Genomic DNA, 57,671 nt, shown 5'->3' with positions numbered 1-57,671 from the left:
GTTGATGGGCATTGATTCTTGGTGGCATCTATTCCTCACTATCTTCTCTTCTGTGACCGCGGTACTTATCTTTGCAGCTGCAACGCAAGGTTGGTGGTTTACCAAGAACAAATGGTGGGAAACGATCCTATTATTGGTTCTAACTTTCTCTTTCTTCCGCCCTGGCTTCTGGTGGGACATGATTTATCCAGAGAAAGTTCTTTCACCTGGAGTTGAGATCGCTCAAATCACAGAAGGTCTATCTGTGGGACAATCTCTTGAGTTAAGAGTGGGTGGCGAAAACTTAGAAGGTAACTATTCTGAGAAGACGGTTCGCCTTCCATTTGAAGATTCTGCGACAACAAGTGAAGACCGCATTGCTTCAATGGGCTTAATGCTGACACAAGCTGACGACAAAATGATTGTTGATATGGTTGAGTTTGGTAGCCCAGCAGAAGCCGCTGGCATTGACTTTGATTGGGAAATTAAATCAGTTATCCAAGACGCAGAAAGACCGATGAAAGAGTGGGTCTTCTTACCTGCCCTACTGATTTTGATTGGTTTAGCAATGAACCAAAGAAGGCGTGCTCGTAAGGATGAGATTAGCGCGTAATGGATAGAGCCAAGTAACGCTCTACTCTATTTGGCTTTTTTACTACATGGAAAAGATAATTACAGCGCTTAGTGTGTACTAAGCGCAGCTCAAAAAGAGACGAATACATGTATAGACAAATCCTTGTTCCCGTTGATCTAAACGACAAAGGCTTTTCTGATAAAGCAGTTGAGCTAGCGGTATGGCACGCAAAACACAGTAATGCGCAAATCCACATTCTGAATGTTCTTCCAGGCATTCATATGTCGATGGTTGCGTCTTACTTCCCGAAAGACGCGGCGAACCAAATGAAGCTTGATGTTAAAAATCAGCTGAAAGAGTTTGCAGACAAACACATCGATGATGAAGTCGTGTATAAGGTTCACGTTGCCGAAGGCAAAACCTACACAACGATTCTAGATTACGCAGAAAAACTTGGTGCCGACCTTATCGTCATGCCTAGTCATAAACGTTCGAAGATCGATAAAGTGGTACTGGGTTCAGTGGCAAGCAAAGTCGTACAGAACTCACCAATCAATGTATTGGTCGTTAAGCCTCAAGGCTAACCCGCCCAGTAAACGTTAAGATAAATACCTAAAAAGGTTGGCCTAAAGCCAACCTTTTTTATTTCTGAGACGACTTAAGTAACACCCGCTAAGTCGCTCTTATCATGAACCTACTAACCTACTAACTTACTAACTTACTAACTTACTAGATTCTGCGACTTACCCGCGACAAATGCCTCGATGTTGTCCATTAAAATATCCGACAACTTTTGAATTGCACTATCACTGCCCCATGCGACGTGAGGTGTTAGTAACAAGTTTGGTAAATGACTATTAGCCAACAATGGATTCGAGTTGTCTGCGGGTTCTTGTGTGAACACATCCATACCCGCACCCGCAATCTCGTGATTGTTTAAAGCGTCAACCAAGGCTTGTTCATTCACTAATCCTCCACGACCCGCATTAATCAAAACCGCAGTTGGTTTCATCAATGTTAGCTCTCGCACTGAAATCAGGTCTCGGGTCGCTTCGGTCAATGGACAATGTAAGCTGATTGCATCTGCTTGTTGTAACACCGTATCAAAAGGCAGATATCCCTCTCGACAAGAATCGGCCCCTTTACGTTCTGCAAAGATGACGTTCATACCAATCGCTTTAGCCAATGTCGCCGTTGCTTGTCCTAAGCCACCACTACCGATTAAGCCTAATGTACTGCCTGCAACATCTTGAATCGGATGAGTAAAGAAACAGAACTGTTTATCCTTTTGCCACTCGCCAGATTCAATATCCTGATGGTAACCAACAAGGTTTCGCTTTAATGCAAACAGCATCGCGATAACATGTTCAGGCACCGATTGAGTCGCATAGCCTTGCACATTGGTAACGGCGATATTCTTGCTATTACAGTAACTAACATCGACATTGTTCACACCCGTCGCAGAAACGGCTATTAACTTAAGTTGTTGTGCTTGAGACAAATTCGATTTGTTAAGTACGACCTTGTTGGTAATAACCACGTCAGCGCCTTCAACTCGCTCAGGCACTTGCTCTGGTGCCGTGAAGTCATACTCAACCCATTGATGTTCAAAGCTGAGAGGTTTTAAATGAATTTGAGATGGGATGGTGGCTCGGTCGAGAAAGACCACTTTCAACTTCGGCATTGTACGTCCTTGAATTTATGTCAATTAAATCATTCTAAGCTTTTAGGTTACTGTAGTCTGGAAGCTCGGGCGCAATTTCAAAGTGCTGTTCAATTTGTGATGATGCTTTAGGGTAAAAATCACATGGAACAAAGGCTGTGAAGAGTTGGTCATTCGCTGGATGATAAAAGCTCAGTTCACACGCGTGCAAAGCTAACCTGTCGCTATATTTAAACGCGTCTGGCGTTGCATAAAACTCATCACCCACAATTGGAAAGCCGAGCTCCATACAATGCACACGCAATTGATGGGAACGACCCGTGATAGGAAGCAGCTTCAACAGTGTGGTTTGAGGCTCTTGTTGTTCGACGACATAACGAGTCTGAGATGATTTGCCATCTTCAAAACACACTTTTTGTCTTGGTCGATTTGGCCAATCACAAATGAGTGGCAAATCAATCAAACCTTCTGCTTCTTCTACTGAACCCCATACTCGGGCGTAATAGAGTTTGTGTGTCAGTCGATATTGAAATTGCTTCTTCAAATGACGCTCAGCTTGTTTGTGTTTAGCGAGCAGCATCAATCCCGATGTCGACATGTCCAGTCGATGTACAACCTGAACCTCCGGAAACTCGACAACCAACCGACTCCACATACTGTCGTAATGCTCTGGTAACCTGCCCGGCACAGAAAGCAGACCCGAAGGCTTGTTCACAACTAGAATATCGTCATCTTGATAAACAATATCAATCCAAGGTTCACGCGGTGGTACGTATTGTTCTAATGCCATTCCAGCCTCTAGTTACGGTTGAATAATAATTTACGGTTAACTTGTTTATAAAAAAATACAATTCCCATCATTTTTGTACATAAAAGTTGACGACCTTACAAAACATGGTATTGATAGGGTAACGGAAAATAAGAAGTCAGCATCAAAGGAAAAATGATGGAAAGTACGGTTAAAACAACCACAAAAGAAGCACAAACCTCTGCCCCCCTATCAACTTTAATTAAGTCTCTTGGCCCAGGTATTATGATGGCTGCAGCAGCTGTAGGAGGATCGCACTTAGTTGCATCCACTAAAGCTGGTGCCATTTATGGTTGGCAACTTGCCGCTCTTATTATCCTCGTAAACATATTTAAGTACCCATTCTTCAGAGCCGGTATCCAATACACACTAGGAACGGGTCAAAGCTTGGTGGAAGGTTACTCTAACCTAGGCCGCCCATACCTTGTGATCTTTTCGATACTGAGTGCTATTTCCGCAGTCGTGAATACCGCAGCCTTGCTGTTATTCAGTGCAAGCCTACTTAGCTACTTTATTCCTTTTGATTTAGCCACCAGCACCTTATGCATGATTGTTTTAGCAACGTGTTTGGTCATTCTATTTGCGGGTCACTATCGAGCTCTTGATACGCTATCTAAAGCGATCATGGCGATCCTGACTATCACCACTCTAGCTGCTGTGGCTATCGCTATTGGCTCTCCAGTCGAACCTGACGCTGCATTTATTCCACCGTCGCCTTGGTCATTGGCTGCTATTGGCTTTATCGTGGTAACCATGGGTTGGATGCCTGCGCCTATCGAGATATCAAGCATCACCTCAATGTGGCTAAAAAGCCAAAAAGAGAAACAAGAAGTGACCGCTCAATCAGCATTGTTTGATTTCAACGTAGGCTACATTGGTACGGCATTACTGGCGCTGGTATTTGTCGCGTTAGGCGCCCTAGTACTTCACGGTTCAGGTGTTGAACTGTCTCGCTCAGGTGTTGGCTTCACTCATCAATTAGTCGGCATCTACGCCTCGACAATTGGCGAATGGTCTCGTCCATTAATCGCACTTATCGCCTTTTTCTGTATTTTTGGCAGTACCATTACCGTTATCGATGGCTATTCACGTGTGCTTGCAGAATCACAGCGCCTGTTATTGAAAAAAGAATCGAGCCCAAGAATGCTGCAAGGCTGGATCATCATTGTTTCTATCGCGGCATTGGCAATTGTGATGTTCTTCAGCGCAGCACTGATGCCAATGCTCGATTTTGCGATGGTACTTGCGTTTGTAACTACGCCATTCTTCGCCCTACTTAACTTCATCTTGGTAAACAAAGCTAAGCTTCCGGAAGCGCTTGCGATTGGTCCAAAACTAAAATGGTTATCGATAGCTGGTCTTACTTACTTGTTTGGTTTCTTAGCTCTATTCGTTTGGTGGAAATGGTTGATGTAATCAGCTCTCCAAATTATTAGCCAAACTCTTAAACGAACTATTAACCAAACGGTTAACCAAGCTACAGATACAAATAAGGCCTTCGTAATGAAGGCCTTATTTCGTTAAAGCGTTAAGCTAGCGATATGCTAGTTCTTGGCTTAGTTGTGAGAAACCACAATCAAACGTAGTGAATCTAACTGAAACTGTGCTTTGCTGATGTAACCCGTCAGTTCATTGATTTGAGCTTCGATAACCTCTAGCTCTTCATCACGAATATTAGGGTTCACGGCTTTAAGCGCTTGTAGACGCTCTAATTCACCGTTGAGGTTGGTTTGCATGTCTCTTTGAGCTTGTTCACGCACTTCTTCCACTTTAGGAACCACGTGCGCCTCACCTGCTTCGATAAGCTTATGAATCTCACCTTGTACCGAGTTCACTAGCTTGCTCGCCAAGTGACGGTTCACAGGGCTTAGCTGGCGGTTAAAGCTGTCAAACTCAACCTGAGCTGATAAGTCGTTACCACGACCATCCATCATCAAGCGAATTGGTGTCTTAGGTAAGAACTGACTGATACCGCTGCGCTTTGGCGCTTGCGCATCAACAAGATAAACCAACTCAAGCAGGATAGTACCAACAGGTAGCGCTTTGTTTTTCAGTAGCGATACCGCTGATGCACCAACACCTTCACTCAATAGCAGATCAATACCGCCCTGAATCATTGGGTGTTCCCAGCTAATAAAGTTCATGTCTTCACGAGAAAGTGCAGTTTCACGATCAAACGTGATGGTTGCACCTTCATAAGGTAGGCCTGGGTAGCTTGGAACCATCATGTGCTCAGATGGTGTTACCACTAGAGCATTTTCACCTTTGTCGTCTTGGTTCAAACCAATGGTATCAAATAGGCTCAGAGCGAAACTGACTAGGTTAGTGTCGCCGTCAGTAGACGCAATTTTCTCTGCAATTTCATGCGCTTTTTCGCCGCCGTTGGAATGCATCTCGAGTAGGCGATCTCGGCCCTTTTCTAGATCTGATTTCAGGCTTTGGTTTAGCTTGGCAGACTCTTCAATTACTTCATCAAGTTGCTCGGTATTACCAGAAGCTAGCATTTCGATTAGAACATCAGAATACTTATCGTAAACCGTGCGACCTGTTGGACAAGTCTCTGCAAATGCGTTCAGACCTTCATCGAACCAACGCGCTAGAATCGCTTGCGATGTGCCTTTTAGGTAAGGAACATGAATGTCGATATCACGAAGCTGACCGATACGATCCAAACGACCAATACGTTGCTCAAGCAAGTCTGGGTTGAACGGAAGATCGAACATCACTAACTGGTTTGCAAACTGGAAGTTACGACCTTCAGAACCGATTTCACTACAAATAAGAACCTGAGCACCGCCCTCTTCTTGAGCAAAGTAAGCCGCTGCTTTATCACGCTCTAGAATCGACATGCCTTCGTGGAATACCGTTGCACGCACGCCTTCACGCTCACGCAGAGCTTGCTCTAATTGAAGAGCCGTACTCGCACGCGAAGCAATCACTAGGATCTTTTCGCTACGCTTGTCTTGGATCTTTTCAATCAACCAGTTCACTCGTGAATCGAACTGCCACCAGCTTGAGTCTTCACCTTCAAACTCTTGGAAAATCTCTTCTGGGTACAGCATCTTCATCGCACGAGCTTCAGGGGCCATTTTGCCACCGATCATGCCTGATACACGCATAGAGGTTGTGTACTGCGTTGGAATGTCCATCGGCAGTAGGTTTACATTACGCTTAGGGAAGCCTTTGATTGCTGCACGCGTGTTTCTAAATAGAACACGACCAGTACCATGGCGGTCCATCAGGTTATCAATTAGCTCCTGGCGCGCTAACGTTTGTTCTTCTTCGCTGCTATCACCTTCGATGATACGGAACAAAGGCTCAACATCTTGCTCAGAAAGAAGCTCTGTAATCTGATTTTTGGCGCTATTTTCAAGCTTCACGCCTGAGAACAATGCCGTGACTGCATCAGCAACAGGCGCGTATTGATCTTCTTCTTCAACGAATGCTTCGTAATCATAGAAACGGTCAGGATCAAGCAGACGCAGACGGGCAAAGTGACTCTCACGACCAAGCTGTTCCGGTGTTGCGGTTAACAGTAGTACACCAGAGGTATTTTCAGCCAAACCTTCAACCACTTGGTATTCGCGACTTGGTTTGTCTTGGCTCCACTCAAGGTGGTGCGCTTCATCGACAACCAACAGATCCCACTCACCTTCAAGTGCTTGTTCGTAGCGCTTGCGGCTCTTACGTAGGAAATCCAAAGAACACAGAACGTATTGTTGTGTATCGAATGGGTTATCCGATTCGGCAAAGGCTTCAATACAGCGCTCTTCATCGAAGATCGAGAAGTGCAGGTTGAAACGACGCATCATCTCAACTAACCATTGGTGTTGAAGAGTTTCAGGCACCACAATCAGAATGCGATCAGCGCGACCAGATAAGACTTGTTGGTGGATGATCATACCCGCTTCGATTGTTTTACCTAAGCCAACTTCATCAGCAAGTAAAACACGTGGAGCATGACGGCGACCGACTTCATGAGCAATGTACAACTGATGAGGGATCAAGCCAGCACGCATACCACACAAGCCACGCATTGGGCTTTTGTGTTGTTGGTATTGGTTGCTTAACGCGCGGTAACGTAGGACAAAGTTATCCATACGATCGATTTGCCCCGCGTACAGTTTGTCTTGCGGTTTGTTAAAGCGGATTTGATTGCTTAAGAATATTTCACGCAGAGTCACCTCTGTTTCTTGGGTATCTTCGCGAGTACCTAAGTAAGTCAGCAGCCCTTTATCTTCGATAATTTCTTCGACAGATAAAGACCAACCTTCTTGGCATTCGATGACATCGCCTATATTAAACGTTACTCGGGTTACGGGAGCATCAGTACGTGCGTACACACGATTTTCTTCTGACGCTGCAAACATTACTGTCACTGTTCGAGCATCCATTGCTACAACGGTACCTAAACCTAAATCGCTCTCCGTATCGCTTATCCAGCGTTGCCCCAAAGCAAATGTCATGAATCGACTACCTCAATCTTATAGTTGGAATTTGGTCATTTGAACTGCAATTTTAAACAGGAACGTTTTCGCTCCTGAATTAAAAATATAGCCAAAGATGCCTAGTTTGCAGCCACTTTTTAAGTGCGCTCTCGATAATAAATATCTTGAGGAAATGGTGCAGAAAAAGGTCGCTAATCTTACTCGATGCTGTGATTTAGGTCACGCCTAAAGGACATGATTTCATACTTTTTTTCTGTTTTCGCTAATGCAATCAAACTGTCAAAAAATCATGGTTAATCTACAGGTAGCAGATTGCTGCTCTCAAATGAATACTCGATATCCACCCACAACGATATGTCGATATTCCTTTAGATGAAGTTTAGGTGAGTAGTTGACTATAACCTTAGTGAGATACTAATCTTTATATGAGCTTTATCTACGTTCAATGAATGCAAAGCAGCCGCATGTCGGCAAGGAGATGCTATGAGCGAGACCAACCGGAAGCTATTTGTTTTAGATACTAATATCCTACTTCACGAACCCTTCGCTATATTTTCTTTCCAAGAGCACGATGTCGTTATTCCGATGACAGTGCTAGAAGAACTCGACAGAATCAAAGACAGTAAAAGAGACGTTGCTCGAGATGCAAGAATTGCGATTCGAACGCTCGAAGACTTATTCAGGGAAGCCACACCAGATCAAATATCGGAAGGCATTCCTTTTTCTCAAGACATTAACGCATCTGGCAGTATTTCAATACTCGCTGACTACGAACTTCAAGAAAGCGTCAAAGCCTTTGCCGACGACAAGGCTGGCGATAACCGAATCCTCAACGCTGTTTTATACCTTCAGAACAAACGTGCGCCGCGCGAAGTGGTTCTCATCACCAAAGACATCAACATGCGCTTACGAGCAAAAGGCGCTGGCGTTCGCTTTGTTGAAGATTATCAAACAGACCAACTGATTGATGACATCCAATACCTGACTAAAGGCTTTCAGCAACTTGAAGGGGCATTTTGGGATGGCATCGATAATGTCGAGAGTAAGGCTTTAGGGGGGAAAACGTTACACACCCTAGCAAGAGCGCCTTTCGAACCGACCTTTCTCAACCAATATGTGATTGACGAGGAGAGTGACTTTGCCGCTCGTGTCGAAGAGATTGAAACCGAAACCATCACTTTGAGAGATCTCAGTCGCGAACGGTTAATGAACCGCAGAGCGTGGGACATTACACCGAAAAACATCTACCAAGGTATGGCGATCGATGCCCTACTCGATCCTGATATTGACCTTGTAATACTAACAGGGGCTGCCGGGAGTGGTAAGACACTGTTAGCCATGGCTGCCGCGCTTGAACAAACCATTGAGCGTAAACATTTCGATAAGATCATCGTAACCCGAAACACGCCCGATATTGGCGAGTCGATTGGTTTTCTTCCCGGTACAGAAGAAGAAAAGATGTTGCCATGGTTAGCAGCAGTAACGGATACCTTAGAGGCGCTACACAAAAATGATCATTGCACCGAAGGCTCAATGAAATACATCTGTGATAAAGCCAATATCCAGTTCAAATCGATCAACTTCATGCGTGGCCGCTCGATCCAAAATGCCTTTGTTCTTCTCGATGAATGCCAAAACCTCACCGCTTCACAAATAAAAACCATCATCACCCGCTGTGGTGAAGGGACTAAGATTGTTTGTTCAGGGAACCTTGCGCAGATAGACTCTTCCTACTTAACCCCAGTGACCTCAGGGCTCACCTACATGGTAGAGCGTTTTAAAAACTTCGAAGGCAGCGCCAATATCCACCTCAATGGTGTGGTACGAAGCCGACTGGCAGAATTTGCTGAAGAGAACATGTAACTGTTCAGTTTAGTAAATAGCGATCCAGCAACAAAAAGCCCAGAAACAGAAAAGCCCAGAAACAAAAAAGCGCCTCACATTGGAGGCGCTTTTAGCTTCTAGCTTCTAGCTTCTAGCTTCTATTTTCTAAGAAACTGAAACTCTAATCAAACGCGGGGTTAGCCTGAATTACTCAGTACCACCTACTATAAGAGAATCTAGTTTCAATGTTGGTTGACCAACACCGACTGGAACGCTTTGGCCAGCTTTACCACACACACCAACACCACGGTCTAGGCTAAGGTCGTTACCCACCATAGACACTTGCTGCATCGCTTCTATACCAGAGCCAATGAGCGTTGCACCCTTCACTGGGTGAGTGATTTTGCCGTTTTCAATCATGTACGCTTCAGAAGCTGAGAACACGAACTTACCAGAAGTAATATCAACCTGGCCGCCACCGAAGTTTGGCGCGTAGATGCCTCTTTCAACCGTTGAGATAATCTCTTCAGGAGTATGTTCACCCGGCAGCATGTAAGTGTTTGTCATACGCGGCATAGGAAGGTGCGCGTAAGACTCACGACGACCGTTACCCGTAGGCGCTACACCCATTAGACGAGCATTAAGCTTGTCTTGCATGTAACCTTTTAAGATGCCGTTTTCGATTAAGGTATTGTACTGACCGTTTACACCTTCATCATCAACGTTTAATGAACCACGAAGATCTGTCAATGTACCATCATCAACGATTGTACATAGGCTTGATGTTACTTGCTCGCCGATCTTACCTGAGAATACTGAAGATTCTTTACGGTTGAAATCACCCTCTAAACCGTGACCAACTGCTTCATGCAGTAAAACGCCTGGCCAGCCAGAACCTAATACGACTGGCATCGCACCAGCAGGAGCGGCTACTGCTTCAAGGTTAACTAACGCTTGGCGAATCGCTTCATCTGCAAATTGGTAAGCAACCTGAGAGCCATTAGCATCGCTTAGGAAGAAGTCGTAACCAAAACGACCGCCACCGCCAGCACTGCCGCGCTCACGACGATCGCCTTTTTGTGCCAGTACGCTGATAGATAAACGAACAAGCGGACGAATATCACCCGCGAAAGTGCCGTCAGTAGCAGCAACAAGCATCTGCTCATGCACACCGCTTAAACTCACTGATACTTCAGTGACCATAGGCTCTTTAGTACGAATGTAAGCATCAAGCGCTTTTAGTAATTCTGTTTTTTGTTGTTTTTCCCAGCTTGCTAGCGGGTTAACCGCGTCATAGTAAGCTTGGTTCGAATTGCGTTTGAAAGCGTGAACCTTGCCGTTTTGACCTTGCTTCGCGATACCACGAGCAGCAATCGCACTTTGCTTCAGACCCTCTAATTGGATTTGATCAGAGTACGCAAAACCGGTTTTTTCGCCAGATACCGCTCGAACACCAACACCGCAGTCGATGTTGAAAGAACCGTCTTTAATGATGCTATCTTCTAGCACCAAAGATTCGTGCCAGCTTGACTGGAAATAGATATCAGCATAATCAATTTGGCGGGTAGCAATGCTCGCCAATGTATCTGCGATATTTTGCTCCGTAAGCCCTGTCGGGTTCAGTAGTGCTTCTTCAATTTGATTAATGCTCATAAATGGCTCTTGTTTGTAATTAAAATTGATTGGTGAATCGAGAATGTTGCGCTATTGGCATATTTTGCCTGATTGATTCGCAACTGGATGTGTCTATCTCAACCACCATACTTTTAGGCTCTTGGTCTAGCTGTGCGACCACTCGTCCCCATGGATCAACCACCATTGAGTGTCCCCATGTTTCTCTTTGGCAAGGATGTTTTCCCCCTTGCCCTACCGCGACAACCCACGATTGTGTTTCGATCGCACGGCACCTTAATAAGGCTTCCCAATGCGCTTGACCAGTCACTGCTGTAAACGCCGCTGGAACGATAATGATCTGCGCACCTTGCTCACGTAACTCTGAATACAAGTGTGGAAAACGCACATCATAACAAATACTCAAACCTAAGCGACCAAAAGGCGTTTCTGTCGTCACAACTCGGTCACCCGGAGTAAAAATATCGGACTCTCGATAACACTTATGCGCATCGGCCACATCAACATCAAACATATGTAGCTTGTCGTAATGAGCCACTAAACTGCCAAAATCATCAATCACCAATGTTGTAGTAGTCACGCCTTCAGCCGTACTTATCGGCATGCTACCGACAATAATCCAGATTCGATGAAGCGTAGCTAACTCAGACAGTTTCTTCTGTAATGGGCCATCATTTAAAGGCTCTGCATACTGGTGATAATCAGCTTTGCTGCCAAACACTAACGCGTTTTCAGGGCAAACAACCCACTTAGCTCCTAACGCTTTGCACTTTGCTACTTCTTGAACAAGGTAGTCAAAGTTCAATTCAGGGCTGGGACCAGATGTCATTTGAATCAACCCAACACAATCCATGTGTATCGCTCCTTCATTCATTATGATTCAGAAATCAGCATTTACCGTATATTAATCAGCGAGTACTTTAACTAATTCGTCTATTAATCGACTCGCTTAGCAACGGTTACTGAGCGAGTTTCCTAAGCTTTTCTGGTAACTGGAACTCACCGGAACTGCGCGAAAGTTCACTTACCGTTGGTGAATCCAGAGGTCCTTTCACCGAGTAATTAACTTGGGTAAAGACCTCAACCACTGGCGAAATAACGGTAGTTACCGCCAACACGTACAGTGCGGTTTGCGGAGTCACAGCAAATGCCGTTAATACCGGAATACCGGATGTAATATCTGGGGTAAAGTTCACTTCAGCATCAACCTGACGCGTATTCAAGTTAGCGATACCTTTGATCTGCATCTCGCCCGCAACGGCATCCATATTTAAGTCATTCGTCAGGAATATGCCATTTTGAATTTTACCCGTACCTGTGATGCTGTTGAACGCCATGCCTTTATCAAACACATCAGAGAAATCGAGCTGCATCTTACGAATGATTGAATCTAGGCTAAACAAACCAAGCAATCGAGCAGCACCACTTACGTCTGAAATAATGCCTTTACCGAATTTGGTTTCAACGTTTCCGTCAAGGGTATCCATTTTAATACCCCAAGGAGATCCATCCCACTGCAGTTGACCTTCCAGCGCGAAAGGCGCTTTTTGAATCCCTGAAGTAATACCAAAACGTTCCATTAATTCACTGTTGTTCTCGCCTTCAACATCAACGGCGAGCGATGAATGACTCTTATCGCCTTTCAATTCCCACCAGCCACTCACATCCGCTTTGTTTCCGCCGCTTCGAACCTGAATCTTCTTCCACTCAATACGATCGTCTTGCCTAGCCAGTTCAACATCGACCTTACCTACCTTATAGCCTTGCAACCAAAAATCGTTAAGGGTCAATTTTAGATTTGGCATCGCATCATGGATCTTTCTATCCAATTCAGAGATCAATGGGGCTTCTTGCTCTTTTCGTTGAAGCAATTGTTCTTGGTTTTTCTTGTCACTCCACTCAGGAACAAACAAATGTAGGCGATCCAGCGAAACCGTTAAATCGTATGGAGGCAGATAATTAATATCTCCTTCGATCTCTTGGCTAGACACTTCCATCTGCCACGCCTGTTTGTTCTTACGAGCGCTAAAATCGACATCATTCCAAGGAATACCACCTAAGATCAGTTCCTTACTCTCGAACGTAATGCGACTTGGTGCAGGAATGGTTGGCGTGTTCATTTGACTGAGCACAGCATCTGAAGGCTTCACCGGTTCCATCACTACCGATAACCAATCATCGGCATTGAACTTGTCAGTGCGAATTAACGCATGATGGCCAACAACAGGACTAATTTTATAACCACCCCGACCAAGCACTAAGTTAGTCGCCGTTAACTTGGGAACATCGTCTGTAATATCAATTTCAGCCTGATATTTGGTGCTAGGGAGCTGTAAACGTGCGGTAATCGCTTCTTGATTGCCCGACGCTTGTAGCCTTGCTGAGCCACTTTCTAATGATTTTTTCGCCAATGGATATGGGTAATCACTAGCCAAATACTTAAGATCTGACTGCAAATCCAGTTGGTAACTAAAACCGATATCGTTGAGCTGAATATCAATCTGACTTTGCCACTGAGCATGACCCGATAAACGGCTTAACCATTGCTCGCCAATATAAGGCTCTAGAGGTTTAACGTCCCAATCGCCTAAAACATCGATATCAACTGCGTACCCTGGGCCATCATTGAGGCCTTTAAAATCAACAGAGATGCCCTGTTTCAGTAAATCAGCAGCTAAGCCATTCGCCGTGATGACATCATTATCAAACTCGATACGTCCTGTCGTGTTTTCAAGCACCATTGGCGGAGCTTCAATTTCAACATGATTCCCACTCAGATCGGCATAACCCCACGCTCTTGGCTCTTTTTCGGAATCGAAAGGAATATTGAGTTGGAATTCAGATGACACATCGCCACTCACTTGCAGAGCCGTTAAGGCTGCACCGACGGAATCGACTAATGGAGAAGCGGTCATGTAATCGCGTACTGCATTGCCCGACGCGGTGGCCTTCGCTTCAATTTCAATATGACCGCCTTCCCCTAAATAGGGAATACGACCCGTAATACGATCGGCGGTTACATCCATCAATTGAGCCGAACGAGAATCTAGATGCATCGCATCATTTTCAAATAGCAGATCAAGTTGAAGATCGGTAATCAGTGGCCAGCCGGTATCAAAACTAAATTTCGCGTTCTCTAACCCAACCCAAACTTGGAAAATACCATCGTGATTGGTGTAGGGGTATTGGGCTAACTCACCATGCCAAAGTAACTTAACGGTGTCGGCTTTACCGGCTTGAATCGCAGTAGAAAGGTAATCCGTTAAATCTTGGCCAAGCGCTAATGTCGGTAAGTAACGCCATGTTTCGCCCACATTGTAAGCGTCCGCTTCACCGTAAAAAGACAGGTATGGGCTTGCATCATTCGGGAAATCCAAACGAAATGCGCCCAAAACTTGTAAATCTGGCGTTGCAGCCGTGATTTTATCGGACCAAAGCTTCCAACCGTTTTCATCTTGCTGCCAAACAATATCAACCTGACCTTGTTTGATATTTAGAGGGGCTTGGAATACATCGCCATAAGGAAACACATCATCAATAACATGCAAGCTGGCTTTCGCTTCTGATGCAGAACCAAACACACTCCCTGAAACTTGGCTAAAACCCGGGACTAATTCCCATTGCTCGATAGCCATATCAGAAAAACTCGCAGAATAACGTAAGCTTTCAATACCTGAATCCATGGATACACGAATATCAGAAACCAAACCACCGGGAGCCAACGAGTTAATCATTTGGGAGGACTGTTCAGAATCCGGCAACAACTTAATCAACGGCGTTAGTGTTGCAACATCAAGCTCAGAAACATTGAGTTGCCACGGACCTTTGTTCCACTTAAATGCGACATCAAGTTCAGGCCAAGGCGTATCATCGGTTCTCAAATTAAGTGAGTGACCATTTACTTGCCAACCATCTTCCAATGGAGAAAGCTTAAACACACCAGATTCAATCATCAAATCGTGGCGGCCATCCTCGTTCCAAGTCAGTTCAGAAGGTAATACCTCAACATAAGCATTAACTGGCTTACTGTTTTTCAACGTTAACCAGCTATTAAGGCTGACCGTACCGGTTTCAACACCTGACTCCGCCTGCATGTAGCGGGTTAACCAAGGCTTCACCGAGATATTATCCGCGCTCACATAGAACTCGCCCGTCATATCGGTCAACGATCCACCATCAACAAAGTTAGCACTCACTGACAAGGAATTTAGGTTGGCGTCTTTAATACTCACCACACCTTCCGCAAGGTGATGTTTACCTGAGTTTTGCCATTTTAAAGTTTCAATGTCGAGTTGGCGGTCTTCGTCAGAAATAGTCCGATATGCAAGGGTTGAATTTTTAGCGGTAACATCCACTAACGTTTTCAACAACAAGTTATCCAGCTCTTGCATAATTCGCTTTGAAGAGTTCGATTCTTTAGGTTTATCTTTGCCGTTTTGCCCAGCAAACAAGTCAATAGAACGGATATCAAGGTACATTTGATTCATGACCAGATCGGCCACAACCGGACGCATCTGAACAAGCGATTGAATCAAGTCAAACTCGACTTCAACACGCTCAACAGAGAAGGTCACATCTTCAGCATTTGGAAGGCTAGCTTTGACGCCTTGTAGGGCAATAGAGGGGTGAGTGTTGCGCCAAAAACCACCCACGTCTTGAATAGAAAATTCAAAACCGGAATGTTGATTTACCCAAACTTCAATTTCAGATTGATACTTGTTTAAATTGGGTAAGGCTACACGCAGTGTAGTAACGGCAATGGCTAGCGTTACTAAGAGAGTAACCACTAACCATAAACATGCACGAAGAATCAGAGTAACGCTTGAGCTCACAAAATATCCATTACATCATAACAACATCAAACTGCTCTTGTATGTACAGAGGCTCAGCCTGGATTTTAACTTGTTTACCAATAAACACTTCAAGCTCAGCGAGCGCGTGAGATTCATCGCCCTCTAACGCTTCAGCAACAGCGGCTGCTGCATACACAACAAACTTGTCAGCGTCATACGCACGATTCACACGTGTGATTTCTCGAAGTATTTCATAACAAACTGTTTCGACTGTCTTCACACTGCCACGACCTTCACAGGCAGGGCAACTAGAACACAGAATATGCTCAATACTTTCACGAGTACGTTTACGAGTCATCTCAACTAAGCCAAGTTGCGTGAAGCCGTTAATATTGGTTTTCACACGATCTTTGTCTAGCGCCGCCTCTAAAGAAGTTAGTACTCGCTTACGGTGTTCTTCTGACAGCATATCAATAAAATCGATAATGATAATGCCACCTAAGTTACGTAGACGCAGCTGACGAGCAATGGCTTGTGTCGCTTCTACGTTAGTATTGAAAATCGTTTCTTCTAGATTACGGCGACCAACAAATGCACCAGTGTTAATGTCGACAGTGGTCATCGCTTCCGTTTGGTCGATAATCAGATATCCACCAGATTTTAATTCGACTTTACGGTCCAAAGAGCGTTGAACTTCATTCTCGGTATCGTACATATCAAAGATAGGCTTGTCGCCTTCATACAACTCAAGCTTTTCAGTAAGCTCTGGCACGTACTCAGAAGTAAATTCTTTTAGGTTTTCATACTCTAAACGCGAATCGACCTGAATTCGGCTCAACTCAGTACCCACAAAGTCACGCAAGATACGCTGGCTTAGGCAAAGTTCGCCGTATAGACGAGTACGAGCTTTGTGTTTACCACGACGCTCTAGCACTTTTAGCCATAATCGTTTCAAGAATGCGGCATCTTGTGCCAATTCATTCGAGTCAGCCCCTTCTGCGGCCGTACGGATAATGAAGCCACCGTGTTCGTCACAGTAACGAGACACGACTTTTTTAAGACGGTTACGTTCTGACTCACTATCAATTCGCTGAGAAACACCGACATGGCTTGCGCCCGGCATAAAGACCAAATAACGAGATGGTAGAGTGATATCAGTGGTTAAACGGGCACCTTTAGTACCAAGAGGGTCTTTGACAACTTGAACAACAATGTCTTGACCTTGACGGACAAGCTCTGAAATATCACGGACTTGAAACTGTTTTTTTTCATTTTCAGCAACACATTCAGTGTGCGGAACAATATCAGAGGCGTGTAAAAAAGCTGCTTTCTCAAGGCCTATATCCACAAAAGCTGCCTGCATTCCAGGAAGAACACGGCTTACACGTCCTTTATAGATATTTCCCACGATACCGCGTCGAGCATCTCGTTCGACGTGGATCTCTTGAAGAGCCCCCCCTTCAATCATGGCCACACGAGTTTCACTCGGGGTCACGTTCAGCAACAATTCAGCACTCATGCTGCACCTCAGATTAGTAATTATAAGAATTCTTGCAGTAGCTGATCCGTTTCAAATAAAGGTAAGCCGACAACGGCGTAATAACTACCTTCGATTCGTGTAACAAAGCGTCCACCCAAACCTTGGATCCCATAGCTACCGGCTTTATCGCATGGCTCCCCTGTTTGCCAGTATTGTTCTATTTCTTTTTCACTGAGGGGTTTAAACCATACGTCGGTAATAACGATTTCTGTTTTTTGTTTTTCAGCCGAAACCACAGAAACGGCCGTCATCACTTGATGGCGTTCGTTGGCTAACTGAGTAAGCATACGCTTAGAGTCAGAAAAGTCGGTTGGTTTCTCGAGCACTTGCCCTTGGCTGACAACAACTGTGTCAGAACCAAGAACCACTATTTCAGAATCAAGAGAAATAGCATCAGAGCCAAGATCTACATTATCAGAACTAGGAACGACATGCTGCTTTTCATCGGTATTCGTTGTTAATAAAGAGAGCGCCGCTAAGGCTTTATCTAAAGATAGTCGCTTAACGTACCCTTCGGCGGTTTCTTGTGCGTGCTTACACTCTTCAACATCGGTTACCAGGATAGAAAACTCGTAGCCCAGTTGAGAAAGAAGCTCTTTGCGGCGTGGGGAACCCGATGCCAAAACTAAATGTTTCTTTTTCATCGTCACGCTACCTCACATGCCAATGGCGACGCACGCGCCTCATTAATAAAAACATCCAAGGCCAAAGTATACAGTTTATCAATGCGCTCCATAACGATAACGGATTGAACACGACATCTTGGATCAAATATTCACCAAAGAAGATCAACACTTCAAACAGCACAGTCAACGCAGCAATAATCATCGCTTGTTGCCATAGCGCCATGTTGCGTATTACTAGGAAGTTCATCGCAATAATGTACATCACTATTGCCATCATCATCCCGCGAATACCCAATGTTGAACCGATCAAAAGATCCCACAACAAGCCTAGAATCAAAGCGCTACCCACGTTAACACGGTGAGGTAAAGCTAAAACCCAGTAACAAGTCACCAATAGCAACCAAGAGGGTCTGAATAGATCCAAACTACCGGGCCACGGGATCGTCTGCAGAATAAGCGCGATCAAAAATGAGCAACCAATTACTACCTTGCTTCTTAAAACGCTATTGGCCATCTTCGCCCTCTAACAATGCTTGTTCTATGCTGGATTGATCCGCTTGCATCTGTTTGTTTTCATCCGGCCATACAAGCAGTAAGTACCTGAGCTTATCAAACTCAACCACAGGCTCTGCTTTGATAACCGCAAACTCACGTTTCGGGTCGTAATCAACGGCAGAAACATAAGCGACTGGATAACCTTCTGGATAAACCCCACCTAAACCTGATGTCACCAGCAGGTCTTCTTCTTGAATATCAGTACTGGTTGGGATGTGCTCTAGTTGGATCTCATCAATCATGCCATTGCCCGAAGCTATCACTCGAATATCGTTACGGATGACTTGAACAGGAATCGCATTGTTTGCATCAGTGAGTAGCAGGACACGACTATTGTGAGCCGCAACAAAAGTCACTTGGCCTACAATACCTTTCTCGTTGATCACCGGCTGACCTTCATATACCCCATCAATCTGACCTTTATCGATCACAACCTGATGACGATATGGTGAAGTATCTACTGCCATAACCTCTGTGACGACTTTCTTTTCGTCACGGATAAACGGAGATCCTAATAACTTACGAAGGCGTTTGTTTTCTTCTTGATATTGCTCAAGCAGAATCAGTTCGCTCTTCAGACGCAAAACTTCTCGTTTAATATTATGGTTGGATTCGATCAGGCCTTTGCGAGTACTAAAACGTTCGTAGACACCATCGAACATAGTGCGAGGTAAGTTGGCAGCATATTGAATAGGTGCAACCATGCTGTTTAATAGATAGCGGACATTTGAGAAAGTATCTAAACGACTATCAGCCAGCATAAGGCTGGCTGATAAAGTTACAGCAAAAAACAGGCGCAATTGTAGAGAGGGACCTCTACCAAAAATTGGCTTCATTCTATATTTGGTCCTAGAGCTACATTTGGTCCTATAGACAAGGTCCTAGGCTCTTTACATAAAACTCGGTAATAAAAGAGCCTAACACTAGATATTATTCTTCGCTGAACAGATCGCCGCCATGCATGTCGATCATCTCTAGGGCTTTACCGCCCCCCAGAGCAACACACGTTAATGGCTCTTCTGCAACAACAACAGGAATTCCTGTTTCTTCTGTTAGCAGACGATCAAGGTCTTTAAGCAGTGCACCACCACCTGTCAGTACCATACCGTTTTCTGAGATATCAGAAGCCAGTTCTGGTGGACATTGTTCAAGTGCAACCATCACTGCAGATACGATGCCTGATAGTGGCTCTTGAAGCGCTTCAAGGATTTCGTTTGAGTTCAGGCTAAAGCTACGAGGTACACCTTCAGCAAGGTTACGACCACGTACTTCGATCTCTTCCACTTCGTCGCCAGGGTAAGCTGAACCGATTTCGTGTTTGATCTTTTCTGCTGTTGCTTCACCAATCAGGCTGCCGTAGTTACGACGCACATAATTAATAATAGCTTCATCAAAACGGTCACCGCCGATACGTACAGAAGACGAGTAAACCACACCGTTCAGTGAGATAACCGCAACTTCAGTAGTACCACCGCCAATATCAACAACCATTGAACCTGTTGGTTCAGATACACGTAGGCCTGCACCAATCGCAGCAGCCATTGGCTCATCGATAAGGTAAACCTCACGCGCACCAGCACCTAGCGCTGATTCACGGATAGCACGACGCTCTACCTGAGTAGAACCACAAGGAACACAAACCAAAACACGAGGACTTGGTTTGAGTACACTGTTGTCATGCACTTGTTTAATGAAGTGTTGAAGCATTTTTTCTGTTACGTAAAAGTCAGCAATTACGCCGTCTTTCATTGGACGAATCGCTGAAATGTTACCAGGCGTACGTCCAAGCATTTGCTTCGCAGCATGACCAACAGCAGCGACACTCTTTCCAGAGCCCACACGATCTTGGCGAATTGCTACAACAGAAGGCTCATCAAGAACAATGCCTTGGCCTTTTACATAAATAAGGGTATTGGCTGTACCTAAATCAATCGATAGGTCGTTTGAAAACATGCCACGAAGTTTTTTAAACATATTCTTCGCTCATCCTGCAAGAATTAGAAGACAAAAATTGCACTAAATGTACCAATGCCTTGCTGTCACGGCAAGGCATTGAGGTATAAACATGGACTGAAACCCGCAATTTCTTACAGATTCCTAACTTAAGGGGCAAAAATTATATTTTTACTGACCTGTTAAGCCACTTTCACCTCGGTAGATCACTCGATCGTTACCGCGGTAGATACCGAATGTGACGACGGTGGAGGGATCTTCATCGCCTAACTGTCTCCAGTTGTAGCGCAGCCATGGCTGATCTTGATCGCTGCCTGAGCATGCAACAGGATTCTCACCAGTTTTAGCCAATGGTGTCGATGCTTCCATTCTTAACCACAATCGTACCTGCTCACGTGGTGCATCTGCACCAGAAGGCGTATTTTGGTTCGCTGTGACGTCTTCCTCTCCATCATCCACATTTCCACTGCCATTAAGTGAAGCCAATGTAGTTTTCACCTCATTACTGGTCCAAATAACTTGCTTACAAACATTTGAGCCATTGAATGTGCTGCGGTCGTCATCTTCGTTAACAACAAACTCACTGCCATCCCAGAACTCAGCACGAAGTGGAATCGTTAGAGTAGTATCGGAATTGCCACCAATATCGTCGAGCGCCATTCGACCGTAGCGAGCAGGAGGCTGGACTGGGAATACTGCCGAATCGGTAACAGGATCAGAATCCGTGAATGACACAGGATCTGTTCCTTCGATCGTTAAACCAAAATTTGTAGCAGTAGAATTAGCATCCGACGTATTAAACGGGGCATCTCTGCGGCTAACATCATCTGAGTCCGTAACTCGTTGAAGCTCAGCTGCATTGTCATTCAGCAACCAATGATAACGAGTAGTAGACCAAGTGCCAGAACCAGTATCTAACAAGAAGTCATTATCTATGTTGCTATCATCTAAAACACCAAACTTTGCTTGTAACTCTGAATTAAAGAACCGGTAATTATTAAGAACATTATCCGTATCATCTTCACCAGAAGCCATTGGATATGCTTGGTGAACTGTAGAATCATAAGGTTGACTTAGGTATGCGATATCATTTTGCTTGGCGACATTCCATTCTGGAGTACCTTGCACAAAGTATTTAGGGTAAAAGCGGCCAATAGATTTACTACCAGATAACCCACCTAAAATTGAGCTGTAGAAGCTTCCTGTTTCAGTAGCAGTAAAATTAAAACTACCCGCTTCTGAGTACTTCAAACTATCGAACTTATAACCTTTATTCGCCTGGTCATTCGACGAAATTTGTTTAGTTAGCTGAGCTACAGGGGTTAAATCACCTAACTTAGCGTCAGGATAAACCGTAATTAGAGGTGTATCTAAAGTCGTTGTAACTTCGACGCTTGCTGTCGACTTAAAGTAATTATTCGTCAACAAATTATCATCAGTACAAACAGAAGATGAGTCGGTATGCTTTATCGGGCGGGCATAAACATCAAATGGCGATCCGGCAGCAGCAAAACTATCTGAGTCTTTCTCGTTGCTGTTTCCATCTGAGCTCTTGTTGGTGCAAATCGCAAATTTCCAAGGACGAGAGTAGACCGAGAAACTTCCCTCTACATCATAATTCCCATCTTCGGGACAACCAGCGAAACCAGTACAATCAAAGCTACTGTCTTTTAAAGTAACATTGAAAAGACCTGATTCAGAAATAGTTAAGCCTGTTGAGGCGCTGCCTTTTTTGAACTCAGGTAAGTAAGTCAGCGAACCATCGGAACCACTCCAAGAGCTATCAAGCTCATGAGCAATAGTAACTTCATCCCCAGCTTCACCTGTATAGTTCTCAGCAACAACAATTGAGTCACCAGAATCACACGCTAAAACTTTAGTTACTGTCTGTGTGGCCTGCCCTGCAATAACGTCAAGACGATTGGTTGGAGTATTGCCATCCATTAAAGAGAATTTAAATGGTACGAACTTAAACTGGCTTTCAACCTCTTTACCTGAATCATCGACTAATGTCGCCGTTAGCTTATAACTTGTATCAAAATCAATATTGGCAGTACCTTTAGCGACAACTTTTAAAGTTAATTCACCATCGTCATTTGAAACATAATTAGGGTAAGTACCTGAACCTTGTAGTACAGAAACGTCGAATTCAGCAGCGTCTGGCGTAATACTCACCGTAACACCTAGGCTTTCCGCCACACCATTATTGGAGGTATTAATGGTAAATTGAGGGGAATCGTCGCCACACATCAAAGCTAAGTTCGTCGCGGGAGATATCTCTATCTCGTAATCATCAACAGGTACAATACAGCTTGTTTCTGCATGAATAAGAGCATTTGATGACATATTTATATCTTGTGCAGATACGGCACCATAGAGTCTAGCCGTACCACTCATGTCCACTTTTTGCTCACTGTACAACAAGCCAGTAAAAGTCGTCTTATTACCAGAACCGCTACTATTTAAGCTTACTTGATTCGTGCCATTTTCTAATACGTTAACTCTAAAATGTGTATCACTTGCAAGTACAGGCTTATCACCACTCCAACTAGTAATGGGAATACCCACATAACTACCATTATTAACTGATAGGTTTTTAGTAAATATGGTCACTATATCGCCGCTCTTTACACGTAGCTCACCAGTACCATTGATATTAAGCATGCCAATTTTATATTTACCAGACTCTATTTCAACCACTGCACCACTACCAATTGAGATGCTGTCATATTCGTAAATCTTCACACCACCAACAGTGATAGGCAAGGAAGTGACATTGTGGGTGTAAGGGATATCTAATGAGTTACCTAAGTTGTCTGGAACATCTTCTAATGCTTCTTTATCGATAAGCAAATCATCCAAGCCATAACACAGCTGCCCCTCACAAGCGACACCTGTTCTATCATTGGTATTGGAATCTAAAAAGCCTACGTAACGTTGCCCATCATCCCTAAGCGCACCTACTATCTTGGGAGAACCATTAATTTCTAAGCTCCCGTTCGACCCTTTCCAAGTTTGGGCTGGGCTTTTATCATTAAACCCTTCACATATGCCTATTTCATTCGGTCGGTCAAACATAAAAAAGCCTACATCCTCAGCAATGTGAGACCTTTCACTGTCCTTGTCCATATCCTCTTCAACAATGAAATACACTTTATCTTTCGTGATATCACAACGGCGAATCCAGCCGCCATTATTACCACTGCGAGAGTTTTTATTCGCAACTAATATAGGAGGAGCATCAAACCCAGCATCTGCTATCGAAGTAAACTCTTCACAACCAACTTCTATGGGAGAAATAACCTTTTCACTCAGCGTAGTCGTAACTCTTGTTTCGGCATTGCCAAGGAAAAAGCGCGCGCCTTGAATAAACCCGGAACCTTCACCAGCTACAAAAGCTACATTCTCTTTAGATGATATTGAGTTATTTTTGATGACTTCAGATTTCTCTAATGCCAAGGAAAAGCTATCAACCCCTACACCGCGAGCCATTCCGGTAAACCACGCCGATGTGTTATTTTTTGTTTGAGGTTGAACTAAAATGCCTGGCTTAGAATTAAAAGAGTCTAAACCATAATCGTCATAGCGAATAATATCTGCATTATTTCTTTCAGAAGAAATTTGAGAGGCGGCAGTGTTTGTATTTACAAGACCTGCAACAATTTGACTTTCACCATTATTTAAAGAGATCACACCTTCTTCGATAACAAAGTAATCAATATGATTACTATTTTTCAAAGGGTCTCCTTGCCCACTCATAGGAGCATCTAGATAAGCAATATTGCTTATCTTTTTCTTAGCACTTGGTGCTATTTCTTGAACTATTGTTGCAGATTGCCAAGTTGTATTGATTACTGACGCTGTAGAAGGAAGTTCTGTTGTCCCATTGTTTTTAACAGATAAGCTTGCATCAATGGTTGGCATAACGAAAACTAGCGGTTTAGGTTTCGCTATGTCATAGCTGTTATTAAAATTCAGCGTACAAGTTACAACTTGTTTGTTATCAGGTCCTGGAGATGAAATTGTACAGTCATTATCCGTCAACGTACCAAATTCAAATTGAGGGTTTTGGTTGATTGGAGGTTCAGAGGGAGAAAATGAACATAACTCTTCGATATTCGCAGGACAATTTGATGAGGCATAATTACAATTAGGATCATCAATACCACAATAAAAACTGGCACTACTAAAATCATTTGATGAGGACTTTACCTCACCACATACAGATGAATTTTTTATCGTTGCCTTTCCATGAGCATCAATCGCTTTTGTTTGAGCATAAATACTATTCTGTGTTTCAGCTTTAAACTCTCCACCGGTTGATGTTACAAGACCACATACTTGTGTATTCTTTAAAATCACATCACTTAATGCGTGGATATCTCCGAAAACTTCGTTAGGGTTTGTTTCAAATTTAACTTGCCCACCAGTGCTTGTAACGTCACCATAAACTTTAGTTTTCTTGAGAACGATATCGCCTAGAGCTTTTACATCACCATAAAATAAGTTACTCCCAGACTCAGATTTAACTTGCCCTCCTGAGCTTTCAATATTGCCATATACAGTAGAGCCTTTAAAAATAGAATCCGAGTGAGATTCAATATCTATTGGGGTAGCTGCAGTTCCTGACTGGTTATTATTTTCAAATTTTATGCTGCCTGAAGTTAACTTAAGCAGAGGTCGGCTATTTTGCGGTATCAACTCAGTTCGGCTAAAGATAATCGTATCTTTGTTACCTAAAACAATATCTTGAGAGCAAGTGTAGGTTATGCCATTAAGTTGGCCATTATTACAAATATTCGTATTTGGATCGGATATGTCATAAACAGTTGCAGCAAACGAGGTAGGGACTAAAAATGCGAACATCAAACCTAATAATAGTAGCTTCATAATTATTCCTTTACCCAAACTTCTTGAATACGCTGTACTTGGTTGATACCCGAACCACAAATGGCCGTTGATTCTATTTTGAAAAAGCCAACACCATCTAACACACCGATCTGACTACAAGTTAGTTGGTCTACAGTACAGATAGTCGACATGCCGCTGCTCACTTGATTTGAATTTAAGTTGCTACAGACAGTGCTAACACTTGTTGAAACCGCAGGTGATACCGTCAAAGGATAAACTTGAGTGAGTGCCCACTCATTCGCGGAGTGTGCCAGCAACCAAGCCTGTGTACCAAGCTGCTTACGCGTCAATGTATCGTGATTTGACCACTGAACTTGCACTAAAGAAGTCGCAAGGAAGCCCATTACCACAATAACAAATACTGCGACGACCAAAACACTGCCTTGTTGAGATGATTTTCTATGGCGCATTGAGTACCTGCACATCTTGTTGGTAAACACTTACTTCGCTGTTTTGCTCAAGCACGAGATCGATGTGAATCACACCACCGCGCTGTAAGCTTGGCTCTTCATAACGAAAATTACTGTCAGCATAATTGATGCTATCCGCAACGGTGATTCCATTGCGCTGAATTAGACCTTGATTCTGAACGGTGTCATTCACTAAACAGTAACTCACCGAAGCACTCTCATCGTAAATATAATGGCGTTGAGCAATAGACTGGCTGGCAAGGCTAACAGAGTTAGCGGTAAACACATTACTCGTGGAAACTAAACCTGAGACTGAAATCCGTTTAGTCGAACCAGCACCAAATTCAGAATAAGTGGTGGGATTAATAATGAGGTAATCGCCGGCATCTAACGTGGGCGAGTCTTGCCCGATAATAAAATCAAGCTCATCCGTCGATTCGTCAAGGTGATAAAAGCCTGAGTATTTAATAGCGTAAAAGGTGAGACATTTTTGAGTAAAAGCCGAAGCTGGCATAATGCTCGAATCAAAACTGTTAGGAACCGCGTGGCTTATCTCTCGCGACATTTTCTCTACAACGAATTGCCCTTTTATTTGTACCTTTTGTCGGTCGATAGTTTCGACATAACCTTTCATGCCATACTCAACAAAACCGGCAATTGCAAGACCGATGACGGCAACTACAACAATGGTTACGATCATTTCTATCAGAGTAAAACCACGTTGTTTCATTAGTAGTTCCCCTTATAGGCAATCACGCTGTAGCGGTTATTACCACCAAAGATCTGTACTTCAACGCGCTTCATCGTACCAATAGTATTATCGTTAGTTCCGTCCATGTTTTGATCATAAACCACCGAAATCTCAACACGAAAATTGGCATAACTGCCTTCGATATTTTCATCTAGGATATTAGCAAGCGGATACTTCGTTGATGAAACGCAAGCTGACTCAGTAGTATCTGTGTACCAACAACCGATATAGTCATCGACATCATTGAAAGCTGCGGGGGTTGCCTCTGCCCCATCCACTCCGAGTTCATTGGGAGCAGAACAAGCGGTCGCACCTGCATCCCCACAGCGCACCAGACCACCATCAAAGTCACTATGTTCGTCAAAGCCACGAGCTAAAATTTGATTCATCAAACTCTGACCTAAGGCTACGGAACGGTTTTGATATTGTGGGTCGGCCGAACTTGCCACTTGAGGTGCTAAAAAACTGGTAATCGTGACCATCGCAATACTCAGTACGATAATCACAATAATGCTCTCTATGAGAGTAAAACCACGGGAACGAATCATAGACACGCCCCTTCACGCACATAACCTTGAGAATTAATACAGACTTGAGCGCTATTGCTCGAAGTGGTGGAGTTAATCGTAATGTTAACTCCAGCGCTCACCGAAGGGTTCCCTAATAAGTCAAAATCAATAATGGTGTTGGTTGGAGAAAATGAAATATCGGATTCACGCACATAATCACTACGCGCATCGGCTTGTGATTTTTGAGCACTATTCGATAGATTCAAACTGCAAGCAGTTATTGAACCTAGACAATCACTATGAATAGCAAGACGAAAACTATCATTAGCTGCTGACACGTTAGATTGCATTCGATTAACTTGGATTTGACGTATAACGGAAATAGCCTGCTCTTGGGCAGTAAAGGTAGAAAAGCTAGAAGTGCCAACGAAGCGACTCGCAGCGAAAGTTGAAACAATACCAAGGATAATAATAACGATGATCAGCTCTACCAGAGTAAAGCCGCTGGATTTGGGGCTGTTATCCATAATGAGCCTCTAACTGCCTAGCGAATACTGATTATACAAGATAACGAAGCTTACGATCTTATGTATATGAATAGTTTTGATATTTGTGTAGCAGATGGAAAAAAGGCCAGCACAGGTGCTGGCCTCAATTTTAACTAATGTGCTAAGGAGCACAGTTTGAGTCTTCTACCATGTTTGCTGTTGCTTCAACGTTAGCAGCTGTTGCTTGGGTATATACAACACAGTTAGTAGTGTACCCATTAATACCAAACAATGCTGATGTAGCGCCGCTTGTCTTAATAAATTCAAAGTCCTCATCAGCACCAACACCTTGAACGATTGCTGAGATTGCTGTCGATGACGCTTCAGGATATCCAAAAACAGTCTGAATACTTTGAGTACCAACACCAGTGCTAACTGCACCTGAAGTAGATTCAATACCTGCGATTGCAGCCTTACCGTAAATAATACCTGAAGCACCTTGAATTGCCCCAGCTAGACCTTCAAGAGTTGCATTTTTTGCATCATCTTGCAGGTTTAGGAAACGTGGTGCCGCAGTTACAGCAAGAATACCCAGAATAACAATTACAACCACTAGTTCAATTAGGGTGAAACCGCCTTGTCTTTTCATAGTTAAGCTCTCTCTATGTTTAATTTTACGCAGACTTACTGCAAAGTTACGGTCACACGACCAGTTTTAATTTCGTAAACAAATTGGTGCTCGGTATTACCTTCTAACTGAATGTAAGTACACGTTGCATCACCTGAATTTGCTTGCGCTGAATATTTGTAATTTGAATCGCTATCAACATCTGAAACCGCACCAACTTTAGGTGGATTCTGCAGTAAGTTTTCCATCAATTCAGAACAGGTTTGGTCTGAAATATCTTGTGGCGCTACGCCAGAGTTGTCATTCAGAGTCCATGGGTAGCCGTCTCGAAAGTCGGTTTCCACATTGTTGCTGTTCTTTGATCTTGTTAACCAAAAATCAACACCATCGTAGTTTACAGTATTGTATGTTTCAACACCAATCTTCTCAGATGGTCTTGCTTCAGCTTCCCATTGTGCTCTCGCCGACAAAACTGCGGTTGCAAAACCACCAGCAACACCTTCAATGCTTGATTTTTTGGCTTCATCTGTCACGTCTAAGAAGCGAGGTAAAGCAGCTACCGCCAATAAACCAACGACGACAATAACGATGACCAATTCGACTAGGGAGAAACCCTTTTGATTTTTAAGCATTTTCTACCTACTCATCTAATTGTTAACGCGCATTATACATTTGCACACGTATAAAACCATAAAAACAGTGTCAATATTTTCACAAAGCCAAAATATTGGCTCTCACACTAAATCTTTCTTTTTTGAGTAATATATCTATCTGATACTTATCACTATAATGATAAAGGCAGTGAAATTGTATGTTATCACTTTTATCTTCAATACTGGGAGAACTTAGCCCTAAAATGCTCTGTTGAGGATACAATTGTTCCAACCAATAATCGCAATCACGATCCGCTCCTTGAATAGGCTTTACCCAACCTGTTCGGCTATAAACTCTCGATTGTCCTGAATCTTTTTTTAGCAGATTTCCCTTCAAAATATACTGTTGTTTGTACAGGTTTGCTTGCTCTAAAATCCGCTTACTCGCGACGATCAATGCCGTATTAGTCGCTTCTTCTTCGACGGTTTCCCATGCAGAAAGCAACCCTACAATTAGAAAAAGAATAACCACACTCCAAATAACAAAACGTGAGCGTTGTAGGTTATTTAGCATTCCCTAGCCTTTGATTGCATCGAGCATTCCCCACATTGGTAGGAATATACCCAAAGCCAGAATCAGTACCATGCCAGCCACAACCACTAATAAAATCGGCTCAATCCTAGCGGTTAAGGTTTTCAAATCGTAGTCAACTTCTCGATCATAAAAATCTGACACCTCGAGCAATAGCTCATCAATACGACCTGTCTCTTCACCTACCGAGATCATTTGTATCACTAAGGGTGTGAAAATTTCGCTGTTTATTGCGGTAGAAGATACGGTACTACCGGCTTCTATTGCTGCTTTCATAGCCTGAACTCGTAGTTCTAAAAAGCGGTTATCTAACGCCTCAGCCGATAGAGATAATGACTGATTCAATGGCACACCCGCTTTCAACATCAATGCGAAAGTACGAGAAAAACGCGACAACAAAGCTCGATTCACTACACCACCAATTACTGGTATTTTTAGACGCATCCTATCCCATCGTTCTAGCCCTTTATCGGTTTTAACCCATGCTTTAAAAGCAAAGATAAGACCAAAGATCACCGCAAGCATTAAGCCCCAATAATTCACAAAGAACTCAGACATACCAATTAAGATACGAGTGGGTAGCGGAAGATCCACACCAAAGCGCGAGAACATGCTCGAGAACTGTGGGATAACCTTAATGTTGAGAATAAACATCGCGATCAAGATAAAGCTGATCACGAAGGTTGGATAACGCATCGCCGTTTTGATTCGCTTACGAGTTTCAACCTCTTGTTCATAGTATCCAGCTAATTGCAGCAGTGCCTGATCTAAACGACCGGTATTTTCACCCACACTGATCATCGAAACAAATAGCGGACTAAACACATTTGGGTGCATTTGCATCGATGCCGCTAATCCACGACCATTCGTTAATTCAGCGACCACTTCTTCGAGGGCGGCTTTTAACTGCTTATTTTCACAGTTTTGGGTCAGGCCTTTCATCGACCGTAATAATGGAACACCCGCTTTTGTTAGGCTGTATAACTGTCGGCAAAACAGAACCAATACTTCCAAAGGAACATTCGGCGAAAACAAGCTAGATACGTCCATATCCAATACTGAACCGCCACTTTTCCCTAGCTTGATAGAGGTAGGAATGATCCCCTTATTCATCAGGCTTTCAGCAGCAAGATCTTCGTTATTCGCATCTAATTGACCACTGACTTGGCTACCATCAGAACTACGACCTACATAACGATATGTTGGCATATCTCTTTACCCCTACAGATAAATTGGGTCGGTTGCTCCGGAAGCGTCGCCTTCACCAAGGTGCATTATCTCATCGAGACTCACCACACCTTGCAAAGCCAATTCCATCGCAGAAGCCAATAACGGTTTGTAATTTTCAGACTGCCTTGCTGTTTGAGCGAAACCAACCGCATCATTAGCTCTAAGCGCATCCATCATGTTTTGCTCTAGTTCTAGCATTTCAAAAACACCAATACGCCCGCGGTAACCCGTCAAATTACAGTTCTGACAACCACGTCCCTTCATGAATGGGACGCCTACTTGATTAGGGAAGCGAACACTTAGCCACTGTTTGCGAGGTTCATCCAGATCATCGTCAACCTTACAATCGGCGCACACTTTACGAACCAACCGTTGTGCGACAACCGCTCTAACAGCGCTTGCCACTAGATAACCGGGAGCGCCCATATCCATCATGCGCAGCGCACTGTCTACCGCGTCGTTAGTATGTAATGTACTTAATACCAAGTGTCCGGTAAGTGCCGCTCGCAAGCCAATCTCGACGGTTTCTTGGTCACGCATCTCACCAATAAGGATAATATCGGGATCCTGACGCAAGAAAGTTCTCAAGATAGTTGAGAAGTCGAGATTGATCTTAGGGTTTACTTGAACCTGATTAACACGAGGAAGACGATATTCCACCGGGTCTTCTGCGGTAATGATCTTTTTACCCGGTTCGTTTAATTCACTTAACGCGCCATAAAGGGTGGTTGTTTTGCCTGAACCCGTCGGGCCAGTTACCAAAATCATCCCATGTGGGCGTCGTAATTGTTGACGAAGTCTAATCAGAAGATCACTCGGTATGCCTGATGCCTCTAATTTACGAAGGCCAGCTGATTGGTTAAGTAAACGCATAACTACAGATTCGCCATGCTGCACAGGCATGGTCGACATACGAATATCAACAGATTGGCCTTTCGCGCGAATATTGAAGCGGCCGTCTTGAGGAAGACGTTTCTCTGAGATATCAAGATTGGCCATCAGCTTCAAACGCAGAACCAGGGCTGACGCAATATTGACTTCATTCAACAGTGTTTCATGCAGCACGCCATCAATACGCTGACGAAGACGCAAGACATTTGAATCGGGCTCAATATGGATATCAGAAGCACCAACTTGGATTGCATCTTCAAATAACGAGTTGATAAGCTTAACGACGGTAACTTCGTCACTGTCTTCATCTGCTATATCAAAATCAAAGGCATCATTAACTTGATGCTCTGCATGCAGCTGCTCAGCGAAAGAGGCGATTTCTTTAGTTCGGCGGTAATAGCGATCAAAGCCATCGACTAATTGTCGTTCTTGAGCAACCACAAATTCTAAAGCGTAATCACCTAGCTGACCCAGTAACGATTCTTGCGCAAATAGATCAGCGGGATCACTCATCGCGACACGTAACGTATCGCCTTGACGTCCAATAACCAATGCACGAAGTCGACGAGCATGTACCTCAGGTAAAAGCTGCACCGCTTCAACATCGACAACGGCTCGGCTCAAATCAATAAGAGGAATAGCAAGCTGCTGGGATAAAAAGCTCAGCATTTGCTGCTCTGATAAGAAGCCAAGTTCAATCAGCGCATCACCTAGCTTACGACCGGTACTTTTCTGAGCGGCCAGAGCTTGTTCTACTTGAGCCTCGGTAATAATGCCTTCTTCTACAAGCAAATCACCCAATCGCTTTCTTAATCTAATTTGCATCGTCGCTCTCCTCTAGGGCATCGAGTATTTTTAACCGGTCACGCACAAAGTTTTGCGATTGAGATGAGATTCCAACTCTGGTCAAAGCGCCTTGGTATGATTCTTTTGCTGCAGTAAAATCAAGCTGTCGTTCTTGTTGAATCGCCAGGCCCAGCCACCAGCGTGCATTATCTGAATCGACTTCAACTAACTTTCGATAGCTCTCTAATGCTATCTCTTCTTGTTGCGATTTTTGACTCAAAGCCGCACGCATTGCTAAATAGTCTTTGGTTGGATTTGGCGGTAAGTGTACTAATGGACTCAAAGCGGCTTCTGCTTGATTGGCTTTGACGAGCAGTTTTGATAAACCTAGGCGTAGCTTTTCACTATTGGTATTAAGTTTGATACCTGATTGATAAAGCTCATAGGCTTTACGAGTATCACCCTTACCAAAATAGAGAATTGCGAGTTTCTGACGGACGTCCTCGTTTCTTGAGGAGTAACGCAGGGCCTCGGTATAACCTTTTAAAGCACCGTTAAGATCATTTGCATCTAGCGCTTTCTGAGCTCGCCCTTGTGCATTCTCCGATAATTGCTCTGGCGTTAGCTCTACTTGCTCAATCAGCATTTCGCTATTTTCTGAGCCTTTCAACTCATCAGAGCTAGATGTCGGACTGCTTTTCGCTACATTAGCCACATACATCGGCTTTGGAATGTCAGTATTACTCGTTTTAGCCGAACTTAACGGTTTAGGCGTGACGTGGGGTTTTGTTGCTTTAGGAGTACTAGACGTTGTCGTTGGCTTAGCTTGAACACTATTGGCCGCCACTGTGTATTCTGCCGAGCGGGGCGTTAAATCTAACGTCACTAATTTCTTGGTTGGCGATGAGAGAGTTTGAGTAACAACATCCGCCATTTCTCCCGAACTATCTACGACAGAAACCTGAACTTGTGTATCTCGAGTTGAGATTGAATGTTCAACGGCAGGACCTTGTGATATTGCCCATCCGCCCATTGCTAAGCTCAGAGTAAAACCTGCCACTAACCAAACCAATGGTGAGCGTGTTTTGATTTTAGGCACCACGGCGGCTTCAATCGAGGTTGCTGATTTTTTCTTTGCCAATTCAGACAAGGCGTTATTAATGACGCTCATAGTTAATTCCAACCCCACAGTATTGGCGTTTTAAATTTAGGCTTACACACATCGTATGTTTCATGCATGGCTGAAAATAGGTGCTGGTTGTCGATACTTTTCTTATCTTCACTGAACGAGAGCAAAAGAGCCTTATGGCATAGTTGATTTATCAATCTTGGAATACCTAACGATGAGCGACAAATCGCTTTTTTTTGATTCAAGCTGAACAACTCAGGATTACCACCAGATTTAGCGATCCGATTATCAATATACGCCACCGTTTCATCGAGAGTGAGTGGCCTCAGTGTTGAACTAAAAGTAATTCTTTGGCGAAACTGCCTAAGATGATAAGCCTCTAGCCTGACATCCAGTTCAGGTTGTCCGAGTAACACTATCTGAAGTAATTTTTTATCTTCAGTTTCAAGATTACCGAACAACCTTAATGTTTCTAACGCTTCATCCGATAGAGCTTGAGCCTCATCAAGAATCGCTACCACTCTTAAACCTGAATTGTGCAATTCAATGAGCTTATGCTGAATGTTATCAACCAAGGTTGCTTCATTCTCGATAGTCAAACCTAACTCTTTGGCGACGGCTTGACGCAGGTCTGCACCAGACAACACAGGGTTTGGCAGGTAGATTAACGCCGTACAATCCTTTAAGTGATTAACCAGCATCCGACAAACCATGGTTTTTCCCGTACCGACTTCGCCAGTAACTTTGATTACGCCCTCTCCCATCTCTAACGCCGAGATCACCGTTTGAATCGCTTCGAAATGAGGCGCTAAACCATAAAAGAAATCGGTATTCGGCGTTAAGGTAAATGGCAGCTGTTCAAAACCAAAGTGAGCTTGATACATAAGATGACCTAGCTTAGTTAGATGCTACCAATCTACATTGAGAAAGTGAGCGATTACTCTTCATCGGGGAACCACTGCTGCAATAGATCTCGAGAACGCTCTAACTCAGTTTGCCATGTGTTCACGCCGACGATTGTCGGTTTAAGCAAAATCACAAGCTCAGTTTTTTGAGTCAATTGATTGGTGTTGCGGAACAGGTGACCTAACCCTGGGATATCACCAAGGAATGGGACTTTAGAAGTGATATCACTGGTATTTGATTTCATTAATCCACCAATCACAACCACGTCGCCATCTTTTGCACGAATCACTGAGTCAGATTCACGAATAGAGCTTTTCGCCAAAGGAAGTTGCACCAAGCCTGTTGTTGAACCTAGGTTGAGCTCCTTCACTTCTTCCTCAACCTCAATAACGGCAGGGTGAACATGTAAGAATACACTGCCTTTATCATCTATCTGAGGGGTCACATCCAAAGAGATACCAGAGAAGAATGGAGTTAGCTCGACTTCAGGAGCCACATTTGCGTTATCACCACTGCCGACCGAACTTGATAAATCTGTTACGTAATACTCATCAGTACCCACTTTGATAACGGCTTTCTGGTTATTTGCAGCCGTTACTCGCGGGCTCGATAGAACATTAAGGTCACCTTGAGTATCCATAAAGCTCAAAACCGCTTCAAAGCTACCATCTGAAATCGTTACGTTGGTTTGTCCGCCTAACAAAGAGCTGATTGCATCTAATGGAGGTAATGTTCCACCTGGTCGGTCAATAACAACACCACCGCTGCCAATAGATTTAGATAAATTAGACCAACTAATCCCCTGCTGATAGCCATCACTTAAGGTGACTTCCATGATTTTTGCTTCCAAAATAACTTGGCGCTGCAAACGTTTCTGAGAAATGCCTAAGAACTCTCGCACCTCACGGATTTCATCGGGGTAAGCTCGCACCGTAATCACACTGGCTTGCGGAGTAACCACGACACTTTGTCCTTCACCAGAACCAATGAGGTGAGCAACAGCCGCTTCAAGCTGTGGCCAAAAATCGCTTTCAGAGGTCGTTTCAATCTCAGTACCACCGTTCGAGGTCGAATTCGATGAATTAGAGGAGTTAGATGAATTCGACGAGCTAGAGTTAGAACTTGAAGAACTTGATGAGTTAGAGTCTGAGTTAGAGATCGTGCCTGTGGTAATCGTCGTTAATGAACGACCAGAACGCTTAACTTGTAAGTAATCGACAGGAATCGTTACCGTTCGAAGGCCAGCAGGGTAGACCTGAATCACTTTGCCGCGCTTTTCAATATCGTAGCCATACATATCTTGAGCAACCGCAAGTACTTCGTCTAACGTCACATCGGTTAGATTTAAAGTAAGTTTTCCGGCAACGTTGGGGTGGATAGCTGCGCTATATTCGGTGCCTTTAACTAGGCTAGCAAAGAAGGTTCTTGCTTCAACACCATTAGCTTGAATACGAAAACGCTTAACTGTTTCCATATTCGGAGACATCGAGTCAGAGTCAAGTTGTGGCATGAGGTCGTCTTGAACCGACGAAGGAAGCTCATGAAGCGCTCTACTATTCGCTTCATTAATTGATTCGTTCAAAGATTCTTTTATCTCAACAGGATCTCTATGCCCCATCGAACAGCCGACTAAAGATGACACTAGAATTGCTACTACAAGTTTACGCATGTCTTCACTCTAACCTTAATTATTCTTAACATCTAAAGAGAACATCTCTAATTTCCACTGCTTAGAGCTTCTCTGCAGAGTGACGTATTCTGGATCTATATTCTTAACTCGGTACCCTCTGATCGTTTCTCCTTGGCCGAGAATCTGACCATTCATAATGGCATAGCAAGGTGTATCGCCTTTGCACACAATGCTTTCTAGAGAAGGTAAGCGGTATCGAGTTGGCGCCTTTTTAGCTGACGTTGTTTTTTGTTGTGGCGTCAACCAGCCTAATGGCGCCGTTGGGTCTTGCTCAGCCCAAGCCACTGAGCTACTAAAAAGTAAGGCAAACAATAGAGTTCTAACCACCGATAAACTCCTGTCTAGTACCTAATGTGTAAACTTCGAACACCAATCGAGCTTTTGGATACTCTTCAACTGAGTATTTAAATGTTCGCCAGTAATAACTAACAGGAAGTGATTCAAGCGCTTGAAGATAAGCGGAAATATCAAAGTAGCTGCCCGTCAATTCCATTCTCACCGGGTGAAGAAAGTAACCTGAATATTCACTGGTCTCTTGATTGTTCGAAATAGCTTCTGGTTTTAACGACTCTAGCGATTCGAGCTTAAGTCCATTTCCGGCATTGAGAACGCTCTCCAATAACTGAGACATTTGAGAAGGCGAGATCAGTCCATCGACAATCTGGGAAAGCTGAAGTGACAGATCTTGGCTCTCCACCAGCAGTTTTTTGTACTCTCGATTAATGTCTTTGTCTGGGTCTTTGTTTAACTTAGCTTGAAGAACGAGCAACTCACCTTGCTGTCTCTGGTTTGCCTGAGTCAGATTCATCGTCTTAGCATTTTTAGCCTGTAAATTAAGATAAGCAGGCTCAACCAACAAGGTGAACAACAACATGGATAGCCCAACAAAACCGCATACGAAAAGTAGCCATTTTTCTCTCTGACTTAAGGCAAGAAACTTATCGTTAAGCTGGTTCCACTGTTGCATTATTTACTCTCCCTGCGAGTACTTAACTCAAATGTCACCACATCTTGGTCATTGCGACCAATTTTTAATTTTTCAAAGGCACGCCCGACTAAATTCAGCTCACTTTTAAACTGACCGATCCAATTAGGAACGACATTTGCGTTACGAGCAAAACCACTAAGATCTAGAATATCGTGAGTCATGTAAATGTGCGAAAGCGAGATATCATTTCGACCTAATTTAGCTAAGGAATTCATGACGCCAGAATACCCGACTTGTTGTGATTCGTCGTATTGTCCAACCGCCTTTAAAGCTTCTTTTTTTGCTTGCGTCTCACGTTTGAGACGCGCAACTGCAGCCACTTTCTCCGGAGACGGTTTATGCTGAGTTAACTTACTATTCAATTGGTTAACTTGCTTGTTAAGCTGGTTCGAGTCATGTTGCAAAGCTGTGAGTTCTTTATCCAAGTTCGACGTTTGATATTGCATTACAAAGTAACCACCAAGTAGCAATATACAAACAAGCCCCCAACTCGCGGCCACATTTGTGAGGGTGAAATATTCTTTTTTAGGCTTCAGGTGTTCAGGATAAAGATTGACGTTAAAAACAGCTTTTTCAGCCGCAAGCTTAACCAACAAACTTTCTGAATTTTCGCGCTCTCCCTCAACTAATAGAGAAACCGTTGAACTCAATGTGTTGTTTAACGCGTTTTGTAATTCAGCCTCGTCTTCTTCATCACAGCAGATTTTTAACTGATGAAGTTGAGTGCCTTTAATTTGTGAAGAAAGGTAATCAATCGAGCGTTGGAGCTCTAAGGCAAGACCATCTAACTGCAGAGCACTTGATGCAACTCCCGTTAAGGGAGGGACAACACTGCGGATCGTTCTTTGGAAGCAAACCGTATTTTCAACAAATGCGCCAAGCTTAAAGTGCGAGTTAATACTCCGCTGCAACAAGATAAAATTAGAAAGTTCACCTGCGCTATAGCCCCAAATTTCGTCTTCAGGGGCGACACCACTTAACTCAACCTGCGTTGAGTTAGCAATATTCACAAGCTTATCTAACAGCTTTTTCGGTAAAACATACACTTGTAGCTTATTAGACGTAGGCAGTGCTACAGCACTCGCCGTAATCTCGGTCACTCTTTCAGAAACAAGGTCTTTCAGTAAAAAAGGCAGGGCCACCGACCATTCGCTCTCTGGAATATCCGGTTTATCAATTTGGAAAGTTTGGTAGTAGTTAGCACAGACAATTAATTGCAGGCTATTGCTAGTAAACGCCTCACTATTAAGCGATTTCTTCAGTGCGCTTTCCCAGTCCCCGTTAACGACAGGAATACTGGTTACTTGCAGTTCAGGTTCTGTTGATGACATATAAACGGCATCGTTGCCTAACATGACAACTTGAGAGCTGCCTTGATTATTCGTTGGCTTTATCTTGTCTAAAATCGCTTTAAAATTCATTTTTAACTACTACTCTTACGCCATCGATTTCTTCGTCCAACTTTTACAGCAGATTCAGTTTTCACTGTCTTTTCACCTTGGTTAGGCAAAGGGATGATCTGTTGTTCTTCGTCGAAATATCTCCCTTGATAGCCGTTAATACCTAACTCTATCAAGGTATTCTTTTCTTGCTTTGTCTCGACTCCCACCGCAATAACTTGAGTTGGGGAGTCACCACATGCCCCAATTAAACTACGGACAAACAGTTGGTTCTCATGCCTTTGATCTATTTTCTTTATTAGGCTTCGATGAAGCTTAATAAAGTTAACCTTTAAATCTTTTATATAGTGAGTACTAACAATGGTTCGCCCTGCTTGACCAACAATGACTTTACACCCTAACCCCTTCAACATCTTTGCCACCGGTCTCATATAATCGAGATGAGCAATAAGATGTCCTTCTGGAAACTCAAAAGCTAATTGGGAGCGATGCTGAGCGGAGAGCTGTAACAACTCACTTCTAAACCACTTAAAATGCTGTTTATTAGCAAACGGCGTAACGTTCAAGTTCACCGAATAGTTGGTAAGGGTTGTTGATTCTTTTAGCGACTTCAGCAACACCTTCAGAACCGATTGATCCATTTGAGCTTGATAACCAACTTGCTCTACTGCGGGCATAAATCGAGACGATTTCAATAAACCTTTATCAGGATCCTGAATTCTAGTGAATATTTCTCTATGTAATTCATTAGCTTGACCAGATTCCGGCATAAGATAACACCGCTGAGCAAAGATTACTAAATTTTCAGGGAGCAGAGCTTTATCAAGTAGTGTTCTCCAACGAACACTGCCTCTATCCAACTCATTTGTATTCTGCTTAGGGTAACGGCTCCAATTATTAATACGCTCCAACTGGGCGCTTTTTAATGCCGTTTCAGTTTCATCCATAATCTGGCTATGGCGTTCGCCTTCGGTATACATTGTCACACCGATATGACACCAATTGTCAGGTTCCAAAGGCTCCGGTGGCGTTAGTTTATCTAACTGTCTTAAACATTGAGCTGCCAACGTTGCAATATCCTTTGATCCTTGGTGAGGAATAAACACCGCAAAGTCTGCTTCGTAATAGCGAGAGAAAATAACATCAGGATAGCGCTGAACAATATTCGACAATACTTCTCCGACTTCAATAATAAAGCCGTCAGTGATTTGTTTATCATTGGCATCACGAACTGGTTCCCATTCGTCAATGCGAATCAACAATACGCCACCTCTAGCACCACTTTCATGCAGGGCCGATTCAAGCTTGTTATCAAATAAGACTCGATTGGCTGTGCCAGTAAGCTTATCTAAGAAGGTATGGGTGCGGATAAAGGTATCAAAGCGGCTTCGCTCCTGACGAGCATCTTGTAACTCCTCAATCAGTACATCAAGGGCTTCACTCGCAGTATATGGCCACTCTCGCTCATCCCCTTTTGCATGAGCTTCAACTTGCCCAGCGAGAAGCATTCTTCCTCGCTCCTCCAGCATTTCGGAGCCCATTAGCTGCTCTTTCAGCCATCGGACACCACGTACCAGACAGAAAATAATCAAAGCAACCGCTAAAGTAATCGACCACATCGCTTCCATTGAGTAGTTATAACCAATGTAAGGAGGAAGAGCTTTAAACTCGATTCGATAGCCTTCATTTCGCTCTAAAACAAAACTTCTTTCATAGAGGCGATTAGGGTCAATTTGCGGGGAAGTATCTTTGAAGCGATAAACGATGCCCGTCTTGTTCGAGAGTTTCATCTCAACAATATTGCTCGCCTGCAACATCTTAGGCATCCAACGCTGCATCGAATACGCAGCGTCTGGATCTTCCATCTCTTTATCTACAACGTCGACAATACCAACCAAATAATGGTCTAAATATTCCTGCCCAATACGCTTAAAAGACAGTGTGCCACCGATAAAAAGAATGAACATCGCACTGATAACAATCACGGTGACAAACGCCACTAAGCGAGTGCTCAATTTTAGTGTGGGGGTATATCTCATGAATAACGAAATCCTTTTCAACTCACATTATACCGTATTGCTACTTATACTATAAATTGACGTTGTAAATAAAGCGTTAAGAATTCTAGGTAACAAAAAGCCGCGATGAACGCGGCTTTTTCCAATTTAATACTGTCTTTATAATATATTAAAAACAGGGCTTAAAATGGGATGTCATCATCAAAATCCATTGGCGGCTCATTATATTGAGGTTGAGCCTGCTGAGGAGCTTGTTGAGGTGCTTTCGGCTGCTGTTGAGCAGGAGCACTGTATTGCTGTTGCTGTTGTGGTTGTTGCTGCTGTGGTTGTTGCTGCTGCTGTGGCTGTTGTGGCTGACCCCAACTACCTTGCTGTTGGTTACCCATACCACCTTGAGCAGGAGCACCACCTTGAGCACGGCCACCAAGCATTTGCATTACACCATTGAAGCCTTGAACAACCACTTCAGTTGTGTAGCGATCTTGACCGCTTTGATCTTGCCATTTACGTGTCTGAAGTTGACCTTCAATGTAAACTTGAGAACCTTTACGTAGGTATTCACCAGCAACTTCCGCCAGCTTGCCAAACAGAGCAACACGGTGCCATTCTGTTTTTTCACGCTGTTCGCCAGTTGCTTTGTCACGCCATGACTCTGACGTTGCAATGGTAATGTTCGCTACTGCACCGCCATTGGGCATGTAACGAATTTCAGGGTCATTACCTAGGTTACCCACTAATATAACTTTGTTAACTCCACGGCTAGCCATGATTTGCTCCGTCTAAATTCATAGTCTCAGAAAATTTTAGCGCACAAGAATAGCATGCTTTTCTACAGTGATAAATCGCATTCCTATTCTCGCTCTAATACAAAGAATAAAAACGTAACAAATCATGATATTCAGAGCGATGTTGCTTTTTTCTCCACTTACAAACCACTCATTTACTTTGGGAATTGATATTCAACGCAAGTCACCATTAAGGCGCTAGAGAAGCCGAAGCATGCATGACAACGTGAAATCTAACCCAAATTGAACAAGGAGTTTCAATGAGAAAATCTCGATACGCTCGCACTTTACACTTTCTGTGCATCGACCCAAGCGACACCTATCTGCATGTAAAAGAGATAGAAAAGCACTTATTTATTCCACTCTACAAGATGACAGCGGACGACTTGATGCTTTTCGATAGAAAACAGAGCAACCGTATCTTGCTCATCGATTACAAAGAGGTACCAAAGTTAGTCATGGTGTTCCCTAATTTACCCGTCATGTGGAAAAATCATGAGATCATATTGTTCAATGTCCCCCAGCAACTTACTACCTCAGAGCTACTTACCTACGGTGTCTTAAAAGGGTTGTTTTATGATTCTGAACAAAAAGTTAAAATAGCAAAAGGGCTTAAAGAGGTCATTAATGGTGACAACTGGTTACCGAGGAAGGTAACGAACCAACTTCTTTTTTATTACCGCAATATGGTCAACACCAACACGACACCCACCAATGTCGATTTAACCATTAGGGAGATCCAGGTGATTCGTTGCCTTCAATCTGGCTCATCAAACACTCAAATAGCCGATGATTTGTTTATTAGCGAATTCACCGTCAAGTCTCACCTTTATCAGATATTCCGTAAGTTAGCGGTTAAAAATAGAGTCCAAGCCATCGCCTGGGCTAATCAGAACTTACTTGCATAATTGATCAGCCTCTTAAACTGATGATAATTTTGAGGGAAACTCTAGTAAACCATACGTATTGTTGCTGAATTTTCGACATAACTTATGCTAGAGTTGCCCTCAGAAATATCAGCCATTCAGGTTGAATCAATAATTATTATAGATAAAGGGTCTTATCATGATCAAAAAGTGCCTTTTCCCGGCAGCTGGCTACGGTACACGCTTCTTACCTGCTACTAAGTCAATGCCTAAAGAAATGATGCCTGTTGTAAACAAGCCTCTAATTGAATACGGCGTTGAAGAAGCGATCGAAGCCGGTATGGACGGCATGTGCATTGTGACTGGTCGTGGTAAGCATTCTCTGATGGATCACTTCGATAAAAACTACGAACTCGAACATCAGATCAGCGGTACAAATAAAGAAGATCTACTGATCAATATCCGTGAGACGATTGAAGCAGCAAACTTCACTTACATTCGTCAACGTGAAATGAAAGGCCTTGGCCACGCTATCTTAACGGGTCGCGAACTTGTGGGTGATGAACCATTCGCAGTTGTGCTTGCCGATGACCTTTGTGTAAATGAGCAGCAGGGCGTTCTGGCTCAAATGGTTGCGCTGTACAAACAATTCCGTTGTTCAATTGTTGCAGTACAAGAAGTGCCAGAAAACGAAACACACAAATACGGTGTTATCTCTGGTGAAATGATTAAAGATGATCTTTTCCGTGTTGACGACATGGTTGAGAAGCCAGAGCCAGGCACTGCACCAAGTAATCTCGCGATCATTGGCCGTTACATTCTGACTCCAGACATCTTTGAACTTATCGAGCAGACAGAGCCAGGTAAAGGCGGCGAGATCCAGATTACTGATGCATTGTTAAAACAAGCAAAATCAGGCTGTGTATTAGCCTACAAATTTAAAGGCCAACGTTTTGACTGCGGTAGTGTAGAAGGCTATATCGAGGCAACAAACTACTGCTTTGAAAACCTATACAAAAAAGACCAGCAACAAATCGAGCTAGGTAAGCACTCAACAACAAAAGAAGCTTAATCACTGGTTTTGGCTTATTAACTAATAACAATTAACGGTTAGTTAGCTGCGTAATAAATTATTCAAAGGGTGACTCAAAAGAGTCACCCTTTTTTGTTTACTGTTTTTTTATCCAGTAAAACTTTGCACAAATCTCACTCTATGTAATACTTTATCCACTTAAAATTACATGGTCTGTTGAGATGGATAAAATAGAAATCAGAGGCGCTCGTACGCATAACCTCAAAGACATTAACCTAACCATACCTCGTGACAAACTCACTGTTATCACGGGATTATCCGGGTCAGGAAAATCGTCACTTGCGTTTGATACTCTCTACGCAGAAGGGCAGCGTCGCTATGTCGAGTCTTTGTCTGCTTATGCTCGCCAATTTCTATCTCTTATGGAAAAGCCTGATGTCGACCACATCGAAGGTTTATCTCCCGCTATCTCAATAGAACAGAAGTCGACCTCTCACAACCCTCGTTCAACCGTGGGGACCATTACGGAAGTCTATGATTACTTAAGGTTGCTCTATGCGCGAGTAGGTGAACCACGCTGTCCAGATCACAATACCCCTCTGGCTGCGCAAACCATCAGCCAAATGGTCGATAAAGTGTTGGAACTCCCTGAAGGTTCAAAGATGATGCTAATGGCGCCTATCGTCAAAGAGCGTAAAGGTGAGCATGTCAAAACACTTGAAAATTTAGCCGCTCAAGGTTTTATCCGCGCTCGAATTGACGGAGAAACTTGTGACCTATCCGATCCACCAACACTTGAGTTACATAAGAAGCACACCATCGAGGTGGTCGTTGATCGATTTAAGGTTCGCCCTGATCTTCAACAACGCCTGGCTGAATCGTTTGAAACCACATTAGAACTCTCTGGCGGCATTGCTGTTGTCGGTTGGATGGACGACACCGAACAAGAAGAGATCGTATTTTCTGCAAACTTCGCTTGTCCCAAATGTGGCTACAGCATGCAGGAACTTGAGCCTCGTCTGTTTTCATTCAACAACCCAGCAGGTGCATGTGGTACTTGTGATGGACTTGGTGTTCAACAATATTTCGACCCAAGTCGAGTGATTTTGGATGAGAACCTAAGCATTGCAGAAGGTGCTATAAAAGGCTGGGATCAAAAGAATTACTACTATTTTCAGATGCTGACGTCGCTATCGGATCATTATGGTTTTGATCTTTATGCACCATTTAATTCTTTGCCAAAGAAAACTCAAGAGATCATTCTGAAAGGATCTGGCCGCACAGAGGTCGAATTCAAATACATCAATGATCGTGGTGATATCCGAGTCAAGCGTCACCCATTTGAAGGTATTCTCAACACGTTAGAACGTCGTTACCATGACACTGAATCGAGCGCTGTACGTGAAGATTTAGCTAAATACATTTCGACGAAATCTTGCTCTAGCTGTAACGGCACGCGTTTGAGATTAGAAGCGAGAAACGTCTTTATTGGTGACACGACACTCCCTGAAATTGTTGAACTCAGCATTGCCGACGCACTGCAATTTTTCCAAGAATTAAAATTGGACGGTCAGCGTGGACAAATCGCAGACAAAGTAATGAAAGAGATCAATGACCGCCTGCATTTCTTAGTTAATGTCGGTTTGAATTACCTGAACCTATCACGCAGTGCAGAAACGCTGTCTGGTGGTGAAGCGCAAAGGATTCGTCTAGCAAGTCAAATTGGTGCTGGTTTAGTGGGTGTTATGTATGTACTCGATGAGCCTTCGATTGGCCTCCACCAGCGTGATAATGAACGTCTATTGAAAACTCTGGTTCACTTAAGAGATTTAGGTAATACCGTTCTTGTCGTTGAACATGATGAAGATGCAATCCGTTGTGCTGACCATGTTATCGATATCGGTCCAGGAGCGGGAGTTCACGGTGGCCATGTGGTCGCAGAAGGGACAATGCAAGATATTCTCGATAACCCAGAATCATTGACTGGGCAGTACCTGAGCGGCGCCAAAGAAATTTCCATACCCAAAGAAAGAACACCTATCGACAAAAAAAAGGTCGTAGAGATCATTGGAGCAACGGGTAACAACCTAAAAAATATCACCGCAACCATTCCTGTCGGCTTATTTAGTTGCATTACCGGCGTATCAGGTTCAGGTAAATCAACACTGATCAACGATACCTTCTTTAAAGTCGCCCATACCCAACTCAATGGTGCAACCACAGCGGTAGCCGCACCACATAAGAAGATTAAAGGGTTAGAACATTTTGATAAGGTAATCGACATCGATCAGAGCCCTATCGGTCGAACGCCAAGATCAAACCCTGCCACTTATACTGGGATCTTCACTCCAATCCGTGAGTTATTTGCGGGTACACAAGAGTCGCGATCTCGGGGCTATAAACCGGGACGATTCAGTTTTAACGTTCGTGGCGGACGCTGTGAAGCGTGTCAGGGTGATGGCGTAATCAAGGTAGAAATGCACTTCTTACCAGATGTGTATGTACCGTGTGATGTGTGTAAAGGTAAACGCTATAACCGTGAAACCTTAGAAGTTCGCTACAAAGGAAAAACCATTGATGAAGTGCTAGAAATGACTGTAGAAGATGCTCGCGAGTACTTCAATCCAGTTCCGGTCATTGCGCGTAAACTGCAAACTTTAATGGATGTGGGCCTTTCTTATATTCGACTAGGGCAAGCGGCGACAACCTTATCTGGCGGAGAAGCACAACGAGTCAAACTTGCGCGTGAACTTTCTAAACGAGATACAGGAAAAACCTTATACATTCTTGATGAGCCTACAACTGGGCTACACTTCCATGATATTCAGCAACTATTAACGGTATTACACAGGTTGCGTGATCACGGAAATACCGTTGTCGTGATTGAACATAACCTAGATGTTGTCAAAACTGCAGACTGGGTCCTAGATTTAGGACCTGAAGGTGGTCAAGGTGGTGGTGAAATTGTTGCAGAAGGTACACCTGAAGATGTGGCACTCGTCGAAGGCTCACACACCGCTCGCTTCCTTAAGCCTATGTTAAATTTGAAGTAGGTGTAAAATAGCGCCCTGCGAGCAGACAGAAAAATGTTAAAGTAACGGAGCTTGTTTCAAAAGGAACAAGCTCCGTTTTTATAAGGTTAGGGATTTATGGCAACAATACACACTAGCGGTACCCAGCTAGAAAATCAGAGAGCCCAACTACCGCTAAATAAGGCATTTCTAGCCTCTTTAGCTGTTGTTTTCTTATTAGCCATGCATTTTTTTATGCCTAACCCTGGCGGCTCTGGCCTTGCTTTATCTTTTAATCCGACCACTTGGTTAGCTCTTAGTTTTACATTGGCAATTGGCTTCTACCAACTCGCAACCAACCGAGTACTCAAGTATTCCAAATTAACCGTTGGCTTGCTGATTAGCTGCATCATACTCACACTGCCTATTCTATACAGTAATGCCTCACCTCAAGGAGTGTCAGGCCGCTTACTTGGATTATGGGCGGGCTTTGCCTTATTCGTAGTCCTTCAACAATTCAAATTTAGCAATAAACACAAACAACGTATATTGTGGTTCATTGTGCTCGCTGTCGTCATTCAAGCATTGTTTAGTTATGTGCAATATTTTGTATTAGAATCAGGGAACCCATTTGGTTACAACACAGCAGCCAATCGACCTTACGGAATCTTCCAGCAACCCAATGTTATGGCCAGCTTCCTAGCCACTGGATTTGTACTTTCTGCTTATCTTTTGGCGAGGCAACCTGCGAAATATAACCATAAGATTAGCGAATCGATTTTACTTTATTTAACCCCAACCTTAACCGTGCCGCTATTAATTATTATTGCATCACGAACTGGCTGGTTGGCCGCCGTAATAGGGTTGATATGTATTCTGCCTTACCTATACAAATTCTCGACTAAGAAGCGATTTTACGGATGGTGCAGTTCAGTTCTACTTGGGGTTGTTGTTGGTTTTACCATCATTAGCTTACAGTCTGTAGATAGTTTAGCGAGCCAAAAAGCCAGTCGTTCTCATTTAGAAGATGCTCGAGGATATATATTCCCACAAGCACTCGATATGATGATCGAAAAGCCATTTACAGGTTATGGCTACGGGAAATTCGAGTCCGAGTACACGCTATACACGGCTCGCCAGCATCAACTCAACTCAAATTATCATCCCGGCCTTCCTTCAATGGATCACCCGCACAATGAATTCCTGTTTTGGGGAGTTGAAGGCGGAATAGTACCAATTATCGGGATCTTAATTGCTGCGTTTTTAGTCATGTCACGTATAGCAAGCTCAACGAAGGGAACACGTCTAGCACTGCTCGCGCTATTTATCCCCATACTCTTGCACTCTCAGCTAGAGTATCCTTTTTATCATTCTGCGATTCACTGGATAACATTCATCATCTTGATTTACTGGGTTGATCAACGCTCTTCTCGGCACTATCAACAGCCGTTTAGTATCGTTAGTAAAACCCTATTTAGAGTGTCTAGCTTGGTGGTTCCGATCTTGGTGAGTTTCTATATGTTGAGCGCGCTGCATACCAATTATGTGCTGACTCAATTTGAACTGTCTAAGCCTAAGAACCCGGATATTCTTAAGCAGGTGACAAACCCGGTGGTTTGGAAAGATCGCTATGATTGGGATGTGTACAGCACCTATCTAAATATTGGCCTCTACAAAGCTGATCCTAGCCTGATCCAACCTTATGTTGATTGGTCTCTGGAAATAATAAAGAGCAAACCAAGGCCTGCTTTCTACAGCAATCTTATTCTTGCTTATCAAGGATTAGGCGATTACAGCAAGGCAGAACAAATTCGTAGCGAAGCGAGCTTTTTGTTCCCAAATAGAGACTTTTCCAAGGTTCAATATAAGAAAATATCAGAAGCTGAAAACAACATTTCTTCTGCTAAATGATGCCAAGGAATCCAGAGTAAATTCACCTTATTGACGTTTAGTCTAGACACAAAAAAGCGCACGATCTCTCGTGCGCTTTTCTTTTGAACTTCAGTTTATTACCGCTATTTTAAAACGTCTTGCAACGCTTTTAAGCACAATGCGACATTCTCTTTTCGAGCACCATAACCCATTAAACCAATACGCCAAGCCTTCCCAGCTAAAGAGCCAAGGCCTGCACCGATTTCAAGATTATACTCTTCTAACAGCTGTGTTCTTATTTTGGCTTCGTCAATCCCTTCAGGGAAGTAAAGCGCATTCAATTGAGGCAAGCGGCTCTCTTCATCAACGACAAACTTTAACCCCAAAGCTTCTACGCCAGCTTTAAGATCTTGGTGCATCGCGTAATGACGTGACCAAGCGTTGTCTAACCCTTCATTTTTCAGTAAAACCAACGACTCATGCAAAGCATACAGGCTGTTCACGGGTGCCGTGTGGTGGTAGCTACGCTTACCTTCTCCACTCCAATAACCGAGTACCAAGCTCTGATCTAGGAACCAGCTTTGTACTGGCGTTTGACGCGCCTTCATCTTCTCAACCGCACGTTGAGAGAAAGTCACAGGAGACAGACCAGGAACGCAAGATAGACATTTTTGACTGCCAGAATAAACCGCATCAAGCTGCCATTCATCAACCAAGAGTGGTACACCACCTAATGATGTCACCGCATCAACAATCGACAATGCATCAAACTGACGAGCTACTGCGGAAATAGCTTTAGCATCCGATAACGCTCCCGTCGACGTTTCTGCATGCACAAATGCGACAGCTACAGCATCAGGGTTTTCTGCCAATGCTTTTTCGACCTTTTCAACGGAAACTGACTTGCCCCACTCGTCATCAACAAGGATCGCTTCGCCACCACAGCGCACAACATTCTCTCGCATACGTTCACCAAAAACGCCATTGCGACAAACAATCACCTTCTCGCCTGGCTCTATCAGGTTAACAAAACAGGTTTCCATACCTGCGCTGCCCGGAGCTGAAACAGCAATCGTAAACTCATTTTCAGTTTGAAAAGCATATTTAAGAAGTTGTTTCAGTTGATCCATCATCGCGATAAATAACGGGTCGAGGTGACCAATGGTTGGACGGCTTAAGGCCTGTAAAACTTGAGGAGAAATGTCTGAAGGCCCCGGCCCCATTAACGTTCGGTGTGGCGGATAAAAGCTCTCGATAGCAGTAGTGAGTGTTAAATTAGACATGTACATCCCTTACGTTAATGGTGTGAACATTCCACCCTAAAGCAAATCGATCACCTCAGCAATTAGCTAAAAGTATTGAGGTCACACCAGTGTCACATAATTGTTAAAATTATTTTTTAAATATCTCCAGTTACGGATTGACATTGTTACCACAAAAACGTTCAATGAAACGGCTATCTAGCAGAAGAGGAGCACTGCCCAGGCAGATGTTTTGTGGAACCGCATTTCCAATACAAAACATTTATGGGGAGCAGTGCCGAGATAATAAAAGGATGTAGGACCTTTATTATCGGTTGAGCGGGCTGAATCCCTTCAACTGTCACCATTTCTATATGGTGAAGAGCTTCTGAGGTTACTATTCTAATAATTCCTCTCTTTTTGCTCTAAATACTCTCTTCGAAAAAACATCGGACGTTGGATTACCCAATCGTAATTTTATTTTAGGAAGTCGTGGGAGATATATCGTGAGTGCATCTAATGTAGCTGGTTCTTTTAATGTCGCTAAGTTTGGCGGAACAAGTGTTGCCAACTTTGAAGCAATGAGCCGTTGTGCTGCCATTATTGAAAATAACTCGAATACTAAACTGGTTGTGAGCAGCGCTTGCTCAGGCGTCACCAACTTGCTGGTTGAGCTAGCGAATGGTGTCCAAGACAAAACTCGTCGTCAGGAATTATTGACGCAATTGACTGACATTCATAACGCGATTCTTGATCAGCTAGCTGACCCAATTAGCATTGAAAAAGATGTGCACTGCATTCTCGATGACATTGCGAGTGCAGCCGAAGCGGCATCATTCCAAGCCAGTACCAAACTCACCGATCACCTAGTGGCATGTGGCGAACTGATGTCGACACATATCCTCGCTCAAATCATTCGCGAGCGTGGCATACCCGCTGTCCGTTTTGATATCAGAGAAGTGATGCGCACCAATGGTGACTTCGGCAAAGCAGAACCACTGTTAAAAGATATTGCAGCTTTAGCACAACAGAAATTGATTCCACTATGCCAGCAGCAAGTTGTCGTTACCCAAGGCTTTATCGGCGCCGATAGCGAAGGTAACACCACAACGTTAGGTCGTGGTGGTAGTGATTACTCAGCGGCACTGATTGCGGAGTCGGTACAAGCGATTGGTTTAGAAATCTGGACTGATGTTCCGGGCATCTACACCACGGATCCACGTATCGCATCGAAAGCATCTCCTATCCCAGAGATCAGCTTCAGCGAAGCATCGGAAATGGCAAACTTTGGCGCGAAGATCTTACACCCATCGACTCTAGTCCCGGCACTACGCCATCAAATCCCGGTATTTGTCGGCTCATCAAAAGCACCAGAGCTTGGTGGCACATGGATTCGTCAACAAGTTGAAAGCTCCCCTCTGTTCAGAGCGCTCGCCCTACGCTGCAACCAAACCATGGTTACGCTACGCAGCGCCAATATGTTCCATGCTTATGGCTTCCTCGCAAAAGTGTTCGAGATCCTGGCTAAGCATAAGATCTCTGTCGATCTTATCACTACCTCAGAGATCAGTGTCTCACTCACTCTCGATCAAACAGATACATCAGGTGGTGCTCCTCAGTTACCAGAAGCCGCTCGAATTGAGCTTGAAGAGCTGTGTTCTGTGGATATTGAACACGACCTATGCCTTGTTGCTCTTATTGGCAACAACATGAGTGAAAGCAAAGGCTATGCGAAGCAAGTATTCGGCACGCTTGAAGATTTCAACCTACGTATGATTTGTTACGGAGCGAGCCCACACAACCTGTGCTTCTTGCTTGATGAATCTGTCTCCAAGTTAGCGATTCAAAAGCTGCATCAAGAGCTGTTTGAATAAAACGATGGTTGCTCGATTAGTTTAAAATCACCAAACGACAGATACAAAAAGGGTTGCTCTTAAGCAACCCTTTTATTTTTACGAATCAAAGCCCGTCATAGATTCAAACTAGTTAATGTTTGGACCTAACCACTTCTCAGCTTCCAACATATCCCAACCTTTACGATCAGCATAGCTATCCACTTGATCCTGTTGAATCTGAGCAATCGCAAAGTATCGTGAATCAGGATGCGAGAAGTACATACCAGACACCGAAGCACCTGGCCACATCGCATAGCTAGTTGTTAGTGACATGTCGATCGCTTTTTCAACATCCATCAACTCCCACAACGAACCTTTCTCAGTATGCTCAGGACAAGCTGGATAACCCGGAGCTGGACGAATACCTTGGTACTTCTCTCGAATCAAATCGTCATTAGACAGATCCTCATCAGGCGAGTAACCCCAAATGTCCTTTCTCACTTCTTTATGCAGGTATTCAGCGAACGCTTCTGCCAATCGATCAGCCACAGCTTGAATCATAATCGCGTTGTAGTCATCACCATTGGCTTTGTATTCATCAGCAAGTTCTCTCTCACCAATACCACCCGTCACCGCAAAGCCACCAATCCAGTCCGCTTTACCGCTATCTTTCGGCGCAATGTAATCTGACAAACAGTAGTTAAAACCTTTTGGCTTTTCGGTTTGTTGACGAAGGTTGTGCAGAACCTTTAATACCTCGGTACGAGATTCATCGGTATACACTTCAATATCATCACCAACACTGTTCGCTGGGAACATAGCGCACATACCACGAGCTTCAAGCAACTTCTCTCTTTGTACTCGATCCAATAAATCATTGGCGTCTTTAAATAAGCGCTTCGCCTCTTCGCCTACTTCTTCATGATCAAAAATTGCCGGGTACTTACCAACCAAAGACCACGTCATAAAGAATGGGGTCCAGTCGATGTACTTACGTAAAGTAGCGACATCAAAACCCTTGAAGATGTGCACTCCTGGCTTAGCGGGTGCTGGCGGAGTGTAAGCATTCCAATCAATGGCCACTCTGTTAGCACGAGCTCTCTCAAGCGAGACAGGCTTGGTGCGCGGCTTCTTGCGGTTGTGTTGATCACGAACACGGTCATAATCTAGAACCAACTTCTCAACGAATGCGGGCTTCAATTCATTAGATAACAATGAGGTACATACACCAACAGCACGTGAAGCGTTATTAACATAAACAACGGGCTCAGAATAGTTCTGTTCAATTTTAACCGCTGTATGTGCCTTAGACGTGGTTGCGCCACCAATCAACAAAGGCAGTTTAAAGCCTTGTCTCCCCATCTCTTTAGCCACATGAACCATCTCATCCAATGAAGGAGTGATCAAACCCGAAAGGCCAATGATGTCGACGTTTTCTTCTTTAGCTACCTTGAGAATTTTTTCACATGAAACCATCACGCCTAGATCGATAATTTCGTAGTTATTACACTGTAAAACCACGCCAACGATATTCTTACCGATGTCGTGAACATCACCTTTCACTGTTGCTAACAGTATTTTCCCGTTAGTCGCACCGACGTCTTTAGTTGCATTAATAAATGGCTCAAGATGGGCGACAGCTTGCTTCATTACACGGGCAGATTTCACTACTTGAGGAAGGAACATTTTACCTTCACCAAATAAGTCACCGACCACATTCATACCATCCATCAAAGGACCTTCAATCACTTCAATAGGGCGAGAAGCATTAACACGAGCCTCTTCTGTGTCTTCAACGATGAAATCAGTAATACCTTTCACCAAAGAGTGCTCTAAGCGCTTTTCTACTGGCCAGGTACGCCACTCTAACGCCGATTTATCTTCAACCTTTCCAACTGCACGCTCTAAGTATGCAGTCGCAATATCCAATAAGCGCTCCGTCGAGTCATCACGACGGTTAAGCACCACGTCTTCAACAGCTTCACGTAAGTCTTCAGGCACATTATCGTAGATCTCAAGTTGACCCGCATTAACGATGCCCATATCCATACCGTTTTTAAAACAGTGATACAGGAATACCGCGTGAATAGCCTCACGAACGTAGTTATTACCGCGGAAAGAGAATGAAACATTCGACACACCACCCGAGATCATCGCATGAGGAAGATCGCGTTTGATATCACTTACCGCTTCAATGAAGTCCACCGCGTAATTGTTATGATCATCAATACCCGTAGCCACTGCGAAAATGTTCGGGTCAAAAATAATATCTTCTGGCGGGAAACCTACTTCATCAACAAGAATGTTGTAGGCATTAGTACAGATCTCAACCTTACGTTCTCGAGTATCTGCCTGACCTAGTTCGTCGAACGCCATCACGATGACTGCTGCGCCATAACGACGAACCAGTTTCGCTTGTTCGACAAACTTCTCTTTCCCTTCCTTCAATGAGATAGAGTTAACGATGCCTTTACCCTGAATACATTTCAGACCCGCTTCGATAACTTCCCATTTTGAAGAGTCGACCATGACTGGCACTTTCGAGATCTCAGGCTCAGACGCACATAGATTAAGGAATTTAACCATGCACGCCTCAGCGTCTAGCATCCCTTCATCCATGTTGATATCGATGATCTGAGCGCCGTTCTCAACTTGCTCTCGAGCAACACTCAAGGCTTCATCGTAAAGCTCTTCTTTTATCAATCGCTTAAATCGAGCAGAACCGGTAACGTTAGTACGCTCACCCACGTTCACAAATAGAGATTCTTTGGCAATCGTTAATGGTTCCAAGCCAGATAAACGGCAAGACACTGGCAAATCAGGTAGTTGACGCGGAGTTACGCCTTCAACGACATCGGCCATTTGGCGAATATGTTCTGGCGTCGTACCACAACAACCGCCAATTAAGTTCAAGAAGCCACTTTCAGCCCACTCCTTAACGTGTTCTGCCATCTCTTCCGGAGATAGGTCATATTCACCGAACGCGTTGGGTAAACCTGCATTAGGGTGAGCAGAAACATTGCATTCAGAGATACGAGACATCTCATTGACGTATTCGCGGAGTTCATCAGGACCTAACGCACAGTTCAATCCAAATGAGATAGGTCTAACATGACGAAGGGCGTTATAGAATGCTTCTGTTGTCTGCCCTGAAAGCGTACGGCCTGATGCGTCAGTTATGGTGCCGGAGATCATTACTGGCAATTTAATACCAATTTCTTCAAAAACCGATTCAACAGCAAAAGCACATGCTTTCGCGTTTAGCGTATCAAAGATAGTCTCGATAAGAATAAGATCCGAACCACCCTTGATAAGAGCACGAGTCGATTCAGAGTAAGCTTCAACCAATTCATCAAAGCTAACGTTGCGGTAACCCGGGTCATTGACATCAGGAGAGATAGAACAGGTTCGGTTAGTAGGGCCTAAAACACCGGCAACGAAACGAGGTTTGTTCGGAGTCTTTGCTGTCCACTCATCAGCAGCTTCACGTGCCAGTTGAGCAGCCGTAAAGTTAATTTCTTCGCTAAGGCTTGCCATATCGTAGTCAGCCATAGCGATGGTTGTAGAGTTAAAGGTGTTGGTCTCGAGGATGTCGGCCCCAGCTTCCAAATATTCTGAATGGATATCTTTGATAAGCTTAGGCTGTGTAAGTACTAAAAGGTCATTGTTGCCTTTTAAGTCACTATGCCAATCAGCAAAGCGTTCACCGCGATAGTCTTGCTCTTCCAATTTATAATCCTGAATCATGGTACCCATGCCACCATCGATCAGTAAAATTCGTTGCTTCAACAGAGCTTCAATCTTTTGCCTTACATTACTTCCCACAATACAACCTCATTCCTTTAATTATCCCTCCATCCTATCACACATTAAAAAGGAGTCTAGACGTCTAAAAAAGGAAATTGATTGCCGACTAATGACAAAAAAATGTTTGCTATTTGAGCATGAGACAACGAAAATTAATATTCATACTTTGTTACATGTTGGGATCCCAATGTCGGTCTACTACACCTTATGCTTCTTGTCCGCTGCTGCCATGCTTATTGCTTTCGTTAATACCAAAATTGGTAAAATGCAGACAACCATCGCGATTACAGCTGGTTCAATGATGTTATCTCTATTGATTATCATTGCGGGGCAAAACAATTGGTTTCAATTGGCTGACATCGCCTCAGAAACTGTTGCCAGTATCAACTTTGAAGATTTCCTCCTGAAAGGAATATTGGGATTCTTACTCTTTGCTGGTGGTCTTGGGATTAAGTTACCTAATCTAAAAGATCAGAAATGGGAAATAACAGTACTGGCTCTTGGCGCTACACTGTTTTCGACATTCTTTATTGGTTTTGTGCTCTATGGATTCTGTCAGTTCATCGGCATTCAATTCGATCTGATTTATTGCTTACTCTTTGGCTCTCTAATCTCACCAACCGATCCCATTGCGGTGTTAGCTATAGTCAAAAAGCTCGACGCTCCCAGACGAATCTCAACTCAAATCGAGGGAGAATCTCTATTCAACGATGGTTTTGGCTTAGTTATCTTCGTTACCCTATTTACCATTGCGTTCGGTACAGAAGCACCGACTGTAGGTAGCGTGACCATGTTATTCGTCCAAGAGGCGATTGGCGGTATCGTCTATGGCTTCGTTCTAGGTTTAATATTCCATTACCTAATTAGCAACACCGATGACCACTCGATGGAGCTGCTATTAACCATCGGTATCCCAACTGCTGGTTATGCCTTTGCTGAAGTTCTACATGTATCAGGACCATTGGCGATGGTAGTTTCAGGAATCATGATTGGTAACTGGACTCGATTTATCGGGTTCTCGAAAGAGAGTGAGGATCACTTAGACCACTTCTGGGAATTGATAGATGAATTCTTAAATGGTGTATTGTTCCTATTAATCGGTATGTCGATGCTGTTATTCAAATTTCACCAAGAAGACTGGATCTTAATGGCGTTCGCAGTACCTCTAGTACTAAGCGCACGCTACCTAAGTGTTTTCTTGTCTTATATCGGATTTAAACGCTTTAGAACTTACAACCCTTGGTCAATCAAGATCTTAACTTGGGGTGGCTTACGTGGTGGCCTAGCTCTAGCCATGGCACTTTCAATCCCTTCAGGTATCTGGGTGATAGAAGGCAAGGCAATAGATGTTAAAGAGATTATCCTTGTCATGACATACGCTGTTGTTGTGTTCTCAATCTTAGTTCAAGGTTCAACAATTACTCCGATGATAGAGAAAGCGAAACAAGCTGAGAAAGAGTTAGATTAAGATCTCCAAATATTAAACTAGGCTGCCTAATTTAGGTGGCCTTTTTTATACCTGATGAAAGTCAGATTCACCAATATCCTCACTAAAACTATAGCTGAAAGGTATATGTAACACATCGATCGTATCTCGACATTTGATGCACTATTATTAGAGTAATCAAAAACCTTATGTAGATTGAACACTGGATTTGGTTAGTACCAAAGTGAAGACAAAGGATGTTTAATCCTGATAAAGACGACATGTAAACAGCGATAGCGATCTTAGCCAGAAATTTTACTGGAATTGAAACCATGTAAAAAACCCTTTCTTCTACGTACTAGCGAGTCTCCCAATAGACCAATATTCAGTTGTATAAGCATAACTCGCAAGGGTTCAGCATCCGATGATTGAAATAAAAATAATGAGACTCAACGTCTAGCAGTAATTGATTTTGTCGTTAGCGGAAACTTCGGAGCTTGGTGAGTGTTGAACAGGAAGCTCTAGTTTTCAACTAAGTACTTAAATGCGACAAGATTGTACTAAGTAGGTATTAAAGCGGTTCGATTAAATAGGTGTAGCTAGAGGAACACTTAATATTTCTAGCGTTACGTTAAAGGTGACAGGCATAGTATTTCTACCTGGCGCGCAGGCTAGAGCCTTAAATATGGTAGGGCTGGACTGAACCGGTACTCCGGAGATTCGGCCGGGTTAGCGAACCTGGGGCTCGCCTAGTTCTACCAACATTTTCGTAGAAGCAACAGACGTAACAAAGCCCCAGAATTTCTGCTGAGGCTTTCAATATGGCAGGGGTGGACTGAGTCGGCACTCCGGAGATTCGAACTCCCAACACGCGCTATTTTGGTAAGTCGGGGAATCCGCAGCTCTGCTAATGCCGTATATTAGATTCAGAAAATAAAAAGGCCCTAGCATTTTTGCTAGAGCCTTGAATATGGCAGGGGTGGAGAGATTCGAACTCCCAACACGCGCTATTTTGGTAAGTCGGGGAATCCGCTGCTCTGCTGATGCCGTATGTTAGATTCAGAAAGTAAAAAGACCCTAGCATTTCTGCTAGAGCCTTGAATATGGCAGGGGTGGAGAGATTCGAACTCCCAACACGCGGATTTGGAATCCGCTGCTCTGCCAATTGGAGCTACACCCCTAAAACTTTATCTTGCTTCAGATTCGAAAAAACCTCGCACTAGGCGAGGTTATCGAATAAGTGGCGGAGTGGACGGGACTCGAACCCGCGACCCCCGGCGTGACAGGCCGGTATTCTAACCAACTGAACTACCACTCCGCAGTGGTCAACTCACTAAGTGAGCGTCCATATCCCCAGGTCGGTCAACCTAAAGATTTAATTTAAAGCCTGGCGATGTCCTACTCTCACATGGGGAAACCCCACACTACCATCGGCGCTATTGTGTTTCACTTCTGAGTTCGGCATGGAATCAGGTGGGTC

41 protein-coding genes, 2 tRNA genes, 1 rRNA gene and 1 riboswitch (1 of these 45 running past the window's edge) are annotated in these 57,671 nt (G+C 43.7%); of the genes, 10 read left to right on the top strand and 34 right to left on the bottom strand.

The window, feature by feature from the left end; genetic code table 11:
* Positions 1-592, top strand: partial view of a TRAP transporter permease gene (locus tag AACW75_RS21980; protein WP_145569923.1) — the final stretch only. 1,988 nt of this gene lie to the left of the window's left edge; the window shows 592 of its 2,580 coding nt (coding positions 1,989-2,580); its start codon lies beyond the left edge, outside the window; its stop codon occupies positions 590-592.
* A 107-nt stretch (positions 593-699) separates the two neighbouring features.
* The gene (locus AACW75_RS21975) at positions 700-1,137 is read left to right on the top strand and encodes a universal stress protein (protein WP_029224773.1); all 438 of its coding nucleotides are present in this window, start codon (positions 700-702) and stop codon (positions 1,135-1,137) included.
* A 137-nt stretch (positions 1,138-1,274) separates the two neighbouring features.
* Here AACW75_RS21975 and AACW75_RS21970 read toward each other — a convergent pair whose 3' ends face one another.
* Together AACW75_RS21970 and rluA are read right to left on the bottom strand one after the other, a co-directional pair.
* On the bottom strand, positions 1,275-2,237 hold the full coding sequence (locus AACW75_RS21970; protein ID WP_145569925.1) for a D-2-hydroxyacid dehydrogenase: 963 nt from the start codon (positions 2,235-2,237) through the stop codon (positions 1,275-1,277).
* 34 nt (positions 2,238-2,271) lie between these two features.
* Positions 2,272-3,006, bottom strand: coding sequence for a bifunctional tRNA pseudouridine(32) synthase/23S rRNA pseudouridine(746) synthase RluA (gene rluA / locus AACW75_RS21965; RefSeq protein WP_145569927.1), 735 nt, complete (start codon positions 3,004-3,006; stop codon positions 2,272-2,274).
* A 156-nt stretch (positions 3,007-3,162) separates the two neighbouring features.
* On the opposite strand from rluA, the gene AACW75_RS21960 reads away from it, so the two are divergent.
* On the top strand, positions 3,163-4,440 hold the full coding sequence (locus AACW75_RS21960; protein WP_145569942.1) for an NRAMP family divalent metal transporter: 1,278 nt from the start codon (positions 3,163-3,165) through the stop codon (positions 4,438-4,440).
* Between the two features lie 140 nt (positions 4,441-4,580).
* Here AACW75_RS21960 and rapA read toward each other — a convergent pair whose 3' ends face one another.
* The gene (gene rapA / locus AACW75_RS21955) at positions 4,581-7,490 is read right to left on the bottom strand and encodes an RNA polymerase-associated protein RapA (RefSeq protein WP_145569929.1); all 2,910 of its coding nucleotides are present in this window, start codon (positions 7,488-7,490) and stop codon (positions 4,581-4,583) included.
* Positions 7,491-7,955: 465 nt separating this feature from the next.
* Here rapA and AACW75_RS21950 point away from each other — a divergent pair, with 465 nt between their 5' ends.
* Positions 7,956-9,335 (top strand): PhoH family protein, encoded by a 1,380-nt coding sequence (locus tag AACW75_RS21950; RefSeq protein WP_017073036.1) that lies wholly within the window; start codon positions 7,956-7,958, stop codon positions 9,333-9,335.
* A 168-nt stretch (positions 9,336-9,503) separates the two neighbouring features.
* Here AACW75_RS21950 and tldD read toward each other — a convergent pair whose 3' ends face one another.
* From tldD to AACW75_RS21820, 26 genes are all read right to left on the bottom strand, one after another.
* A complete protein-coding gene (gene tldD / locus AACW75_RS21945; RefSeq protein ID WP_135456144.1) occupies positions 9,504-10,949 on the bottom strand; it encodes a metalloprotease TldD in 1,446 nt (481 codons plus the stop codon).
* 19 nt (positions 10,950-10,968) lie between these two features.
* Positions 10,969-11,781 (bottom strand): carbon-nitrogen hydrolase family protein, encoded by an 813-nt coding sequence (locus AACW75_RS21940; RefSeq protein WP_237297513.1) that lies wholly within the window; start codon positions 11,779-11,781, stop codon positions 10,969-10,971.
* Between the two features lie 106 nt (positions 11,782-11,887).
* Positions 11,888-15,760 (bottom strand): YhdP family protein, encoded by a 3,873-nt coding sequence (locus AACW75_RS21935; RefSeq protein WP_145572215.1) that lies wholly within the window; start codon positions 15,758-15,760, stop codon positions 11,888-11,890.
* A gap of 10 nt (positions 15,761-15,770) precedes the next feature.
* Complete coding sequence (gene rng, locus AACW75_RS21930; protein WP_004735923.1) at positions 15,771-17,240, bottom strand: ribonuclease G; 1,470 nt, start codon at positions 17,238-17,240, stop codon at positions 15,771-15,773.
* Positions 17,241-17,260: 20 nt separating this feature from the next.
* A complete protein-coding gene (locus AACW75_RS21925; protein WP_145572214.1) occupies positions 17,261-17,905 on the bottom strand; it encodes a Maf family protein in 645 nt (214 codons plus the stop codon).
* Between the two features lie 7 nt (positions 17,906-17,912).
* Positions 17,913-18,401: a rod shape-determining protein MreD gene (gene mreD, locus AACW75_RS21920; protein WP_017073030.1), complete on the bottom strand. Its 489-nt coding sequence runs from the start codon at positions 18,399-18,401 to the stop codon at positions 17,913-17,915.
* Positions 18,391-19,278: a rod shape-determining protein MreC gene (gene mreC, locus AACW75_RS21915; RefSeq protein WP_017073029.1), complete on the bottom strand. Its 888-nt coding sequence runs from the start codon at positions 19,276-19,278 to the stop codon at positions 18,391-18,393. Before mreC ends, mreD begins: the two co-directional genes overlap by 11 nt.
* A gap of 94 nt (positions 19,279-19,372) precedes the next feature.
* Complete coding sequence (locus AACW75_RS21910; protein ID WP_017073028.1) at positions 19,373-20,416, bottom strand: rod shape-determining protein; 1,044 nt, start codon at positions 20,414-20,416, stop codon at positions 19,373-19,375.
* 150 nt (positions 20,417-20,566) lie between these two features.
* Positions 20,567-25,285: a DUF6701 domain-containing protein gene (locus AACW75_RS21905; RefSeq protein ID WP_145572213.1), complete on the bottom strand. Its 4,719-nt coding sequence runs from the start codon at positions 25,283-25,285 to the stop codon at positions 20,567-20,569.
* A 2-nt stretch (positions 25,286-25,287) separates the two neighbouring features.
* Positions 25,288-25,716, bottom strand: coding sequence for a hypothetical protein (locus AACW75_RS21900; RefSeq protein WP_017073026.1), 429 nt, complete (start codon positions 25,714-25,716; stop codon positions 25,288-25,290).
* Positions 25,706-26,446, bottom strand: a complete 741-nt coding sequence (locus AACW75_RS21895) for a prepilin-type N-terminal cleavage/methylation domain-containing protein (RefSeq protein ID WP_145572212.1) — start codon at positions 26,444-26,446, stop codon at positions 25,706-25,708. The genes AACW75_RS21900 and AACW75_RS21895 overlap by 11 nt, the downstream gene beginning before the upstream one ends.
* Complete coding sequence (locus tag AACW75_RS21890) at positions 26,446-27,015, bottom strand: type IV pilus modification PilV family protein (protein WP_135456130.1); 570 nt, start codon at positions 27,013-27,015, stop codon at positions 26,446-26,448. Before AACW75_RS21890 ends, AACW75_RS21895 begins: the two co-directional genes overlap by 1 nt.
* Entirely contained in the window at positions 27,012-27,503 is a 492-nt protein-coding gene (locus AACW75_RS21885; protein ID WP_145572211.1) for a prepilin-type N-terminal cleavage/methylation domain-containing protein, read from the bottom strand. The genes AACW75_RS21890 and AACW75_RS21885 overlap by 4 nt, the downstream gene beginning before the upstream one ends.
* A 142-nt stretch (positions 27,504-27,645) precedes the next feature.
* Positions 27,646-28,113 (bottom strand): type II secretion system protein, encoded by a 468-nt coding sequence (locus AACW75_RS21880; protein ID WP_145572210.1) that lies wholly within the window; start codon positions 28,111-28,113, stop codon positions 27,646-27,648.
* Between the two features lie 35 nt (positions 28,114-28,148).
* On the bottom strand, positions 28,149-28,724 hold the full coding sequence (locus AACW75_RS21875; protein ID WP_102573415.1) for a prepilin-type N-terminal cleavage/methylation domain-containing protein: 576 nt from the start codon (positions 28,722-28,724) through the stop codon (positions 28,149-28,151).
* Positions 28,725-28,803: 79 nt separating this feature from the next.
* Entirely contained in the window at positions 28,804-29,259 is a 456-nt protein-coding gene (locus tag AACW75_RS21870; RefSeq protein ID WP_102573414.1) for an MSHA biogenesis protein MshF, read from the bottom strand.
* A gap of 3 nt (positions 29,260-29,262) precedes the next feature.
* Positions 29,263-30,486 (bottom strand): type II secretion system F family protein, encoded by a 1,224-nt coding sequence (locus AACW75_RS21865; RefSeq protein ID WP_102450761.1) that lies wholly within the window; start codon positions 30,484-30,486, stop codon positions 29,263-29,265.
* A gap of 12 nt (positions 30,487-30,498) precedes the next feature.
* The gene (locus AACW75_RS21860; protein ID WP_102573413.1) at positions 30,499-32,223 is read right to left on the bottom strand and encodes a GspE/PulE family protein; all 1,725 of its coding nucleotides are present in this window, start codon (positions 32,221-32,223) and stop codon (positions 30,499-30,501) included.
* Positions 32,213-33,355, bottom strand: coding sequence for a tetratricopeptide repeat protein (locus AACW75_RS21855; protein ID WP_102573412.1), 1,143 nt, complete (start codon positions 33,353-33,355; stop codon positions 32,213-32,215). The genes AACW75_RS21860 and AACW75_RS21855 overlap by 11 nt, the downstream gene beginning before the upstream one ends.
* 2 nt (positions 33,356-33,357) lie before the next feature.
* The gene (locus tag AACW75_RS21850; protein WP_017073016.1) at positions 33,358-34,197 is read right to left on the bottom strand and encodes an ExeA family protein; all 840 of its coding nucleotides are present in this window, start codon (positions 34,195-34,197) and stop codon (positions 33,358-33,360) included.
* Positions 34,198-34,250: 53 nt separating this feature from the next.
* On the bottom strand, positions 34,251-35,888 hold the full coding sequence (gene mshL / locus AACW75_RS21845) for a pilus (MSHA type) biogenesis protein MshL (protein WP_017073015.1): 1,638 nt from the start codon (positions 35,886-35,888) through the stop codon (positions 34,251-34,253).
* A 15-nt stretch (positions 35,889-35,903) separates the two neighbouring features.
* The gene (locus AACW75_RS21840; protein ID WP_102573411.1) at positions 35,904-36,236 is read right to left on the bottom strand and encodes an MSHA biogenesis protein MshK; all 333 of its coding nucleotides are present in this window, start codon (positions 36,234-36,236) and stop codon (positions 35,904-35,906) included.
* Positions 36,229-36,876: a type 4a pilus biogenesis protein PilO gene (gene pilO / locus AACW75_RS21835; RefSeq protein WP_102573410.1), complete on the bottom strand. Its 648-nt coding sequence runs from the start codon at positions 36,874-36,876 to the stop codon at positions 36,229-36,231. Before pilO ends, AACW75_RS21840 begins: the two co-directional genes overlap by 8 nt.
* Positions 36,876-38,318 carry an MSHA biogenesis protein MshI gene (locus tag AACW75_RS21830; protein ID WP_102573409.1) on the bottom strand — a complete coding sequence of 481 codons (1,443 nt, stop codon included), beginning with the start codon at positions 38,316-38,318 and terminating at the stop codon, positions 36,876-36,878. Before AACW75_RS21830 ends, pilO begins: the two co-directional genes overlap by 1 nt.
* Before the next feature lie 2 nt (positions 38,319-38,320).
* On the bottom strand, positions 38,321-40,336 hold the full coding sequence (gene csrD, locus AACW75_RS21825) for an RNase E specificity factor CsrD (RefSeq protein ID WP_017073011.1): 2,016 nt from the start codon (positions 40,334-40,336) through the stop codon (positions 38,321-38,323).
* Between the two features lie 161 nt (positions 40,337-40,497).
* Entirely contained in the window at positions 40,498-41,082 is a 585-nt protein-coding gene (locus tag AACW75_RS21820; protein WP_102573408.1) for a single-stranded DNA-binding protein, read from the bottom strand.
* A 278-nt stretch (positions 41,083-41,360) separates the two neighbouring features.
* Between AACW75_RS21820 and AACW75_RS21815 the strand changes: the two genes are divergently transcribed.
* From AACW75_RS21815 to AACW75_RS21800, 4 genes are all read left to right on the top strand, one after another.
* Positions 41,361-42,008 carry a LuxR C-terminal-related transcriptional regulator gene (locus tag AACW75_RS21815; protein ID WP_017073009.1) on the top strand — a complete coding sequence of 216 codons (648 nt, stop codon included), beginning with the start codon at positions 41,361-41,363 and terminating at the stop codon, positions 42,006-42,008.
* Between the two features lie 157 nt (positions 42,009-42,165).
* The gene (galU, locus tag AACW75_RS21810) at positions 42,166-43,038 is read left to right on the top strand and encodes a UTP--glucose-1-phosphate uridylyltransferase GalU (RefSeq protein ID WP_102573407.1); all 873 of its coding nucleotides are present in this window, start codon (positions 42,166-42,168) and stop codon (positions 43,036-43,038) included.
* Between the two features lie 182 nt (positions 43,039-43,220).
* Positions 43,221-46,052, top strand: a complete 2,832-nt coding sequence (gene uvrA, locus AACW75_RS21805) for an excinuclease ABC subunit UvrA (protein ID WP_102573406.1) — start codon at positions 43,221-43,223, stop codon at positions 46,050-46,052.
* Between the two features lie 96 nt (positions 46,053-46,148).
* On the top strand, positions 46,149-47,921 hold the full coding sequence (locus AACW75_RS21800) for a PglL family O-oligosaccharyltransferase (protein ID WP_102573405.1): 1,773 nt from the start codon (positions 46,149-46,151) through the stop codon (positions 47,919-47,921).
* A 104-nt stretch (positions 47,922-48,025) separates the two neighbouring features.
* Here AACW75_RS21800 and AACW75_RS21795 read toward each other — a convergent pair whose 3' ends face one another.
* Positions 48,026-49,165 carry a pyridoxal-phosphate-dependent aminotransferase family protein gene (locus AACW75_RS21795; protein WP_102573404.1) on the bottom strand — a complete coding sequence of 380 codons (1,140 nt, stop codon included), beginning with the start codon at positions 49,163-49,165 and terminating at the stop codon, positions 48,026-48,028.
* Between the two features lie 176 nt (positions 49,166-49,341).
* Positions 49,342-49,519: riboswitch (Lysine riboswitch) on the top strand.
* Between the two features lie 110 nt (positions 49,520-49,629).
* Between AACW75_RS21795 and lysC the strand changes: the two genes are divergently transcribed.
* The gene (gene lysC / locus AACW75_RS21790) at positions 49,630-50,997 is read left to right on the top strand and encodes a lysine-sensitive aspartokinase 3 (RefSeq protein ID WP_102573403.1); all 1,368 of its coding nucleotides are present in this window, start codon (positions 49,630-49,632) and stop codon (positions 50,995-50,997) included.
* 108 nt (positions 50,998-51,105) lie between these two features.
* Here the strand turns inward: lysC and metH are convergent, their stop codons facing one another.
* Positions 51,106-54,783 carry a methionine synthase gene (metH, locus tag AACW75_RS21785; RefSeq protein ID WP_237297512.1) on the bottom strand — a complete coding sequence of 1,226 codons (3,678 nt, stop codon included), beginning with the start codon at positions 54,781-54,783 and terminating at the stop codon, positions 51,106-51,108.
* Between the two features lie 169 nt (positions 54,784-54,952).
* Here metH and AACW75_RS21780 point away from each other — a divergent pair, with 169 nt between their 5' ends.
* The gene (locus tag AACW75_RS21780) at positions 54,953-56,233 is read left to right on the top strand and encodes a cation:proton antiporter (RefSeq protein ID WP_102466663.1); all 1,281 of its coding nucleotides are present in this window, start codon (positions 54,953-54,955) and stop codon (positions 56,231-56,233) included.
* Positions 56,234-57,295: 1,062 nt separating this feature from the next.
* Here the strand turns inward: AACW75_RS21780 and AACW75_RS21775 are convergent.
* The 3 genes from AACW75_RS21775 to rrf all read right to left on the bottom strand — a co-directional run.
* Positions 57,296-57,372 (bottom strand) — tRNA-Trp (locus AACW75_RS21775).
* A 60-nt stretch (positions 57,373-57,432) separates the two neighbouring features.
* Positions 57,433-57,509: transfer RNA gene (locus AACW75_RS21770), tRNA-Asp, on the bottom strand.
* 67 nt (positions 57,510-57,576) lie between these two features.
* A 5S ribosomal RNA gene (rrf, locus tag AACW75_RS21765) occupies positions 57,577-57,671 on the bottom strand; the annotation flags it as partial.

The organism is Vibrio sp. L3-7, from assembly GCF_963898195.1.
GTDB lineage: Bacteria > Pseudomonadota > Gammaproteobacteria > Enterobacterales > Vibrionaceae > Vibrio > Vibrio echinoideorum.
The sequence above is the reverse complement of the archived record's forward strand: the minus strand, read 5'-3'. Positions and strand labels throughout refer to the sequence as shown.

What these genes read in the sequence shown, in the direction of transcription:
- AACW75_RS21975 (WP_029224773.1), top strand. Translation starts at nt 700, where the DNA reads ATGTATAGACAAATCCTTGTTCCCGTTGATCTAAACGACAAAGGCTTT.
- AACW75_RS21970 (WP_145569925.1), bottom strand. Translation starts at nt 2,237, where the DNA reads ATGCCGAAGTTGAAAGTGGTCTTTCTCGACCGAGCCACCATCCCATCT.
- rluA (WP_145569927.1), bottom strand. Translation starts at nt 3,006, where the DNA reads ATGGCATTAGAACAATACGTACCACCGCGTGAACCTTGGATTGATATT.
- AACW75_RS21960 (WP_145569942.1), top strand. Translation starts at nt 3,163, where the DNA reads ATGGAAAGTACGGTTAAAACAACCACAAAAGAAGCACAAACCTCTGCC.
- rapA (WP_145569929.1), bottom strand. Translation starts at nt 7,490, where the DNA reads ATGACATTTGCTTTGGGGCAACGCTGGATAAGCGATACGGAGAGCGAT.
- AACW75_RS21950 (WP_017073036.1), top strand. Translation starts at nt 7,956, where the DNA reads ATGAGCGAGACCAACCGGAAGCTATTTGTTTTAGATACTAATATCCTA.
- tldD (WP_135456144.1), bottom strand. Translation starts at nt 10,949, where the DNA reads ATGAGCATTAATCAAATTGAAGAAGCACTACTGAACCCGACAGGGCTT.
- AACW75_RS21940 (WP_237297513.1), bottom strand. Translation starts at nt 11,781, where the DNA reads ATGGATTGTGTTGGGTTGATTCAAATGACATCTGGTCCCAGCCCTGAA.
- rng (WP_004735923.1), bottom strand. Translation starts at nt 17,240, where the DNA reads ATGAGTGCTGAATTGTTGCTGAACGTGACCCCGAGTGAAACTCGTGTG.
- AACW75_RS21925 (WP_145572214.1), bottom strand. Translation starts at nt 17,905, where the DNA reads ATGAAAAAGAAACATTTAGTTTTGGCATCGGGTTCCCCACGCCGCAAA.
- mreD (WP_017073030.1), bottom strand. Translation starts at nt 18,401, where the DNA reads ATGGCCAATAGCGTTTTAAGAAGCAAGGTAGTAATTGGTTGCTCATTT.
- mreC (WP_017073029.1), bottom strand. Translation starts at nt 19,278, where the DNA reads ATGAAGCCAATTTTTGGTAGAGGTCCCTCTCTACAATTGCGCCTGTTT.
- AACW75_RS21910 (WP_017073028.1), bottom strand. Translation starts at nt 20,416, where the DNA reads ATGTTTAAAAAACTTCGTGGCATGTTTTCAAACGACCTATCGATTGAT.
- AACW75_RS21905 (WP_145572213.1), bottom strand. Translation starts at nt 25,285, where the DNA reads ATGAAGCTACTATTATTAGGTTTGATGTTCGCATTTTTAGTCCCTACC.
- AACW75_RS21900 (WP_017073026.1), bottom strand. Translation starts at nt 25,716, where the DNA reads ATGCGCCATAGAAAATCATCTCAACAAGGCAGTGTTTTGGTCGTCGCA.
- AACW75_RS21895 (WP_145572212.1), bottom strand. Translation starts at nt 26,446, where the DNA reads ATGAAACAACGTGGTTTTACTCTGATAGAAATGATCGTAACCATTGTT.
- AACW75_RS21890 (WP_135456130.1), bottom strand. Translation starts at nt 27,015, where the DNA reads ATGATTCGTTCCCGTGGTTTTACTCTCATAGAGAGCATTATTGTGATT.
- AACW75_RS21885 (WP_145572211.1), bottom strand. Translation starts at nt 27,503, where the DNA reads ATGGATAACAGCCCCAAATCCAGCGGCTTTACTCTGGTAGAGCTGATC.
- AACW75_RS21880 (WP_145572210.1), bottom strand. Translation starts at nt 28,113, where the DNA reads ATGAAAAGACAAGGCGGTTTCACCCTAATTGAACTAGTGGTTGTAATT.
- AACW75_RS21875 (WP_102573415.1), bottom strand. Translation starts at nt 28,724, where the DNA reads ATGCTTAAAAATCAAAAGGGTTTCTCCCTAGTCGAATTGGTCATCGTT.
- AACW75_RS21870 (WP_102573414.1), bottom strand. Translation starts at nt 29,259, where the DNA reads ATGCTAAATAACCTACAACGCTCACGTTTTGTTATTTGGAGTGTGGTT.
- AACW75_RS21865 (WP_102450761.1), bottom strand. Translation starts at nt 30,486, where the DNA reads ATGCCAACATATCGTTATGTAGGTCGTAGTTCTGATGGTAGCCAAGTC.
- AACW75_RS21860 (WP_102573413.1), bottom strand. Translation starts at nt 32,223, where the DNA reads ATGCAAATTAGATTAAGAAAGCGATTGGGTGATTTGCTTGTAGAAGAA.
- AACW75_RS21855 (WP_102573412.1), bottom strand. Translation starts at nt 33,355, where the DNA reads ATGAGCGTCATTAATAACGCCTTGTCTGAATTGGCAAAGAAAAAATCA.
- AACW75_RS21850 (WP_017073016.1), bottom strand. Translation starts at nt 34,197, where the DNA reads ATGTATCAAGCTCACTTTGGTTTTGAACAGCTGCCATTTACCTTAACG.
- mshL (WP_017073015.1), bottom strand. Translation starts at nt 35,888, where the DNA reads ATGCGTAAACTTGTAGTAGCAATTCTAGTGTCATCTTTAGTCGGCTGT.
- pilO (WP_102573410.1), bottom strand. Translation starts at nt 36,876, where the DNA reads ATGCAACAGTGGAACCAGCTTAACGATAAGTTTCTTGCCTTAAGTCAG.
- AACW75_RS21830 (WP_102573409.1), bottom strand. Translation starts at nt 38,318, where the DNA reads ATGAATTTTAAAGCGATTTTAGACAAGATAAAGCCAACGAATAATCAA.
- csrD (WP_017073011.1), bottom strand. Translation starts at nt 40,336, where the DNA reads ATGAGATATACCCCCACACTAAAATTGAGCACTCGCTTAGTGGCGTTT.
- AACW75_RS21820 (WP_102573408.1), bottom strand. Translation starts at nt 41,082, where the DNA reads ATGGCTAGCCGTGGAGTTAACAAAGTTATATTAGTGGGTAACCTAGGT.
- AACW75_RS21815 (WP_017073009.1), top strand. Translation starts at nt 41,361, where the DNA reads ATGAGAAAATCTCGATACGCTCGCACTTTACACTTTCTGTGCATCGAC.
- galU (WP_102573407.1), top strand. Translation starts at nt 42,166, where the DNA reads ATGATCAAAAAGTGCCTTTTCCCGGCAGCTGGCTACGGTACACGCTTC.
- uvrA (WP_102573406.1), top strand. Translation starts at nt 43,221, where the DNA reads ATGGATAAAATAGAAATCAGAGGCGCTCGTACGCATAACCTCAAAGAC.
- AACW75_RS21800 (WP_102573405.1), top strand. Translation starts at nt 46,149, where the DNA reads ATGGCAACAATACACACTAGCGGTACCCAGCTAGAAAATCAGAGAGCC.
- AACW75_RS21795 (WP_102573404.1), bottom strand. Translation starts at nt 49,165, where the DNA reads ATGTCTAATTTAACACTCACTACTGCTATCGAGAGCTTTTATCCGCCA.
- AACW75_RS21780 (WP_102466663.1), top strand. Translation starts at nt 54,953, where the DNA reads ATGTCGGTCTACTACACCTTATGCTTCTTGTCCGCTGCTGCCATGCTT.